The sequence below is a fragment of the Shimia sp. genome (assembly GCF_022448905.1).
Taxonomy (GTDB): Bacteria; Pseudomonadota; Alphaproteobacteria; order Rhodobacterales; family Rhodobacteraceae; genus Shimia.
On sequence record NZ_JAKVCW010000023.1, the window covers coordinates 1 to 51081 of the forward strand.

General features: G+C 59.3%; 42 protein-coding genes and 2 tRNA genes. 15 read left to right on the forward strand and 29 right to left on the reverse strand.

Translation table 11 applies throughout. The annotated features are described in order from the left end of the window. The first annotated feature begins 290 nt into the window (after positions 1–290). The gene (locus MK208_RS19775; RefSeq protein ID WP_294119390.1) at positions 291–1889 is read left to right on the forward strand and encodes an alpha/beta-hydrolase family protein; all 1599 of its coding nucleotides are present in this window, start codon (positions 291–293) and stop codon (positions 1887–1889) included. Positions 1890–1912: 23 nt separating this feature from the next. On the opposite strand, the gene MK208_RS19780 is transcribed toward MK208_RS19775, so the two are convergent. Continuing rightward, positions 1913–2503: a DUF1629 domain-containing protein gene (locus MK208_RS19780; RefSeq protein ID WP_294119392.1), complete on the reverse strand. Its 591-nt coding sequence runs from the start codon at positions 2501–2503 to the stop codon at positions 1913–1915. 104 nt (positions 2504–2607) lie between these two features. Further along, entirely contained in the window at positions 2608–5619 is a 3012-nt protein-coding gene (locus MK208_RS19785; protein WP_294119393.1) for a cyclic nucleotide-binding domain-containing protein, read from the reverse strand. A 232-nt stretch (positions 5620–5851) separates the two neighbouring features. On the opposite strand from MK208_RS19785, the gene MK208_RS19790 reads away from it, so the two are divergent. Further along, positions 5852–6235 (forward strand): DUF3307 domain-containing protein, encoded by a 384-nt coding sequence (locus MK208_RS19790; protein WP_294119394.1) that lies wholly within the window; start codon positions 5852–5854, stop codon positions 6233–6235. Between the two features lie 3 nt (positions 6236–6238). On the opposite strand, the gene MK208_RS19795 is transcribed toward MK208_RS19790, so the two are convergent. From MK208_RS19795 to lepA, 6 genes are all read right to left on the reverse strand, one after another. Continuing rightward, positions 6239–7018, reverse strand: a complete 780-nt coding sequence (locus MK208_RS19795) for a MaoC family dehydratase (protein WP_294119395.1) — start codon at positions 7016–7018, stop codon at positions 6239–6241. Next, positions 7005–8219, reverse strand: coding sequence for a beta-ketoacyl-[acyl-carrier-protein] synthase family protein (locus tag MK208_RS19800; RefSeq protein ID WP_294119397.1), 1215 nt, complete (start codon positions 8217–8219; stop codon positions 7005–7007). The genes MK208_RS19795 and MK208_RS19800 overlap by 14 nt, the downstream gene beginning before the upstream one ends. Continuing rightward, positions 8216–8485, reverse strand: coding sequence for a phosphopantetheine-binding protein (locus tag MK208_RS19805; protein ID WP_294119398.1), 270 nt, complete (start codon positions 8483–8485; stop codon positions 8216–8218). The genes MK208_RS19800 and MK208_RS19805 overlap by 4 nt, the downstream gene beginning before the upstream one ends. 181 nt (positions 8486–8666) lie before the next feature. Then, on the reverse strand, positions 8667–9059 hold the full coding sequence (locus MK208_RS19810; protein WP_294119399.1) for a rhodanese-like domain-containing protein: 393 nt from the start codon (positions 9057–9059) through the stop codon (positions 8667–8669). A 1234-nt stretch (positions 9060–10293) separates the two neighbouring features. Beyond that, positions 10294–11292, reverse strand: a complete 999-nt coding sequence (locus tag MK208_RS19815; protein ID WP_294119400.1) for a hypothetical protein — start codon at positions 11290–11292, stop codon at positions 10294–10296. Between the two features lie 363 nt (positions 11293–11655). Then, positions 11656–13458, reverse strand: coding sequence for a translation elongation factor 4 (lepA, locus tag MK208_RS19820; RefSeq protein WP_294119402.1), 1803 nt, complete (start codon positions 13456–13458; stop codon positions 11656–11658). Positions 13459–13877: 419 nt separating this feature from the next. Here lepA and MK208_RS19825 point away from each other — a divergent pair, with 419 nt between their 5' ends. Both MK208_RS19825 and MK208_RS19830 read left to right on the forward strand, forming a co-directional pair. Next, positions 13878–14888: a hypothetical protein gene (locus tag MK208_RS19825; protein WP_294119403.1), complete on the forward strand. Its 1011-nt coding sequence runs from the start codon at positions 13878–13880 to the stop codon at positions 14886–14888. Positions 14889–15483: 595 nt separating this feature from the next. Continuing rightward, complete coding sequence (locus MK208_RS19830) at positions 15484–17142, forward strand: adenylate/guanylate cyclase domain-containing protein (RefSeq protein WP_294119405.1); 1659 nt, start codon at positions 15484–15486, stop codon at positions 17140–17142. 163 nt (positions 17143–17305) lie between these two features. On the opposite strand, the gene arsJ is transcribed toward MK208_RS19830, so the two are convergent. The 6 genes from arsJ to MK208_RS19860 all read right to left on the reverse strand — a co-directional run bounded on the left by arsJ (position 17306) and on the right by MK208_RS19860 (position 22360). Beyond that, on the reverse strand, positions 17306–18562 hold the full coding sequence (gene arsJ / locus MK208_RS19835; protein WP_294119407.1) for an organoarsenical effux MFS transporter ArsJ: 1257 nt from the start codon (positions 18560–18562) through the stop codon (positions 17306–17308). Positions 18563–18728: 166 nt separating this feature from the next. Beyond that, entirely contained in the window at positions 18729–19739 is a 1011-nt protein-coding gene (locus MK208_RS19840) for an ArsJ-associated glyceraldehyde-3-phosphate dehydrogenase (protein ID WP_294119409.1), read from the reverse strand. 106 nt (positions 19740–19845) lie between these two features. After that, positions 19846–20904 carry an ACR3 family arsenite efflux transporter gene (arsB, locus tag MK208_RS19845; RefSeq protein WP_294119410.1) on the reverse strand — a complete coding sequence of 353 codons (1059 nt, stop codon included), beginning with the start codon at positions 20902–20904 and terminating at the stop codon, positions 19846–19848. Continuing rightward, the gene (locus MK208_RS19850; RefSeq protein WP_294119411.1) at positions 20901–21449 is read right to left on the reverse strand and encodes an arsenate reductase ArsC; all 549 of its coding nucleotides are present in this window, start codon (positions 21447–21449) and stop codon (positions 20901–20903) included. Before MK208_RS19850 ends, arsB begins: the two co-directional genes overlap by 4 nt. A 13-nt stretch (positions 21450–21462) precedes the next feature. Then, positions 21463–21795, reverse strand: a complete 333-nt coding sequence (locus MK208_RS19855) for a metalloregulator ArsR/SmtB family transcription factor (RefSeq protein WP_294119412.1) — start codon at positions 21793–21795, stop codon at positions 21463–21465. A gap of 97 nt (positions 21796–21892) precedes the next feature. Beyond that, a complete protein-coding gene (locus MK208_RS19860; RefSeq protein WP_294119413.1) occupies positions 21893–22360 on the reverse strand; it encodes an Lrp/AsnC family transcriptional regulator in 468 nt (155 codons plus the stop codon). A 103-nt stretch (positions 22361–22463) separates the two neighbouring features. Here MK208_RS19860 and MK208_RS19865 point away from each other — a divergent pair, with 103 nt between their 5' ends. Continuing rightward, positions 22464–23870 carry an aminotransferase class V-fold PLP-dependent enzyme gene (locus MK208_RS19865; RefSeq protein ID WP_294119414.1) on the forward strand — a complete coding sequence of 469 codons (1407 nt, stop codon included), beginning with the start codon at positions 22464–22466 and terminating at the stop codon, positions 23868–23870. On the opposite strand, the gene MK208_RS19870 is transcribed toward MK208_RS19865, so the two are convergent. The 7 genes from MK208_RS19870 to MK208_RS19900 all read right to left on the reverse strand — a co-directional run bounded on the left by MK208_RS19870 (position 23867) and on the right by MK208_RS19900 (position 30650). Further along, the gene (locus tag MK208_RS19870) at positions 23867–24286 is read right to left on the reverse strand and encodes a PaaI family thioesterase (RefSeq protein ID WP_294119415.1); all 420 of its coding nucleotides are present in this window, start codon (positions 24284–24286) and stop codon (positions 23867–23869) included. The two genes, MK208_RS19865 and MK208_RS19870, sit on opposite strands and share 4 nt — an antisense overlap. 112 nt (positions 24287–24398) lie before the next feature. After that, positions 24399–25175, reverse strand: coding sequence for an SDR family NAD(P)-dependent oxidoreductase (locus tag MK208_RS19875; protein WP_294119444.1), 777 nt, complete (start codon positions 25173–25175; stop codon positions 24399–24401). 1 nt (position 25176) lies between these two features. Next, a complete protein-coding gene (locus MK208_RS19880) occupies positions 25177–26202 on the reverse strand; it encodes a phosphotransferase family protein (RefSeq protein ID WP_294119417.1) in 1026 nt (341 codons plus the stop codon). Between the two features lie 104 nt (positions 26203–26306). Further along, complete coding sequence (locus MK208_RS19885) at positions 26307–26978, reverse strand: histidine phosphatase family protein (protein ID WP_294119418.1); 672 nt, start codon at positions 26976–26978, stop codon at positions 26307–26309. After that, on the reverse strand, positions 26975–27964 hold the full coding sequence (locus MK208_RS19890) for a nitronate monooxygenase family protein (protein ID WP_294119420.1): 990 nt from the start codon (positions 27962–27964) through the stop codon (positions 26975–26977). The genes MK208_RS19885 and MK208_RS19890 overlap by 4 nt, the downstream gene beginning before the upstream one ends. A 166-nt stretch (positions 27965–28130) precedes the next feature. Beyond that, positions 28131–29021 carry an alpha/beta hydrolase gene (locus MK208_RS19895; protein ID WP_294119421.1) on the reverse strand — a complete coding sequence of 297 codons (891 nt, stop codon included), beginning with the start codon at positions 29019–29021 and terminating at the stop codon, positions 28131–28133. A 3-nt stretch (positions 29022–29024) separates the two neighbouring features. Next, entirely contained in the window at positions 29025–30650 is a 1626-nt protein-coding gene (locus MK208_RS19900; RefSeq protein ID WP_294119422.1) for a long-chain fatty acid--CoA ligase, read from the reverse strand. A 220-nt stretch (positions 30651–30870) separates the two neighbouring features. Between MK208_RS19900 and MK208_RS19905 the strand changes: the two genes are divergently transcribed. Together MK208_RS19905 and MK208_RS19910 are read left to right on the forward strand one after the other, a co-directional pair. Further along, on the forward strand, positions 30871–31782 hold the full coding sequence (locus MK208_RS19905; protein ID WP_294119423.1) for a pirin family protein: 912 nt from the start codon (positions 30871–30873) through the stop codon (positions 31780–31782). Between the two features lie 123 nt (positions 31783–31905). Beyond that, on the forward strand, positions 31906–33201 hold the full coding sequence (locus tag MK208_RS19910) for an MFS transporter (protein WP_294119424.1): 1296 nt from the start codon (positions 31906–31908) through the stop codon (positions 33199–33201). On the opposite strand, the gene MK208_RS19915 is transcribed toward MK208_RS19910, so the two are convergent. Then, positions 33198–33785 carry a TetR/AcrR family transcriptional regulator gene (locus MK208_RS19915; protein WP_294119425.1) on the reverse strand — a complete coding sequence of 196 codons (588 nt, stop codon included), beginning with the start codon at positions 33783–33785 and terminating at the stop codon, positions 33198–33200. The genes MK208_RS19910 and MK208_RS19915 overlap by 4 nt on opposite strands. 135 nt (positions 33786–33920) lie before the next feature. Between MK208_RS19915 and MK208_RS19920 the strand changes: the two genes are divergently transcribed. The 7 genes from MK208_RS19920 (at position 33921) to MK208_RS19950 (ending at position 41395) form a co-directional block, all read left to right on the forward strand. Next, positions 33921–34148, forward strand: coding sequence for a hypothetical protein (locus tag MK208_RS19920; RefSeq protein ID WP_294119427.1), 228 nt, complete (start codon positions 33921–33923; stop codon positions 34146–34148). A gap of 95 nt (positions 34149–34243) precedes the next feature. Continuing rightward, positions 34244–35542, forward strand: a complete 1299-nt coding sequence (locus tag MK208_RS19925) for a homoserine dehydrogenase (protein ID WP_294119429.1) — start codon at positions 34244–34246, stop codon at positions 35540–35542. Between the two features lie 228 nt (positions 35543–35770). Beyond that, positions 35771–38137, forward strand: a complete 2367-nt coding sequence (locus MK208_RS19930; protein ID WP_294119430.1) for a VCBS domain-containing protein — start codon at positions 35771–35773, stop codon at positions 38135–38137. A 95-nt stretch (positions 38138–38232) separates the two neighbouring features. Beyond that, positions 38233–39207: a class II fructose-bisphosphatase gene (gene glpX, locus MK208_RS19935; protein ID WP_294119431.1), complete on the forward strand. Its 975-nt coding sequence runs from the start codon at positions 38233–38235 to the stop codon at positions 39205–39207. A gap of 87 nt (positions 39208–39294) precedes the next feature. Beyond that, positions 39295–41040: a single-stranded-DNA-specific exonuclease RecJ gene (gene recJ, locus MK208_RS19940; RefSeq protein WP_294119432.1), complete on the forward strand. Its 1746-nt coding sequence runs from the start codon at positions 39295–39297 to the stop codon at positions 41038–41040. Between the two features lie 159 nt (positions 41041–41199). Beyond that, positions 41200–41274 (forward strand) — tRNA-Glu (locus MK208_RS19945). Between the two features lie 46 nt (positions 41275–41320). Continuing rightward, a tRNA-Glu gene (locus tag MK208_RS19950) sits at positions 41321–41395 on the forward strand. 146 nt (positions 41396–41541) lie between these two features. Here the strand turns inward: MK208_RS19950 and MK208_RS19955 are convergent. From MK208_RS19955 to MK208_RS19985, 7 genes are all read right to left on the reverse strand, one after another. Further along, positions 41542–43017 carry an NAD-dependent succinate-semialdehyde dehydrogenase gene (locus tag MK208_RS19955; RefSeq protein WP_294119435.1) on the reverse strand — a complete coding sequence of 492 codons (1476 nt, stop codon included), beginning with the start codon at positions 43015–43017 and terminating at the stop codon, positions 41542–41544. Positions 43018–43100: 83 nt separating this feature from the next. Continuing rightward, positions 43101–43589, reverse strand: a complete 489-nt coding sequence (locus MK208_RS19960; RefSeq protein ID WP_294119437.1) for an Lrp/AsnC family transcriptional regulator — start codon at positions 43587–43589, stop codon at positions 43101–43103. A 518-nt stretch (positions 43590–44107) separates the two neighbouring features. After that, positions 44108–44608 (reverse strand): TrmO family methyltransferase, encoded by a 501-nt coding sequence (locus MK208_RS19965; protein ID WP_294119438.1) that lies wholly within the window; start codon positions 44606–44608, stop codon positions 44108–44110. A gap of 118 nt (positions 44609–44726) precedes the next feature. Further along, positions 44727–46445 (reverse strand): ABC transporter ATP-binding protein, encoded by a 1719-nt coding sequence (locus tag MK208_RS19970; RefSeq protein WP_294119440.1) that lies wholly within the window; start codon positions 46443–46445, stop codon positions 44727–44729. Next, positions 46445–47386 carry an ABC transporter permease gene (locus MK208_RS19975; protein WP_294119441.1) on the reverse strand — a complete coding sequence of 314 codons (942 nt, stop codon included), beginning with the start codon at positions 47384–47386 and terminating at the stop codon, positions 46445–46447. Before MK208_RS19975 ends, MK208_RS19970 begins: the two co-directional genes overlap by 1 nt. Beyond that, complete coding sequence (locus tag MK208_RS19980; protein ID WP_294119442.1) at positions 47386–48366, reverse strand: ABC transporter permease; 981 nt, start codon at positions 48364–48366, stop codon at positions 47386–47388. The genes MK208_RS19975 and MK208_RS19980 overlap by 1 nt, the downstream gene beginning before the upstream one ends. 113 nt (positions 48367–48479) lie before the next feature. Continuing rightward, on the reverse strand, positions 48480–50036 hold the full coding sequence (locus tag MK208_RS19985; protein WP_294119445.1) for an ABC transporter substrate-binding protein: 1557 nt from the start codon (positions 50034–50036) through the stop codon (positions 48480–48482). A gap of 245 nt (positions 50037–50281) precedes the next feature. Between MK208_RS19985 and MK208_RS19990 the strand changes: the two genes are divergently transcribed. Beyond that, a complete protein-coding gene (locus MK208_RS19990; protein WP_294119443.1) occupies positions 50282–51013 on the forward strand; it encodes an STAS/SEC14 domain-containing protein in 732 nt (243 codons plus the stop codon). The last annotated feature ends 68 nt before the right edge of the window (positions 51014–51081 follow it).

Here is a 51081-nt window from a genome sequence, read left to right on the forward strand (position 1 = left end):
GCGACTGTTTCACGGAGGTGCAGAGAAAGAAGGACAATGAGACTGTCGTTTCCAATAGGTGAAGAGACAGGTCGTCCCTCCTGGCGTGAGGCAACACCCCACGCAGATGTGGTACAGTCATCGACCAATTTGCCTCCTCAGCCGCGAAGACGCTTTTGTTTGGAGAAAGAGAGATTAGTCTGCTCGGGATACCACACCTAAAGGACACTGCTTTGACCTGGCTGCGCCGTTGGATTTTTCGTTTTTCGCTCCGCAGCTTTTTGCTGGGGCTTGCGTTCTTTGCCGCCTCTATGACGCCCTCCCTTATTCCCAGAGGCGCGGTGGAACAGGGTATTCTGGGGGGCGTGATCATTGCGATTGGATATCTGCTGGGGCAGTCCCTCAGCCTGATCTGGCAAGCGGCGGATTTACCGCGCCTTAGCGGCCGCATTGGCACTGTCTTTGATACCCTTCTGACACTTGCCGTGATTGCGCTGACGATCTGGATCTTGGTCTACAGTTTGGAATGGCACAACGAACTGCGCGGTAAGATGGATATGGAGGCGGTGGAAGGGCGACACCTGGCCCGCCTGATCACGCTCACATCGCTGACCTTTCTGGGGCTTTATGCGGTGGGGGCATTGGTGGCCGCGCTGTTCCGTTGGGTGCGGGCGAAGTTCTATCGCATCATGCCGCCGCGCCGCGCCAATGTGCTGGGTGTGGTGACTGTCTTTGCCATTCTGTTTGTTGTCACACGGGACGGGATTTTTGACCGGGTCGTGGCTTCCTTGGATCAGAGCTATGAGGCGGCGCAGGAGTTGTTTGACGTGGCCCCGCCCCTACCCCCTCATGCGCATCAATCTGGCTCCACCGCGTCGCTGATTGATTGGGCCGCCATGGGGCAGCCCGGTCGGGACTTTGTTTTGACCGGCCCCACTGCCAAAGCGATTTCCGCCTTTACCGGCCAGCCCGCCAAAGAACCGCTGCGGGTCTATGTCGGGCGTGCCAATGGCGAGACCCCCAGAGAGCGCGCAGAGCTGGCTTTGGCGGAGCTGATCCGCGTTAAGGCGTTTGAACGCGAGGTGCTGATTGTCACCAGCCCAACCGGCACCGGGTGGATGGATCCGGGCTCCCATGATCCGGTGGAGTATATGCACAATGGCGACATCGCCACGGTGAGTGTGCAGTACTCCTATTTGCAGTCGCCGCTGGCACTGATTTTGGAAACCCGCACCGGGCTGGATCAGGCGACAGCGTTGTTGGAAGTGGTGCATGAGTATTGGGAGACCTTGCCCAAAGACACGCGGCCCCGGCTGTATGCCCATGGGCTCAGCCTTGGAGCCTGGTCGTCGATGTATGCCACCAACCTGTTCCGCCTGCTGGATGATCCGATCAACGGTGCGTTTTGGGCCGGGCCGCCGTTCCCCTCCCGTTTCTGGCAGACCATTCAGAACGCGCGCAACTCGGACAGCCCCTGGGTGTTGCCGGAGTTGGGCACAGGCTCTCTGGTGCGCTATGCCAACCATTTCCACGATGCCTCCGAAGCCCCCGGCCCCTGGGGGCGGATGCGGATTGCCTTTTTGCAGTACTCCAGCGATCCGATTGTGTTTTACGATCCGTTCTCGCTATTTCGAGCACCGGAATGGATGAACGATCCGCCTGCCGAGGATGTCTCCCGCCATCTGGTGTTCATTCCGATTGTCACCCAGTTCCAGTTGGCGTTGGATATGGCGCTGTCCTTTGGCGCACCGCCCGGCCACGGCCATGCCTACTATGCGCGGGATTACATTTCACCTTGGGCCGAAGTCACGGCGCCGGCGGGATGGACCCGCGCAGACACAAAGCGGCTACGCGCACATTGTGACCTTGGGGTTGGGCTTGGATGCCGCAATGAGATCGGAGCAAAGTAACGCGTGGAAAAGGGGGGCACCTGTCAGCGCGCCACCAACTTACATGCACGCCAGCCAAAACAGCGCAGGCTTAGGTCCGCCTGTCGCAGCGCAGTGCGGAGCCGGTCTGAGAAAAAGAGTCGACTCTCAATCTGGGGGTCGATCCAGACGTCAACATCGGGAATGCACGCTTCATCCAAGGCAAGAAACTTCCCCTTTTCGGGAAACATATCCCATGTGGTACCGTGACCAAGTAAGTCCAGTATGCCCTTTGATTTTTCGGGCACCAGTGCCCTCACGGCGTTGCGAACATCCCAAATATAGAGGTCATCGGGGCGCTGTGTTACTTGGTCAAACTCATAGAGCTTAATTGGGTAAAAAGATGTGTCGCCAAGGTCGAACCGCTCCAAGACCGCCTTCATATGTCCAGACACGATTGGAATGCCCAAATGCACCGTAAATGCATCGGGGAGGTTATCGCGCTTCTTTCTTGGCTCATCTTTGTAGCGCCAGAAAGAAAACAACGGCAACACCTCAGCACTCAACGCACCTCGCCCCAAACTAAAAAAATTGCGCCGAAAATCCACAAAGACATTTGTCCAATCCAAGGATTCAGGCTCATGATCCGTCGGCATTTGAAAGTAGATGTTCCTCACGTTACGTGAGTCATATAGCAGAAGTGACTCCCAGACTTTCGGATGTGTCACGATACCCTACCATTCCCGCCTGACCGTGCCGATCAGGCGTCTTCAGTTTCACTGTTGCTTTGCTTTGGCGCGCCGACATAGCCGGAGACCGCTTGCAGGATGCGGAAGGCGGTGGAGGCGTCGTTTTCGACCACCGCCATAAACTCGCTTTCGCCCAAGCGCAGCATTTCCAGATCGGATTTGGCATACATGTCCAGCGCGCGCTTTTCCTTGCGGATCAGGGCCAGTTCGCCCACCAGCGTGCCCGCCCCCGCCTCGGCCACAACATGGGATTGGCCGTCCGGCGTGCGATAGCCCAGACCGGCCTCACCTTCGAGGATCAGATAGGCGCCATCAGAGGGATCATCCCCCATATGGAAGACGTACTCGCCCGCCGGGGCGCTGTGCCATTGCGCGCCAAAGGCCAAGAGACGCATTTGGCGGCGGGACAGCCCGTTGAACATATCGGCCGAAGCCAGCGCGCGCATTTTGCGGCGCAGGTCGGCGCTGGCGGCGTTATCTGTGTCGTCCACCGCAGCCACACCGCTGTCTTTCAGACGGCCGTGTTCCAGCTCCAACACCAGATCAAAGCTGTCGGCGTCCTCAAACTCTTCCTCCAGATAGAGGAAGGTTGTGTTGGGCAGCAGTTCGCGCAGGTTGGCGATGGTATGAGCGGCCTGGCCTTCCTCATAGTTGGCAAGACAGCGGTTGAGGATCATCACATCGGGCTTTTTGATCGCCGCGCGGCTGATGGCGAGCGGTTCGGCAAAGGCAGAGGGCAGCCCTGCGCCGCCAATGCCGGTGGGCACGGCAAACAGCAGCTCGGCCACCTCTTGTTTCATCCCGGCTTCTGCCAGTGTTTGCGCAACGATGTCGCGAATTTGCTCGGCACGGGGGCCCGCAGAGGCGGCAAGTTTGCCAAAGATCGCGTTTTCCAGCACCGTCAGGCCGGGAGCGTAGCGGTCTTCGCGCAGGGGGGCAAAATAGACGGCGGTCCATTCTGACAGCTTTTGCGCCTCGGAATGGCGCAGTTCTAAAATGGATTGCTTGAGCTCATCGCTAAAGCCCGCGCCGATGCGTTCTGCCGACACAAGAAGCGGCAGCGAGATCATCTGCTCCAGCTCTTCTTGTGTCATATTGGCCAGCCGCACATCACGGCTCTTGGCAAATAGCTCCACATTGCGGGTGAAGTCATCCGGATCAAAACCAAGCTGCTGGAACAGCGGGTGGTCGGTGCCGTCCACGCCAAAGGTCTGGTTCAGCATTTCCACCACTTCGCGGCTCATGCGCAGGATGCTCTCTTCGATGCCCAGCTCTTGCAGCAGTTTCAGGAACTCGCTGATGCGCTCTTCGCGGCCATCGGTGATCATCTGCCGCGGGGTGGCAAAGAACAGGTTGGCGGCCACAGGCAGGGCCGGGTTGTACTGCTCGCGGTCAAAGCGGAAGTAGGATTTGGTGAGGCCTGCCTTGTCCAGCGCCGCGCGGATTTGCGGGCGCAGATCGACAAGAGTTTGCGCCAATTCCGGGTGGTCGCTCTCAGCAAAGGGTTGGTCCAGACCTTTGCGGAACAGGGCATTGCCCGCGCCGGTGGCGTCCATGACTTTCACCCACCAGGCGTGCACATCGTCTTCGTTGGTCAGATCACCAAGCGCTGGATTGACCCAATCCGAGAACAGACGATCGGCGCTGTTACCGGTGCGGCTGGATTCATAGGCGCGTTTTTTCTCTTCCGCCTCGCCCATGGGGTCGGGAAGATCGGAGAGCGGTTTTTGCTTGAGCGGCATCAGCACGTTGTCGCCAAAGGTGCCTTCAAACACGTAGGGCGACGGGTCGGCGTAGCCCACGCGGGTGGCGATCACGCGTTGGTGCAGGTCGTTGAGTTTGACGTCGCCAATGGAGAGCGAGCCGCTCAAAGGCGTGATCTCACGTGTGAACAGCTCGGCCACGGCCCGGCGCTCTTCGGCGTCTTGCGAGCGGATGCCGATCACTGCGCCTTGGCGCACGGTTGTGGAGATGTTTTCCAACACGCTGTCGCCATCGTGGTCACGGACGTAGACGTCTTTGAGAACGATGTCGCCGGTCAGGCGTGGGATGTCGTCGGGCTCATTGTCGATCAGCTCTTCATCCACCATACCGGATGGGCCAAAACGATCGCCGATCAAGTGCCACCGCAGGGACAGATCGGCAACGCGGTTGTAGTAGTTCAGCAGTTCTTTCCACGGCGAAGACAGGTCTTTGTACGCCGCCAAAGCCGCGACAAGCGCGCCGAGGGTGACTTGACCGCGGATCACAAGAAGGCCGCCCACGAGGTAAAAGAAGAACGGCGTCAGCTGGGTGATGAAGTTGTTGAGGAACTTCATGAAGAACTTCTTCTTGTAGATCGACAGGCGGATCAGGAAGAGCGTTCCCAGACGGCGGGTGATTTGCGATAGGCGGAAGCGCCAGCCGCCGTTGCCGCGCAGCTCGGGCGTGCCGGTGGCGGTTTCGCCAATTTCAGCGGCGAGATGACGGACCTGCACAATGCGGTCTTTGTTCAAGAGGTTGATCTGACGTTGCAGCTTGGGAATGAGCCAGGCCTGCAAGGGGATCAGCGCGATTGCCGCGAGGCCAAACCAGACGTTTTGCAGAAACAGGAAGGTCAGGATGGTGAGCATTTGCCCGGCCTGCATCACCGGCAGGCTGATTGCGTCGCCCATCATGCCGCCAAGCGGTTCGGCCTCGGCTGTGACCATGCTGACCATTTCGCCTTGAGAGGTGCGGCGCAGGTAGGGCTGCGGGAAGCGGGTGATGCGGGAAATCAGCGTGTAGCGATAGCGGCGCAGCATACGTTCCGAGAGCACTCCTTTCATGGTGTTGATGCGCATTTTCATCAGGCCGTGGAACAAGACCGCCAGCAGAAACAAAACACTGAGCATGATCAGGTAGTTTTCCTGCGTCATCTCCCAATTGAGCACGTCGATGTAGGAGGTGTCCGCATCAATCGCGTCGTTGATGATGCGTTTGGGCAGCTCCAAGGTCAGGAACTGCAACGGAAAAAGACAGACCGTCAGGACCAGAAGCACCATCTGGTCACGTTTTGAATACTTCCAGATGAAGGCAAATAATGAGCGTTCGATACCGTCTACTCCCGGTTTGCAGCGCGGGGTCCGCGCCGTCCCATTCGGCAAATGCTACCAACCGAAGTGGGGCCTGTTCAAACGGATTCTTAATCGAAGTTTGCTAGAGTGAAAACAGAGGTTTGCTGTTCCTTGATTCTACCGCTAGTCTCTTTTCAGAACTTAGGATGGGGCGAGGTCTATGGACCAGATCACGACAGTGTTGTTGCTGGTCGCGGCACTTCAGATCAAACACTTGGTGGCGGATTTTTTCCTGCAGAACGCTAAGATGATCATGGGCCGCGAGAAATACTGGCATATGGGGCGCGCGCAGCACGCGGGCATCCATGCGGTTTTCTCGATCCTTGTTCTGGCCGTGTTTGGTGCCAGCCCAATGCTGATTTTCTGGATGGTGCTGGTGGAGTTCATTGTGCATTTCCACATTGACTGGGCCAAGGCGCGCTATTCGATGAACCGCAACCTGACCCCGGATCAACCGCTTTACTGGTACGCGATGGGCACCGATCAGGCGCTGCATCAACTGACCTATCTGGTGATGATCTGGGCCTATTACGCCTGTCAGTGAGGGTTAGGCGGCGGTGAAAATGTCCACGATGGCGTGGATGTCTTGTGTTTCGCTGACCACAAACACCCGCGATTTTGTTTTTGATGTTTGCGAAACGACCACCTGAACCGAGGTATTGACCAACGCGGGCGACAAGAAGCGGGCGCGGAGGTCTTGGATTTGGGTGTTGGGACTGGTCTGCGCAAAAGCCATCTCCGCCAAGGCACACAGCAACATGCCCGGCGCAATCACATCCTTGAAACCGGCCGCTTGTGCGGCGGCTTTGTCTACGTGCAGCGGATTTGGATCGTGCGCCAATGTGGTGTAGCGCGCGATATGGGTTGCGGCGAGCGGCAATGTCGCAAAGGTTTGTGCCCCCTGCCCCAGCATGTTGGTCTGAAGCTCGGGTGCGGACAGGGCGCGGATTGCCTCTGGCGTCAGAAAGCGGACGCGGGTTTCAAGCGCAGCCTCTGTGTCCTCAATCTGAAAGCCCAGGCGCGCCGATCTGGCGTCGGCTTGAGTGGACACCAAAACACTTGCCCCCGCTGACAAGGATTGGTTGGATATCCCAGTGATCCGTTGGCTTTCATGAACAGCAAACGTGCCGGCTTGTGCAGTGAGGTTGCCCCGAACCTCCGCAAGCGCGGGATCGCCCAGCAAGAAGGCGGCGCGGGTTGAGAGCCGAATGGCTTTGGCAGGAAGCTTTAGGAGCTCAGCGGTCAACTCGGACAAAGCTGCGCTGTCGCTCTCGGCCACACCGGTTGCCAACTGCCGCAGGTCTGCGCCCATCTCAATTTGGGGCATAGGCCCTGGCAATCAAGGTTGCGTTGATGCCACCAAACGCCAGCGAGTTGGACATAACGGCACCCAACGGTTTGGGCTTGGCCACATTGGCAACCGGATCAAGGCCGATCTTGGGGTCGACCTCGGTGAAGTTGATAGTCGGCGGCACCGATTGACGTTGCAACGCGCCGATGGCGACGATCATTTCCAAAGCGCCCGCCGCGCCAAGCCCGTGGCCGTGGATGGGCTTGGTGGAGGAGACATCCAGCCCGTCTAGATCATCACCAAACACGTCGCGCAGCGCCGTCACCTCGTTCACGTCATTGGCCACCGTGCCGGTGCCATGGGCGTTCACATAGCCGACGTCCGAAGGCGTCAGGCTCGCGGACTTGAGCGCAATGCGCATACAGGCGGCAGCGCGGTTGGGATCGGGGCGCAAGAGATCACCGGCGTCGGAGTTGGTGCCAAAGCCAACCAGTTCACACAAGATAGCCGCCCCGCGTGCCTCAGCGCTTTCCAGGCTTTCCAGCACCAGAACCCCCGCGCCTTCGCCAAGGATCATGCCATTGCGGTCTTTGCTGAACGGGCGGTTCACATCCGCCGTCATCACCCGAAGCAGCTCCCAGACTCGAAACACGCCGCTTTCCAGACAGGCTTCCGAACCGCCAGCTAGGCAGCGATCCACTTGGCCAGAGGCGATCATCTGATAGCCCATACCAATGGACTGGCTGCCCGACGAACAGGCGGTGGCGAGGCACAGCGCCGGACCGGTTGCGCCAAACTCCATGGAGACCCAGCTGGCGGCGGCGTTGTTCATGATTTTGGGCACAGACATGGGATCCAAGCGCATCGACCCCTCTCGCCCAAACTTCATATAATTGACATTGAGTGTCTGCCCGCCACCAAACCCAGACCCAATCGAGACACCACAAGCCTCGCCAAAATGCGTCTCAGACAGGCCAGCCTGCGCTACGGCCTCACGTGCAGCAGATAATGCGTATTCCACCACAGGTTCGCGCATGCGGTGCGGCTTTTCCCCCAACACCTCCGCCAGATCAGTCTCAGACAAACGCGCAGCCGTTTTAACCCGTTGCGCATCCAGATCGTCAAATGAAATAGGTTTGACACCGGAGCGCCCCGTCTGCGTGGCCTCAATCAATTTGGCCGCGCCAAGACCGCAGGCGGAAACGGCGCCGAGGCCGGTGACGACGACGCGGCTCACGCCTCTGCGGCCTGATGCGCTTCGATTTTGGAGATCGCGAGGTTTAACAGATCCTGCACCGTCACAACGTCGGTCAGCTCATTGTCCACTGAGACATAAGCGCCGTATTTTTCCTCAATTGCCATGAGGATCATCACAAAGTCCGCGGACTGAATGTCCAGCTCCTCAAGCGGTCTTTCTGGTGTGATTTCAGAAGGTTCCACCATGCCTTCCTGCGCGACCAGTTCGAGCAATTCTTTGGTCAGCGTCTCACGATTGGTGCTCATAGGTGTTCTTCCAGTTTGTAAAATCTTTGGTCAAAAGGCCCGCGCAAATCTGGCGAGCCCGTCAAGTTTAGGCGGCTAAAAGGGAATTTTCCAGACGGAAGTTTGCGCCAAATTTCACGTCGGTATTGCGTCGGTATCCGGGCGGTATCGCGACAGTGCAAAATTTGACGTCCACGTCAGCTCACATACCGGGGTCAACCGGCTCGATCACAGCGCCACCGCCCTCGACCCAGTCTTTGAATCCACCAAGATTGTACACTTCCTGATAGCCCATGTCCTTAAGCAGCTTGCCCGCCAGCGCAGCGCGGCCGCCGGAGGCGCAGTGCAAAATCACAGCGCGTTCAAACTGCAGCTCCGGGTCGTGGAACTGTGTCGCCGGGTCGGCGCGGAATTCGAGCATGCCCCGCGGGATGTGGTGGCTGCCCTCGGCGCGGCCATTGGCGGCCAACTCTGGCGCGTCGCGCACATCCAAAAGCAACGCCCCGGCGGCAACTTTGGCCTGCGCGTCAGCAGCGGAGATTTTCGGGACAACCGCATGGGCGGCTTGCAGAAGGTCGGCGGCGGTGGTCGGCATGGGGAACTCCTCTGATGTGTCTGCAATGAGGTTAGGCACAGCGACGCGCCCTGTTAAGAGGGGATCGCGCATCCGTGCGCCGAGATCAGAAAAGAAAGAAGGCGTCAGGTGATGGACGGCAGCGGGTCAAAACACGACCCATGCCCACGACCTGACGCCTTCGTTTTGAATGGCCCTCCAAGCAGGTTGCCCCACCCGTCACGCGCATTCATCTCGCGCTGTCCCTTTTGCGCGGCCTCATAGCGAGACCACAGGCCAGCCCCAAACGGGACCAGTCCCAACCCGCCCCAAAGATGGGGCAAGCCCATCCGGGCCAGTGCAGCGGGATCTGCTTGGCCTATCGCCACAAACGCAGCCCCTATGGAGCCCGCTTCTGGCAAGAGGACAATCACCTCCCCCCAAACCGATGATCAAAGCACCTTGCAGGTGAGGCGCACTGGGTTGTGCGATCCGTCCGCGTGGTGTTGTCCCTTCTTCCCATCGGCCACCGCTCAGGCGTGTGCCGCCTTCCTGCCTTAGGACCCCGCCGCCGTAGGATGAGGGCGGCCTGATCTCACAGGCATTTCGGCCAGCGATCCGTCGAATAGTCCAGCGTGGACGACGCGTTGTGGTGGGCCTCAAACGAGGCATCAAACGCGCCTTGCGAGGTCTGTTCCGGCTAGCCGTCCCTTCCCCGCGCCAGTCACTGGCGGGCATATGCCCTCTCCGGAAGACCTCAGCGTCCCGCGCCGGATCTTGCGATCCCTTGCGTTGACTTGATGGTGGGTCAGGAGGGCCGAGTCGGGCAAGAAAAAAGTGACAGTTTTACGAAAGCCGCTGGGGGTAAGCCATTGGGGAAGCTTGGGGATTTCCTGTGGATAAGCTGGGGATGGGTTGGGAAAGGTGTGCGTTGTGGGGGATTTGGGGAAGGATGGAATTTTGTGGCGGCGCCACGGGCGGAATTGGGTTTGGGCAGGTTGCGCGTGGCGGGGTGCACGCGTCTGTCGGGTGTTTTGAGGGTTGCGGCTCGCAACAAAGGGGAGCGCCTGACCCTGGGTGGGTGCTGAAAGCGCCCTCCCGTGGGGAGGGTCGGGCGCTGCCCGGATTGATCCGGTGGATCAATTCAGGCTTGAACGGACGGAGCCCAAAGGCGCTGCTTGTGCAAGACACAGGCTTTTAACCTGTAAAACAAGTTGCAGAAAGTGGGTGTATTAAAACCAATTCCGCTCCAATTTCACCACAAACCTAAACCGGTTCAATCGCCGACTAGTGGAGCAACGCTTACAGAGCTAAGCGGCAACGCGGTTACGGCAGATGTCCTGCGGTCCAATACTAGAAGAAAGTCTCTAGATTTGCCGATTATGGTCCTTTCCAATTTGACCGTCCCTCCATTTAAACTGACAGAAAGTTCTACTGGCGGCATCTCTTCAACCCTATACGCTCGCCAGCTCCCGGCGAAGAAAGGAAGAATTAGGACTGCCGCAAGAACCAGCCCGGAAAACACTCTTCCAAGAATTTGTTGCACGCGCTTAAGCCTTCGCAAATCCTTTAAAGACACCTCCCAGTTCGTCTCAACCTTCGGTCCAGTCGACTTAAACCTCCGACGTAAAAGCATCCAACCGTAGCGGAGAGCCTCATCTTCCGTCATTCCAATCGGTGGTCCATTGGCGCGAACTTTGTCCGAGAAGCGCAAATAACCCAAGTCGAGTTCTGTAGATTTTTTCTCGTACCAAGTTGGAGCTACCGCTTTCTCGATGTCGTACCAAAACCAGCCGAGAAAGCTCGCGATCACAATCGGCGCAATCCAAGCTGCACCGAAATAGAAGTACGAAAACACTACCAACCAAATCAAAACTTTTGTTGAGGTTTCAAACAATAGGTGCCGACGGAATCGACGTACCACGCTGCGTTTGAAAACCCCAATTGGTAAACTCAAAACCACTACGGCTGAAAAATAGTAAACAGCTACAGAAGCTGCAGAAGTTAACAAGATTATCGAACCAAGCTCGAAGAAAAAGCCGTAAAAAAAACGAGCGTCGACCATTTGCTCCAATGGACCGCCAATTGACCAGACGAAGCTCCAAAACAAAGCATTTGGAGCGGCAATGACGTAAAAATAGAGTGAAACTGTTTTATGGTTTTGCTTTGTCCATTCGACAAGCTTCGTGATTTGATCCAATTTCATCCCCTCAAAAACAAGAAACAGAAACGCAAAGCTGTCGGTGTTTGAATCGAGACCGCCAGCAACGGACAACAATTAGCCTACCCTCAAGTTTTCCGAAATATCATTAAGTAAGTTGAGCACATTATCACCCGGATCTCTGATCCGGATCGCGCCCGACCCCGCCCCCCAGGGCGGGTGCGATTTTGCAAAGGCTGCAACAGACGGGACGTGGAGGATGTGCGGACAGGGTTGTACCAAGTGGACTGCCGCCCTCGGGGTCGGGCGCGATCCTTGCGGGCGGTGGCCATGCGACTGAGGTTGGACAAAGAGAAAGGCCGCTCGGTTGAGCGGCCTTTGGAGGATTGGGGCAGGTGTTGTGTGCCTTAAGGACCGGGGTGCGCCCGCGAAGGCTTTGCCTTCGCTTCCGCGCACTCGCGCTCGAAACTGGACGACTTAGTCGTCCATTTTGAGCGCGCTAATAAATGCTTCCTGCGGGATGTCGACTTTCCCGAACTGGCGCATCTTTTTCTTACCGGCTTTCTGCTTGTCCAGAAGCTTGCGTTTTCGCGTGGCGTCGCCGCCGTAACACTTGGCCGTCACGTCTTTGCGCAGGGCTGACAATGTCTCGCGCGCGATGACTTTGCCGCCGATGGCCGCCTGAATTGGGATCTTGAACATGTGGCGCGGGATCAGGGTTTTGAGCTTTTCACACATCGCCCGGCCGCGCATTTCGGCGCGGTCGCGGTGCACCATCATGGAGAGCGCGTCGACCGGCTCGTCGTTCACCAGCACGGACATCTTCACGAGGTTGTCTTCGCGGTAGCCGGTCATCTGATAGTCAAAGGAGGCATAGCCTTTGGTCACCGATTTTAGGCGGTCGTAGAAGTCAAACACCACCTCGTTGAGCGGCAGGTCATAGACCGCCATCGCGCGGGTGCCGGCGTAGGTGAGGTCTTCCTGGATGCCGCGGCGGTCCTGGCAGAGTTTCAGCACGTCGCCGAGGTATTCGTCCGGCACAAGGATGGTGGCCTTGATGCGCGGCTCCTCGAGGTGGTCGACCTTGGACATGTCGGGCATGTCAGCAGGGTTGTGCAGCTCGATCATCTCGCCGTCTTTCATGTAGACGTGATAGATCACCGACGGCGCGGTGGTTATGAGCTCGATGTTGTACTCCCGCTCGATCCGGTCGCGGATCACTTCGAGGTGCAACAGGCCCAGGAAGCCGCAGCGGAAGCCAAAGCCCAGCGCGGCGGAGGTTTCCATTTCAAACGAGAAAGACGCGTCGTTCAGCGCCAGTTTGTCGATGGCGTCGCGCAGGTCTTCAAATTCCGAGCTATCCACCGGGAAGAGGCCACAGAAGACCACCGGCTGGGCTGGTTTGAAGCCCGGCAGCGCCTCTTCGGTGCCGTGGCGGTCGTTGGTGATGGTATCCCCGACGCGGGTGTCGCGCACCTGTTTGATCGAGGCGGTGAGGAAGCCGATCTCGCCAGGGCCCAAACTGTCGACCATCTGCATCTCCGGGCGGAAGACGCCGACGCGGTCCACATTGTGCAGCGTGCCGTTGGACATGAACTTGACGCGCTGGCCCTTTTTCAGGGTGCCGTCCATGATGCGCACCAGCACGATCACGCCCAAGTAAGCGTCATACCAGCTGTCCACCAGCATCGCCTTGAGCGGCGCGTCGATGTTGCCTTCGGGCGCGGGGAGTTCTTTCACGATGGCTTCGAGTGTTTCGTGGATGCCAACGCCGGTTTTGGCGGAGACCTGAATGGCGCCGGTGGCGTCGATGCCGATCACGTCTTCGATTTGTTCCGCAACGCGGTCACAATCGGACGCGGGCAGGTCGATCTTGTTGAGCACAGGCACCAGTTCGTGGTCGGCTTCGATGGCCTGATAAACGTTGGCAAGCGTCTGCGCCTCAACACCCTGGGTGCTGTCCACCACCAGGAGCGAGCCTTCGACCGCTTTCATCGAGCGGGAGACCTCATAGGCAAAGTCGACGTGACCGGGGGTGTCGATGAGGTTCAAGACATAGGTCTCGCCGTCATCGGCTTTGTAGTCGATGCGCACGGTGTTGGCTTTGATGGTGATGCCACGCTCGCGCTCGATGTCCATGCTGTCGAGCAGCTGTTCCTTCATGTCACGATCTTCCACCGTGCCCGTCTCTTGGATGAGGCGGTCAGCAAGGGTGGATTTACCGTGGTCGATGTGGGCCACGATGGAGAAATTGCGGATTTTGGACAGATCGGTGCTCATGTTGCGGGATATGAGGGGGAATCTTGCGTTGGTCAAGCAGCGCTGTAGGGTGCGGAGCGGGTTATTACTTGAATTTCGACTTGAGTGAGGCAGTTTTGTTAGAAATTAGCGCTTCGACCAAACTTATTATTGATGGCGTCTTTGAAGAGGCATTCAGAGAGGTCGAAGACGTTTTCGAAACGCTGTCGCACCATAGGTGCCAAGACGTCGTTGTAAGGGCAGGATTGAGGTCCTTTTTCGAACCAACTCTTCGATCGAGTCGTGACTTGAGTGCAGAGCAATTGAAGGTTTGCAGGGTTCTCGTTCGCTGCATAGCGTTGCTACGAGCCAAACCCATTGACCGAGGAGCATCAGCTAGGACAGTCTTTGAGCAAACACGCTTGGATGAGCTAGTTATAGCCGCCGGCTCCGGGTCACTCATGGTTGCTACTGCGCTAAAATCCGGTGACAGAACGGAGATGCTTGCCGCCATACAAGATTTAGCAGCAGGCTTTTCCAATGAGGCGAGGCAGCAACAATTTTCTGCTGCGATTGCTGTTTCTACAACTCAGAACGATGCATACAAAATCGTCGCGCAACATTGCGCCAACGAGACCGCGCGCGACTGCTTAGACGGCGACAAGGATATATTCAGAAAACCATTGTGGACTACCGACGACGCTTGGCGAAATCATATTCCAGAAAACTCGGCGTTTGAAACTTTCCAGCAAGGTGAAGCCTTCGAGTTTTGGCGCAGATGGTACCAAGGTTTTGTCATTGGTCGGCCACTTGATTGGGCGCTGCAAACTCAAGTGGCCTTGATTGACGACGCGGTTTGGGATGCTGGTGCCGAAGCGGTTGCAGCGGCTATTCGTGAGATCGAAGCAAATCTCGGCGGCCCAGCGCCTTTGGAAGAGAAGGCGCTGCGAGAACACGTAGGGCACTTTTTGACGAACCCAGTACTTTCGGCGGCAACCGCTCTCAATGGTGCGGAAACGATTGAGCGTGCAATTTCAGATTACTTGCGAGATGCCCCGGCGAACTGTTTGCCGGAGGATTTAAAACACCTTGAAGCGCTGCCACGGCACTTCAAAGCCATTGCGCGTGTGATTGGCAATAAAACCGACGAGGGCGAGAAAGAAAGCCTGCTTGTAGACGAGATTTCGATGCTGCATGCAAGAGTGACTGAACTGGAAGGGGAACTGGCCGTTGCCAAAAGCAAGGCATTGAAAGGGATCATTTCCCAAGAGGCCGCAAAGTCCTTTGGCAAAACGATTGGCAGCCCATTGTTCTGGAGCGGCGCGGCAGTGAGTGTGGGCTATTTCTTTGGTGTGGCTCCGAGCGATTTGACGTTGGAGAATTTCCGCAACTACGTGGCTGAGTTGTTGCGCGCTAACGCGGAAACTGCCCCACCGGCTCAGCCGCCGCTGCTATCCAGTATCGACGTTTGAGAGAAGATCGAGAGAGCTGCGCCCGACCCTAGGTGGGTGCAAAGCGCCCTCCTGGGGGGAGGGTCCCTCTCGGGACCTTGCTGCGCAAGGCCCTGCCGGCAATGGGGCGCGGCGCGGCTTTGCCGAGCCGTACTGTTGCCGCTGAAGGCAAGCTGCAACTAAGGATCGCACCCGATCCCGAGGGCGGCTCTCCGTTTGGCGCGTCTCTGTCCACGCATTCCACACATTCCGTCTAGCGCAGACGTCGCGAAATCGCACCCGCCCTGGGGGGCGGGGTCGGGTGCGATCCGTCACGCTGAGCGCGACGGTTTGAAGGTTGGCGGATTGGCGCACAGAAAACCTTGGCTGGGAGTGTGTCGGGTACTCGAGGTCCAAGCCCCCCTTCCCCCACAAACTTGTGACCACAAAACCGCTGGCCTTTGCCCACCCCAGCCTCTAAGGACGCCGTCCCGCACAGGCTTTGTGCGTGGACCTGCCGGGAACTTCCGGGCATCCCCCTTGATAACGCGCTTTTCTGACCCAAGATTCTGGGCCAGGGTTGGGGCACGCGCGGGATCAACAACACGCGCCCCCTTTATTGTCAGGGAAGACATTCATGCGTCGGCGATTGACCACTTTGATGTGTGCGGATTTGGTAGGGTATTCGGCCCTGATGGGCGAGGACGAGGCACTGGCCGTGGCCTCGGTGCAGGAGCTGCGCAAGAAACATCTGGAACCTGTCGCCAAGGATCACGGCGGCGAGGTGCTCAAACGCATGGGCGACGGCTGGATTCTGGCCTTTCCCAGCGTGGAAGAGGCGCTCGATTGTGCCGAAGAGGTGCAGAGCCGCCTGGCGGAGCATGAGGTGATCAAGCTGCGCATTGGCTGTCACATCGGTGAGATTGTCGAGGATGAGGCGGATTTCTACGGCAATGGGGTGAACATTGCCCAGCGGATTGAAACCGAAGCGCCTCCCGGTGGGGCGATGTTCAGCGAAGACCTGTTTCAGGCGCTCTCTGCCGAGCGGCAGGAAGAGCTCAAAGACGTGGGTGTGTTCAATCTGAAAAACATTGCCAAGCCGATCCGCCTGTATCAGTGGCGGCCTGCCAACCTGACTACTGCGCCGGACAAGGGCGCCTTGCCGTCGGTGGGGTTTGAGCAGTTTGTGGCGGCGCCGGAAACGCCGGACAATGCGGCGATTGCCGATGATCTGCACGATGGGTTGGTGCAGCTGTCGCTGAAACGCACCGGGGTGACAACCGTGGACACGGAAAGCCTTGAGGCGACCCCGCCGGATTTCCTGATCCGGGGGCGGCTGCGGGTTGCTGGCACGCGGGCGCGGTTCACCATGTCGTTGATCTTGCGCGAAGAAATGCAAACGCTATGGACCGGCACCTATGAGGGTGATCCAAGTGATCCCTTTGCCTTTGTCGACGAGTTGATGCCACGGCTTGAGGGCGATGTGCGTTTGCAGACCATCCAACGGGATGGCGACCGGTTGGCGCATCTGAGCCTGAACCAGTTGAGCGTGTCAGAGCTGCGGGCGCGGGCGGCGTCGATGTTTTTCAAACAGACCATTCCAAGCTGGGAGGACGGGCTGGCGGCGCTGGACCGGGCGGTTCTGCTGAGCCCCGGGGACGGCATGTCGCTGGCGATGCGGGCACAAAGTCGGTTGAACCTGAGCGCTGTGAAGTTTTCACAGCTGGAGCCCGAAGTGCTGACACAGATGGGCAAAGACCTCGATGTGGCGGTGGCGGAATGCCCCACCAGCGACTTTGTGTTCTGGGCGCGTGGGGCATACCGATTGAAAGTGTTGGGTGATTTGCAGGGCGCGGCGTCCGACATTGCGCGGTCGCGTGAGATCAACCCGAACTTCATTGGCATAGTGGATCTTATTGCCCAGAAGGCGTTTTTGGCAGGCGACTATGAAGGCGCGTTGGATGCGCTGAGTGCCTATGAAGAGATGGGCAGTGAGGACCCGTTCCGCATCAACCGGTTGTGTTTCAACGCCCGAGTGCTTTTGGGCGCAGGTCAGGCGGAGGCGGCACATGTGGCTGCGCTTGAGGCGGCGGATGTGAGCCCGATGGATCGTGGTATTCAGCTATTGAAGGCTTTGGCCTGTCAGAAGGCCGGTGATACCGTTGGCCTCAAGGCCGCGCGGGCGGCGGCGGCGGACCTACCCAAGGCGCCGTCGGTGGCCATCAACCGGTTGGCACTGCCCGACGATTTGGCGTGGTTGAACGACGCGCTGCACCCGGAAGCGGAGCCGGTTTGAGTTAGGACGTCGCGCGACCGCGGGTGGGCGACCTGCCCTCAAAGAAAAGCCACAGCGACCTGCCAAATTCGCCACACAGAATAGATGTGCCAAACACTTGCAAAATCGCCCGCCCATGGGGGCGGTCGGGCGATGCCCGGTGGCCTGCGGCCTTTCTTCCGGGCTAAAGAGTGCGCAGCCGTCTCGCCGCGAGCCAACTGAGCGCGGACATGATCGCTGCGGTGAACAAGCAAAGCCACAACCCGCCGATCTGATAGCTGACACCAGAGAGCAACGTGCCCAAAAGGCGGCCTGCAGCGTTGGACATGTAGTAGAAGCCCACATCCATGGTGACGCGCTCGTCCGAGGTGAAGGCGAGGATCAGGTAGCTGTGTACCGAAGAGTTCACCGCGAAGACAAAGCCGAAGATCAGCAGCCCCAGGATCAGGATGGCAGTGAGCGCGTTGGAGGTGTCGAGCAGCAGCACGGCGGCGGTGAGGGCCAGCGGGATCAGGGTGAGGTAGCCGACCCAGTTGATCGCCTTTTGCACAACCTCATCGGTGGTGGCGTTGGCAGCTTTGAGGATGCGCGGGGCGTTGCCTTGTACCGCGCCATAAAGGATGATCCACACCGCCATGAAGATGCCGATGACGAAGAAGGCTTCTCGGCGGCCTTCCGCGGTGCCGTCTGACAGCACGGCGTTGAAGTAGACCGGGATGCCGACCACAAACCAGACGTCGCGCGCACCGAAAAGGAACATGCGGGCCAATGAGAGCCGATTGACGTTTTTGTCTTTGGAAAAGACCTGGGAGAACTTCGTCTTTTTGGAGCCTTGCGGCAGGCCGGAGGGCATGAAGATCACCACTCCCGCGAGGATCACCGTGAGGATGATGGCCATGCCCCAGACGGAGGCTTGAAAGCCCCAGATGGCAAGCAGCGCGGCGCCGAGGAAGAAGCCGCAGCCTTTCACGGCATTTTTTGAGCCGGTCAGCAGGGCAACCCAGCGGAAGAGCCCCCCGCCCACTTTGGGGGCGAGCAGTTTCACGGCGGATTTGGACGACATCTTGGAGAGGTCTTTGGCCACGCCGGAGGCGCCCTGCACGCACATCACAAAAATCACCGAGGCGGTCACGCCCCAGGCGGGGTCGAGTTGCGCCAAGGCGATCAGCGCGAGGATTTGGATGGTGAGGCCGGCGTAGAGCGTGGACGTCAAGCCAAAGCGCGCGGCGATCCAGCCTGCGGAGAGGTTGGTGACGATGCCCATGACCTCATAAAGCAGGAACAGGTAGGCCAATTGGATGGGCGAGAAACCCAGACCGTTGAAATGCAGAAGCACCAACATGCGCAGCGCGCCGTCGGTGAGCATAAAGGCCCAATAGGCGGCGGTGACGGTGATGTAGGCGGCGAGGCCGTCTGGTTTGTCAGTCTGGGAGTCGGTCATGGCGGTCTCTGAGGGCCGCGCCCGAGCCTAGGTGGGCGCAAGGAACAATGGAAATTGCCACCCGACTCGCGCAACAACCAACGAAGGTGATTGATGCAACGTCGCACATGCGCCCTCCTGGGGGGAGGGTCGGGCGCGGCCCGTGCCAGAGGCACGAGCCAAAGGGTTAAAGGCTGGCGAGCACCATGCGGGTGACGTCAGCCAAACGGAAGGCATAGCCCCATTCGTTGTCATACCACGCGTAGATTTTCACATGTTTGCCATTCACCACGCGAGTGGAGAGCGCATCGACGATAGTGGAGCGATCGTCGTTGGTGAAATCACAAGAGACCAGCGGGCGGGTTTCATAGCCGAGGATGCCCTCCAACTCACCAGCGGCGGCTTCGGCAAAGAAGCCATTGACCTCTTCCGCAGTGGTGTCTCGGCTGACGTCAAACACGATGTCGGTCAGGGAGGCATTGAGCAGCGGAACGCGCACGGCGTGGCCGTCAATTTTGCCAGCCATATCGGGGAAAATCTGGATGATCGCTTTGGCAGAGCCGGTGGTGGTGGGGATCAGGCTGTTGAGGGCAGACCGGGCGCGGCGCGGGTCTTTGTGAGCCTTGTCCACAATCACCTGTGTGTTGGTCACATCATGGATCGTGGTGAAGCTGGCTTGTTCAATGCCAAGCTTTTCGCGAATGACCTTCACCACGGGCGCAATGCAGTTGGTGGTACAAGAGGCTGCGGTGATGACCTTATGTGTAGCCGCATCGTAGGTGTCGCTGTTGACGCCGTAGACAATGTTGGCAACGTCGTCTTCTTTCACCGGAGCTGAGACCACGACCTTTTTCACGCCCGCATCAAAGTAAGGTTGCAGCTTGGCGTTGGATTTGAACACGCCGGTGCAGTCAACCACCAGATCGACGCCAAGTTCCTCAAGCGGCAACTCTTCGAGGGTCCACGCGGCGGTTTTGCGCATCTTGTGGCCATCCACGGTGATGCTGTCCTCATCAAAGGCAAAATCCGCCCGCCAGCGGCCATGCACGGTGTCAAACTCCAGGAGATGCGCGTGCAGTTCTGCGTCGCCAACGGGATCGTTGAGCAGGACAATGTCGGCGTCCAGGCCAAGATCAAAGAAGCTGCGGATCACCAGCTTGCCCATACGGCCAAGGCCATTGATTGCGATTTTGGTCATCAGAAATTCCTATCAATTAGGACCGCGGCCGAGCCTGGGTGGGTGCCAAAGGCGCCCTCCCGTGGGGAGGGTCGGGCGCGGTCCGGGCTGGCAGCCCGAACCAAGGTTAAGGTGAAGGAGGAAACCAACCACGAGTGCGATTGGCGAATGCAACAAGAGACAACATGACGGGCACTTCGACCAGCACGCCGACGACGGTGGCCAAAGCGGCGCCAGAGCCGAGGCCAAAGAGAGAGATGGCAACCGCCACCGCCAGCTCAAAGAAATTGGACGTCCCAATCAAGGCACAGGGGGCGGCCACCTCAAACGGGACTTTCCAGAGCCGCGCGGCGCCGTAAGCGATGAAAAAGATGCCGTAGGTTTGGATCAACAGCGGGATCGCGATCAACAGGATATTGAGCGGCTGGCTCAGGATCACCTGCGCTTGAAATCCAAAAAGCAGGACCACAGTCAGCAGCAATCCGCCAACAGACGTGGGCCGCAGCTTGTCGCGGAAGGCATCAACGGCGACCTCGCCCCCCTGCCCCATCAAACGGTTGCGGGTGATAACACCAACGGCCAGCGGTAGGAGAATGTAGAGCACCACGGACAACAAAAGGGTGCTCCAAGGCACGGTGATGTCGGTCACGCCCAGCAAGAAAGCCACGATGGGGGCAAAGGCGAAGACCATGATCACGTCATTCACGCTGACCTGTACCAGCGTGTAATTGGCGTCGCCGCGCACCAGATTAGACCAGACAAAGACCATGGCGGTACAGGGCGCTGCGCCCAGCAGGATCACACCCGCGAGGTATTCGCTGGCGGTTTGCGGATCGATCCACGGCGCGAAGATGACCTCGAAGAACAACACGCCCAGCGCGGCCATGGTGAAAGGTTTGATCAGCCAGTTGACCACCAGTGTGATCACCAAGCCTTTAGGCTTGCGGCCAACGTCTGCCAATGCGCCAAAATCGATCCCAACCATCATCGGGTAGACCATCGCCCAGATCAGCACGGCAACTGGCAGGTTCACTGAGGCGACCTCCAGACTGGCGAGCCAACCAAACAGGCTTGGGAACAGGCTGCCCAAGGCCAGCCCGGCGACAATCGCCAAGGCCACCCAAAGCGACAGCAGGCGTTCAAAGGTGCCAAGACCGGCGTCAAGTTCTGCGCTGTGATCGCTCATGCTGCGGTTCCCATCAATCTGCGAATGGCGGTGAGGATGTCTTCTGGCTCTTCATTTGCGCCAATCACATCCAGGTTCTTTTGCAAGGCGACAGCATCCAGACCCGCCATCGGAAGGTTCACAAAGGCGGAGATCCGATTTCGCAACATGCGATAGGATTCCGAGAAGGCCACGCGCTTTTCGGCTTCAGAGCCTTGCACCTGCGTCGGATCTGGCAAGCCCCAATGCGCCGTCATAGGCTGGCCCGGCCAGAGCGGGCAGGTTTCGGCAGCGGCTAGATCACACACGGTGAAGACAAAATCCATTTCTGGCGCGTCTGGACTGGCGAACTCGTCCCAGCTTTTGGCGCGGGCGAATCCTACGTCGTGATTGAGACCTTTCAGCAGGTCCAATGTGTAGGGATGCGGCGCCTCTTTGGGGGATGACCCGGCTGAATAGCCTTTAAAGCGCCCCATGGACTCCCTCTGAAGCACCGCTTCAGCAATGAGGGACCGGGCGGAGTTGCCGGTGCAAAGGAAGAGCACGTTGTAAGTTTTGTCGGTCATTTTGTGCGCTCCTTCAGCACCCACAAGTCAGGTCTTCAATGAGTGGCTGACACAGCTCTGGCCGACCGCCGCAGCAGTCCTGCAGAAGAAACCCCAACATCCCGCGCATGCCGTCCATGTCCGCAAAGTAGCGGATCACGCGGCCCTCGCGCTGGTTGCGCACAAGACCCGCTTGCAGCAGCACCGAAAGATTGGCCGAAAGCGTGTTTTGGCGCACGTCCAAGGCCTCGGCGATGTCCCCGGCGCTCATGCCTGCATCACCGGCCGTCACCAAAAGACGGAAAGCTTCCAGGCGGGTTTGCTGGGACAAGGCCGAAAAGGCGGTGAGGGCTGATGTCATATCCATAATTCATGAAGTATGGATATGATTGGTGAGTCGCAAGCATTTCATGCCGGTTTTCTGGCTAGCAGCGATGAAACTTTTGTGACAGCTTGGACTTTGGTTACCCAAAAACGTCGACAGGGCGATCTTCAAGCATGGTTTCCATGGAGAAGAAGCCTGTGACCGTGTCGAGCTCATAGCCGGTGGTCAGGCGGCGGTAGACGGCATCATAGCCCGACATGCCCGAGGTGATGATTTTCAACATATAATCCCAGTCACCGCCAATCCGATGCATCTCCGCCACTTGAGGAATGCGCGCCACATGGGCCTTGAACCCTTCGGCCCATTCCATGGAGTGATTGCGGGTACGCACCATGACAAAGACGGTCAGGTCGAGGCCCAACGCCGTGGGATCGATGCGCATGCGTGAGCCCAAAAGCACGCCCTCTTCCTCAAGCTTTTTCAATCGCCGCCACAGGGCGTTTTGCGACAGACCTACGCGGTCAGCAACTTCGCGTTGCGACAAAGAGGCGTCTCTTTGCAGAACATCAAGAATATTGCGATCAATTTGGTCTATTTTCTTACTCATACCGATCATTTGACCACAAATTTCACCATTTGGCGATGAGAAAAGGAGAAATTATCTATTTCGATAGGGCTAACATCCCCTCAAGACGCGCAAGAGGACCAAAATGACCAAACTGACCGCCCCTTTTGAGACATTTGCCAACACGCTGAAGACCGCCAAGGTTCCGCAAGAGTTCCTGCGGACCGGATTGATTGGCGGTGAGGCACTTATCGACACGCCAACCGGCCCAAAGAAGCTGGTCTATGCGGATTACGTCGCCTCCGGGCGAGCGCTGCGTCAGGTTGAGACCTTCGTGATGGAAGAGGTGCTGCCGTTCTACGCCAACACCCACACCGATGCGTCCTTCTGCGGCGCGCGCATGGGCGCGTTGCGTGAAGGGGCACGAGAGGTAGTGCGGGAGCATTGTGGTGCGCGCGCCCAGGAACATGCGGTGATTTTCTCCGGTTCCGGTGCGACAACCGGTCTGAACCAGCTGATGCATCTGATGGGCGTCGGCGCTGGCGATACTGTTCTTGTGGGCCCTTACGAGCACCATTCCAACCTGCTGCCTTGGCGTGAAAGCGGTGCGGATGTGATCGAAGTGCCGGAGGGCGACCTGCCCGGCCCGGACCGCAAAATTCTGACCCAGCTGCTCACGGAGCGGGGGACCACAGGCCGTGTGATCGTGGCGCTCAGCGCTGCGGCCAATGTGACAGGGGTGTGCACGGATGTGGCGGCGCTGACCCGGCTGGTCAAACACCATGGGGGGATCATGGTGTGGGACTATGCCGGGGGCGGGCCTTACTTGCCGATGCAGATGACACCGGTTGTAGGCGCAGAGATCGACGCGCTGGTGTTTTCACCACACAAGTGCATTGGCGGCCCCGGCGCGAGCGGTGTGCTGGTCATGCGCCAGGAGCTGGCCTGTGCCCGTGTTCCCTATCGTCCGGGCGGCGGCACCGTGGCTTTTGTAAACGCGCATCAGCACGACTACGTGACCAAACTGGAGCAGCGTGAGGAAGGTGGCACCCCCAACGTTGTGGGCGACATTCGTGTGGCGCTGGCATTGAAGGTGAAAGAGGTGATTGGCCAAGAGGCGATGACGGCGCGCAATGACGTGCTGACCGCGCGGGCCTTTGCCGCCTGGGAGAACGAACCACGCCTGCGGATTTTGGCACCGGAGCGCAAAGAGCGCCTGCCAATCCTATCGTTTGTGCCGCTCAATGCCTATGGCGAGCGCATTGACCACAATGCCTTCACCCGCGCTTTGTCCGAGCAGTACGGCATTCAGGCGCGCGGCGGGTGTTCCTGCGCCGGGCCTTATGTGCATGAACTCTTGAAGATTGGCGACGATCAGTCCTCGGTCATTCGCACCGACATTTTGCAGGGTCCTGGCACGGCCAAACCCGGCTTTGTGCGTCTGAATCTGAGCGTGTTGATGACGGATGAAACCGTGAATTACATCCTGGCGTCCGTGGCCGAATTGGCCCGCAGCTGGGACCTTGAACCGCAGGCAGCGATGGCAAGCTAAAGCGTTGTTGCCCGGTACTTGAAGGCACCGGAGCCGCGGGCGATGACCTCACCGGTCTCGTCCGTGATGGTGCCTTCGGCAAAGAAGGTCTTCGCGCCGCCACCGGTGCGCCAGCCTTCAGCAATCAGACCTTGGCCTTTGGGACGCGACAGGAAGTTGGTGGTCAGTGAGAGCGTGAGGGCCAGTTTTTTGTGCTCAGGCGTGCCGGTGTAGCAGCCCGCAAACCCCATGACCGTGTCCAGTAGCGTGGCATAGATGCCGCCGTGGGGAATGCCCGCGCGGTTCATCAGGTGCGGCGCGATCGGGAGCGCGAGGCGAGCGTAGTCTGTGTCCCAATGGGTCAGTTCAAACCCGAGATGTTTTTGCAGCTCATATGGCGCTTCGTCCAAAGCGGGGTCGAGTGGGGCGTGGGTCATGTCGTGGTCCATCAATAATCTGTTTCGCCCGGCATCGCCGGGCTGCGCCTGCCTGCCCCTCGGCAGGCGCATTCGCGCCAGCTCAGGCAGGCTTCGCCCTATGTTATGGCAATCACACCGCCGTCAGGCCACCATCGATCGCAATCGCCTGTCCGGTCATAAAGCTGTTCGCCGGCGCGTTGATCCACAACATCGCCTGCACCACCTCCTCGGGTTTGGACACGCGGCGCATGGGCACGCGACTGGCGATATGGGTCATGGCATCTGCGCGGCTTAGCCCTGCGCGTCCCCCAACCTGATCCGCCATTTCGTCCACCATGGGAGTTGCCGAGAAAGACGGGCAGAGTGCATTCACGCGGATGCCGCGCGTGGCGTTTTCGTCTGCCGCGGCTTTGGTCAGACCCACGACCGCATGCTTGGCTGCCGAATAAAGCGACAGATGGCCGGAGCCGACCAGTCCTGCCGCGGAGGCCACGTTGAGAATCGCCCCGCTGCCCGCCTTTTGCATCAGCGGGATCTGATACTTCATACAGAGGAACACGCCTTTGGCGTTCACGTTCATCATCAAGTCAAAGTCATCGGTTGTGAGGAATTGCAGCGGGCGCACGTCGTGACCGATGCCTGCGTTGTTGATGCCAATGTCCAGCGCGCCGAAAGCTTCGGCGATGTTAGCAACATGGGCCGCGACCTGAGTTTCGTCAGCAACATCAACCTGATCCGCGACCACTTCGATACCTTTGGCACGCAAAGCGTCCGCCACCGTAGCAAGTTGGTCTGCGTTGATGTCCGACAGGCCAAGTTTTGCACCTTGCTCGGCGAATTTTTCAGCCGCCAGCGCGCCAAATCCACTGGCGGCGCCGGTGATCATCACCACTTTGTCTTGAAACATCTTATCCACGGGTGCTGGCCTCCAGACCGGCCTGAGCAAACATCGGAACAAAGGTGCCCAGTTTGGCAGCCCGTTCTGGATCAGATGCATTGCCATCCAGCGCGCGTTTTTTTACGCCTTGGATGATGGCGCCCATGCGGAAGAAACAGAACGCCAGATAAAAGCCAAATTTCTCGATGCCCGGCAGGCCCATGCGTTTGCAATAGGCGGCGATGAACTCTTCGTCGGTCGGCAGGCCCAGCGCGGCGCGGTCGATACCGGCCAGCCCCCTGCCCTCGTTGCCCGGCGGCATTTGCCACTGCATGATCACGGCAGCCAGATCGGCATAAGGATGGCCAATGGTAGAAAGTTCCCAATCCAGCACCGCGACCACTTCGGGGCGGTCTTTGGCAAAGAGCATGTTGTCGATCCGGTAATCGCCATGCACCAAAGTGCGTTTGCCGTCGTCAGTGGGGATGTTGGCGGCAAGCCAATCGATCAATTGATCCATCTGCGGGATCGTTTCTGTTTCGCTGGCGCGGTATTGTTTGGTCCAGCGGCCAACTTGGCGTTCGAAGTAGTTGCCGTCTGGGCCATAGTCACCAAGACCGACGGCGTTGATGTCGACGGAGTGGATGGCGGCGAGGACGCGGCCCATTTCGTCGATGACTTGGGCGCGTTGGTCGTTGTCTAGCTCTGGCAATCGTGGGTCGTCGAAGTTGCGTCCTTCGATGAAATCCATGACGTAGAATGCAGAACCAATAACGTCATCGTCCTCGCACAACAGGTGCATTTTGGCGACGGGGACCTCGGTGTCGGCGAGTGCTTTTTGCACGCGGAATTCTCGATCCACGGCGTGGGCGGATTTGAGCAGCACGCCAGGCGGTTTGCGGCGCAGGACGTATTGGCCGGACGGGCTGTCGAGCCGGAAAGTGGGGTTCGATTGGCCCACGTCGAATTTGGTCGCCGTGATGGGGCCTTCAAAACCGTCGAGGGTCTCCGAGAGCCAACGCGCGACGGCGGCGGTGTCCAGTGTGGTTGCGTCCATTGCGTTTCCTCCCATTTGGCCGGGGTGCGAAGCGGACCGGCCGCGCCCGACCTCCCCCACGGGAGGGCGCATTCGCTTTCTCCCAAGGTCGGCCACGGCCTATGTTAGCTGTAGGTCAGCATCTCGTCTTGGTTGCCGCCGTCAATATGCGGTGTCTCATTGAACCCGTTGAGCCATGTGTGGCCCTTGGCCATGACCAGCCGGGCCACGGCGCAGTTTTTGACCTGCAACTGTAGCAGGATCATCTGTTCAGCAGGCGCGTTCAGCACGTCGGCGATGGTGCGCCCGATGGCGCCGCCAGAGCTGACCGCGAGGGGCGTTTTTGCGCCGGACGCGGCCACAATGGCGCGGGCTTCTCGCACGCGGTCTGTGAAGGCGGCAAAGCTTTCCGGTGGATTGTCGATCTCGTCGCGCTGCCATTCGATCACCGTGTCCCGCAGGATGCGGAAATGGGTTTTGCGGTCGTCATGCAGGCCAGCCGGTTTGTCATCCCGATTGGCGTAGCGGGCTTCGAGCAGCCCGCCAAAGTCAAATTCGTTCCACCCCGGCACAACAATTGGGTCAAGCCCGGTGCCCAGTGCGCTTTCAATGCCGTCCCAGGTCTGGCGATGGCGTCTTTGTGCGCCGATGAACACCGCATCAGGCCTTACGCCTTGACGTTTGAGCGCCGCGCCCAGCGCCGCTGACTGGCGGTGGCCGAGGTCTGACAGGTTGTCATAGTCGGCCGCCCCAAAGCTGGCTTGCGCGTGGCGGATCAGGTGGAACATCTGGCTCATGACATGCGGGCTTGAAGCCGATCCCACGCAGCGATGTATTCACGCTCCAGACGGTCAACCAGATCGGCCGTCTTGGTGACTTCCTTCACAGCGCCAATGCCTTGGCCGGAGCCCCAGATGGTTTTCCAAGCTTTGGGTTTTTCGCGGTCGCCGCCAAAGTCCATGGTTTTCACGTCCCCCTCAGGCAGATTGTCCGGGTCCATGCCTGCGTTGGTTACGGAGCCTTTGAGGTAGTTGCCAGATACCCCGGTAAACAAGGACGAATAGACGATGTCCTCAGCGCCGCTGTCGACAATCATGTCTTTGTAGCCCTGCACGGCGTTGGCCTCTTCGGTGGCGATGAAGGGCGAGCCGATGTAGCCGAGGTCCGCGCCCATGGCTTGTGCTGCCAAAAGCGATGCACCGGTGCCAATGGAGCCTGACAGCAGCAAAGGCCCGTCAAACCACTCGCGGATTTCGCTGATCAAGGCGAGCGGGCTTTGCGGGCCGGCATGGCCGCCGGCACCAGCGGCTACAGCGATGAGACCGTCGGCACCTTTCTCAATCGCCTTCTTGGCGAACTTGTTGTTGATGATGTCGTGCAGGGCAATCCCGCCACAATCATGCGCCGCCTGATTGACCTCAACGCGTGCGCCCAGCGAGGTGATCCAGACCGGGACTTTGTGTTTGTGACAAAGCTCGATGTCGCGCTCGAGCCGCGTGTTGGAGCGGTGCACGATCTGGTTGACCGCAAAGGGCGCAGCGGGGCGGTCCGGGTTTTCCTGATTGTGACGGTCCAGCTCTTCGCGGATATGCGTGAGCCAGGTGTCCAGAAGTGGGTGTTCGCCCTCGCCTTCACGTGCGTTCAGCGCGGGGAAACTGCCTATGATGCCTGCCTTACACTGGGCAATGACCAGTGCGGGTACGGAAATGATAAACAAAGGCGAGGCCACTGCGGGGATGCGCAGACCTTGAAGCGCCTTTGGAAGGTGGCTGTCACCAGACATGAGAAACTCCTGTTGTTGGTGAGCAGGATAAGGGCCTGTGGCGACCGCTCAAGCAAGAGCTTGGCAAAGTAACATGACGTCACTTTGGGCGTGCCTTTGCGGAAAGGCGTGGCTCTTCGATGGCTTGAATGCCTCCGGCGGGGATATTTGGGGACTGTGAATGGGCTTAGCGGATGAGGAACTTGCGGATATGCCCGGCGATCTCGGCAGGCTTTTGATGCAGGAGCCAGTGGTCGGCGTCCGGGATGGTTTGGAGGGTAAGATCGGCGCAGTGGTCGTCCAGTCCCGCGTAGCATTCTGGCAGGAGCGCGGTGTCGTTTTCGCCCCAGAGCAGGAGATGAGGCATGGGCACGCGCAGTAGGTGTGGCGGCAAGTTGGGCAGGTCTGCCTCTGACAAGGGTACGCCGGGGGCGGCCACCTTGAGGAAAGAGGCGCGGTACCAATTGACCATGCCGCGGATGTGATCGGCACCGCCCCAAGCAGTTTGGTAGGCAGCCAGTTTTGCGGGCGTCATCCACGACATGTCCATATGTTTGGAGAAGATACCCATCATGTGGGCGTGGTTGTTGGCGGCGAGCTTCTCTTCCGAGCACTCAGCGCGCAGCCAGTTGATGTATTGGCTGGCTTCCGATTGTGTGCCGCCTGCGGCCAATGCGCGTTGAAAGGGGATGGGGTGCACGCCATTTGCGATGATCAGATTTTGCAGGCTGCCAGGATGGCGGAAAGCCAAGCCGTAGGCCACGGCAGCGCCCCAATCGTGGCCCAGGACAGCGGCAACGGGGGCGTCGGGGCTGTAGTGGTCGAGAACGGCAACGGCGTCGCCAACCAGCTTGGAGGCGGCGTAGTGATCTACCTCAGTTGGGCGCCAGCTTTGGCCATAGCCGCGCTGATCCGGGGCGATGCAGAAGAAGTTGTCTTGCAGGTGCGGGATCAGATCGAAGTAGGCGCCAGAATACTCGGGAAACCCATGCAACATCAGGATTGCGGGCTTGGAGGGATCACCGGCCACCACCACGTGAAAGTTGTGGCCGGAAATTTTTAGTGTCTCGCTGCGCAAGGCTTAGACCATGTCCGGTAGCTTGTGGTCGGCAAACTGTTTGCGCAGGGTCAGCTTGGAAACCTTGCCTGTGGCGGTGAGCGGCAGTTCGTCGACAAACACCACATCATCCGGCAACTGCCATTTGGCAAAATGCTCGAGCAACAGGTCCATCAACTCGCTGGCCTCGGGTTTGCCTTCGGGCGACGGCACCGCCACCAAGAGCGGGCGCTCATCCCATTTAGGATGTGCCACGGCGATGACCGCGCAATTGGCCACCTTGGGATGCGCCATGACGGTGTTTTCCAGATCGAGCGAGGAAATCCATTCGCCGCCAGACTTGATCAGGTCTTTGGCCCGGTCGGTGATGGTGAGAAAGCCGTTTGCGTCGATGGTGGCAACGTCGCCAGTGCCAAACCAGCCTTCAGCATCAAAGGCGGTGGCATTGGCCTCTTCGTTTTCAAAATAGCCAGAGGTGATGGCGTTGCCGCGCACATAGAGCTCGCCTGCGGCCTCTCCATCGTGCGGCAGGCGGTTGCCGTCCTCATCCACGATTTTTAGATCAACGCCAAAGACGCGGCGGCCTTGTTTGGATTTGATGGCGATACGCTCGGCCATTGGCTTGCTGTCGAGATGATCTGGCAGATTGCCTTGGGTGCCGATGGGCGACATCTCGGTCATGCCCCAGGCGTGACAGACGTTCACGCCGCCCTCCTCGAAGTACTGGATCATCGACGCAGGGGCGGCGGAGCCACCCACCACCATATCACCGAGGCCCTCAGGCATGCGCCCTTGGTTGGCGATCTCGCCTTGCAGGCCCAGCCAGACCGTCGGCACACCCCAGGCCGAATAGACTTTCTCGTCATCCATCAGTTTGAACAGGCTGGCGCCATCCAAAGCGCCGCCGGGGAAGATCAAGGACGCGCCGGTAAGAGGTGCGGCATAAGGCAGGCCCCAGGCGTTGACGTGAAACAGCGGGACAACGGGTAGGATGCGCTTGCCTGGCTGCAGCGCGGCAGGCAGCGAGAGGCCCACCATCATGGCGTGCAGCACCGTGGAGCGGTGGGTGTAAAGCGTGCCTTTGGGATTGCCAGTGGTGCCGGAGGTGTAACACAGGCCTGCGGCGGTATCCTCCGGCAGGTCCGGCCAATCGAAATGGTCTGGCTGCCCCTCCAGCAGCTCTTCGTAGCAGAGGTAATCGCCGTCGGGCATGTGGGCGCGGTCGGTCATCACGACCACTTTCAGACTTTGCGGCCATTGCCCACGCAACGCGTCGACAATCGGCACAAAAGTCAGGTCCACAAAGAGCATCGTGTCATTGGCATGGTTGACGATGTAGGTCATCTGCTCGGCCGACAGGCGCGGGTTGATGGTGTGGCACACGCCGCCTGCCCCGGAGATGGCATAATACAGCTCGAGGTGGCGGTAGCCGTTCCACGCCAGCGTGGCGATGCGATCGCCCAGTTTCAGCCCCTGCGCGGTGAGCCCATGCGCCAGTTGCGCGACGCGTTTGGCGGTTTGGGCATAGGTCTGGCGGTGAATGTCGCCTTCGGTGCGGACCGAAACCACCTCCCCTTCCGAGTGGATTTCTGCCGCGTAGCTTAGAATGTCCGCAATCTTCAGCGGACGCATCATCATGGACCCTTGCATTTGGCCCTCCCCTGCCAATCAGTGTCTGTTCGCCTGAGTACGTTACGCGCAAGTTCTGGGATTTCAAAAGCCTGCGTTTGGAATGCCGTCACGTCGCGAGATCTGCCACTTTGGTCGCATGCCCCGTGGTTCTGTGCAGATGCGCACAAAGATGTTGCGAGGCCGCCAATGGTTGGGACGCGGGCGCTGCCCTATCTTGGAAAGCGAAAGGAGACATGCCATGTCGATCAGACCAGTTTTGGAGACACGCAAGGCCATTGCCGCAATGGAAGGCGCAGGCGTGCATTTGCATCGGGTGTTTGGGTTTCAGGACCCGGAGGAGCTTGATCCGTTTCTGATGATGGATCACTTCCGCAATGATGATCCCCGGATGTATGAGAAGGGCTTCCCCTGGCATCCCCATCGTGGGATCGAGACCATCACTTATGTTATAGATGGCGCGGTGGAGCATCAGGACAGCCTTGGCAACACCGGCAACCTGAAAAACGGCGATGTGCAGTGGATGACCGCAGGCAGCGGGATTTTGCATCAGGAGATGCCGACCGCGGATGCCAATGGTGTGAACCACGGGTTTCAGCTGTGGGCCAACCTGCCACGTGACCTGAAAATGACCGATCCGCGCTATCAGGATGTTGAGGCCAAGGAGATCCCAGAGATTATCGATGATGACGGCACAAAGGTGCGGATTGTCATTGGCAGCTTCTGGGGCAAAACCGGGCCGGTGGATGGCATTGCCGCCGATCCTATGTTTCTGGACGTGACCGTGCCAGCGGGGGTGAAAAAGACCTTTCCTATCGACACACGGCGCCGGGCCTTTGCCTATGTGTTTGAAGGCGATGCCGCCTTTGCCGATGCCAGCCAGCCAACCGGCATCCTGCTTGAAAAAGAGGTGGCGGGCGAGGAGCTGAACATCCGCGACATGAGCGGGGACCGCACGCTCATCCGCTTTGGCAATGGCGACGAGGTCACGGTGCAAGCCGGGGAAGAAGGTGTGCGCTTTCTGTTGATTTCCGGACAGCCTATCCAAGAGCCAGTAGCCTGGCACGGGCCGATTGTGATGAACACGCAACAAGAGCTGCAACGGGCCTTTGCAGACCTGCGCAATGGGACGTTTATCAAACCGGCACATTAACCACGTCGGCGGCGGGAGGGAGACCTCTGGCCGCCAGCCATTTGCCTCCACTAAAGATTCATCTCCACAAAGGCGTTTTGCGTACTAAGGTCATGCAAGGTGGAGGACATCGGAGGGGGAACTATGGAGACATCACCACGGGTGATGACCCGTTGGCAGCTGTTGTGTTTCAGCTTGTTGTCGGCGCCTTTGGCGATGGTGAACTTTGCCGTCGTCAGCTTTGTCCCGACATTTTATGCGGTTGATCTGGGCGTTGGACTGGCCACGGTGGGGGCGGTGTTCCTGTTTGGACGGGCCTTTGACATCGTGACCGATCCGCTGGTCGGGGCGTTGAGCGACCGCACCCAGAGCCGATGGGGGCCACGTGTGCCTTGGATGGTGGTGGGGTTTCCCGGATTATTGCTCTTTGTCTGGCTGCTGCTGTCCCCGCCGGACGGGGTGGGCGCGCTGTATCTGTTTTGCGTCGCCTCCGCCTATCTGTTGTTCCTGACCTTCTTTGATGTGCCCTACTCCAGCATTGGGTTGGAGATTTCCCCCAATGCGCATGAGCGCTCTGTGATCGCTGGTACAAAAGGCATCTTCCAGATTATCGGCGCGGTGCTGGCCTCGGTGGCCTCTGCGGTGTTTGCCGGGCAGATGGGGATGTCGTTGCAGATGACGGGCGTGATCTTTGTTGGGATGATGCCAATCGCTTTGGCGCTGTTTTGGTGGCGGACACCGCGTCAGCCCCGGCCACCTGCAGAGGCGCGGCCCAACCTCTGGAGGACCTGGTTGGACTGCATGAAAAACCGCGCGTTTCGCGGGTTGATGCTGGCGTTTTTTGCGGTGCAGGCCGCCAATGCCATGACCGTGGGCCTTTTTGTTCTGTTTGCCACCCATGTGCTGCAGGCACCGGATCTGGTCGGGCCGATGTTTCTGGCGCTGTTGCTGGCAACCGCCCTTTTTGTGCCCGTCTGGGTGATCCTGTCCAAGAAGATTGGCAAACAGCAGAGCTGGATCGCCGCGATCGTGCTGTGCTGTCCGGTGGTGCTTGCGGCCTATCTGGTGGGCGCAGGCGATACGGTTCTGGTCCTGATGATCAGCTTTGGGCTGGGCGCCTGCATGACCTGTGACGGCGTGATGCCAACCTCTTTGCTGGCCGACATTGTGGCGGCGGAAGAACAGCGGCAGGGGCATTCACAGGCGGCGAGTTATCTGGCGCTCAAGAATGTGGCCTCAAAAATGGCCTTTGTCGCGCTGATGGGCGTGGCGTTTCCGGTCTTGGGCTGGGCCGGGTTTGACCGCGACGCGGGCAGCGCACCGGAAACCATGGGCGTCCTACTGCTTTTCTTTGCCGCCGTGCCATGCGGGCTGCGGCTTTTGGTGGCGGGATTTTTGTGGCGCGGCACAGCGCGGGACCGCGCCGAGGTGGCGATCTAAACGCCGACTGCTTTGCGCACCATGTCCCAGTAAATCTGCTCCACCTCAGCGAGAGACAGACGTCCGCCTTCGCGGAACCAGGTGTTGACCCCGGTCAACATCGCAATCACCGCCATGGTGGCAATCTTGGGATCGCTGACCTCAAAGTCGCCACTGTCGATGCCCGCGCGGAGAATGGCTTCCAACCCGTCCTCATAAGACCGGCGCAGTTCTTCGATTTGGGCGAAATTTTCCGGCGTCAGGTTCCGCAACTCCATATAGGCGATGAAAACTTCATCAGGCCGTTCAGAGTGAAACCGCAGGTGCAGGCGGGTGAAGTTTTCCAATGCCTCAGTCGGTGTCGCCTCGTCTGGCAGCTCTTCCCGTGCGGCCAGAAGCTCGGTCATATGGGTTTGCATCAGGTCAAACAGCAGGCTCTGCTTGTCCGGCGTGTAGTTATACAGCGCTCCGGCCTGTACCCCCACTTCCCGTGCGATCTGGCGCATGGAAACGGCGGCGTAGCCGTGTTGGGCAAAGAGCTTGAGCGCCGCATCGCGGACGCGCGGGCCGGTGATGCCGGAATGAGAGCCTTGAGTGCGTGCCATGGCACTTAATTATCTGAACATACGTTCGTTTAAAAGCGTCTCTGCAGCCTTGCCTTGTCATCATCATGGCTTGTGTGTCGCCGCGGCAATAGGTCATAAAGCGGTGACCTAGTTTCGGACCAAGCCATGCTGCCTATGCGCGCCTTTGTTTTTGCTGCTCTTCCTCTCGTGATGGTGACGGCCTGCGGAGAGACACCTGATATGGCGGCCACCAGCGATCCCGCATTGGAAGCCGCGGCTTATCCCGACATCCTGCCGCAAAATGCGCTGCCGAAAGCGCCCAATGGCCGGTTGACGGAAAACAGTGAGGCCGAGCTGGAAGCCCGTGGCGCGCGGCTTCAAAACCGCGCCAAGAATCTTTAGATCCTGGCCAATCACACCGCGCGTTGCACAGCACGTAAAGAGCGGCTAAACGGCATAGCGACATATTCAACTCTCCTGCTAAGAGGTAGCCCAACATGACCACTTCCCAGCCTACTCCGCTTCGTCTTGGGATTGCCGGTTTGGGCACCGTGGGCGTGGGCGTTGTAAAAATCATTCGTCAGAAAGCCAACGTATTGGCGGCGCGGACCGGTCGACGCATTGAGATCAGCGCGGTGAGTGCGCGCTCCAAAGACAAAGACCGCGGCGTGTCGCTGGCGGGCTATGCTTGGGAAGACGATCCAGTTGCTTTGGCGAAACGCGACGATGTGGACGTATTTGTCGAGCTGATGGGCGGCGAAGACGGTCCAGCCAAAGATGCCATTGAAGCCGCGCTGGCACTGGGCAAAGACGTTGTCACCGCCAACAAGGCGCTACTGGCGCACCACGGCCAAGCCCTAGCAGAGACCGCCGAAGCCAAGGGCGCTGTGATCCGGTTTGAAGCGGCTGTGGCTGGCGGCATTCCGGTGATCAAAGCGCTGACCGAAGGTCTGGCCGGCAATGACATCACCCGTGTGATGGGGGTGATGAACGGCACCTGCAACTACATCCTGACCCGGATGCAGGACGCGGGCTTGCCCTATGAAGAGGTTTTTGCCGAAGCCGACGCGCTGGGCTATCTCGAAGCCGATCCGAACCTCGATGTGGGCGGTATTGACGCCGGTCACAAGCTGTCCCTGTTGTCCTCCATTGCCTTTGGCACCAAGGTGGATTTTGACGGTGTGGAGCTAGAGGGCATTCAGCGCATCTCCATTGAAGATATCAACCAGGCTGCGGAACTGGGCTTCAAGATCAAGCTGCTGGGCGTGACCCAGATGACCGGTCGCGGTCTGGAGCAGCGCATGTCCCCTTGTTTGGTTCCGGCGGACAGCCCATTGGGTCAGCTTCAGGGCGGCACCAATATGGTGGTGATCGAAGGCGACGCGGTGGAGCAGGTTGTGCTGCGCGGCCCTGGCGCGGGTGAAGGTCCAACCGCCAGCGCCGTCATGGGCGACGTCTGTGACATCGCGCGCGGCTTCCGCCTGTCGACCTTTGGTGTGCCAGCAGAGATGCTGACCACGGCCAAATCGGCACAGTCCAACTCGCCAGCGCCCTATTACCTGCGCCTCACCCTTGAGGACCGTCCGGGTGCCATGGCCAAGATCGCGACCGCGTTGGGTGATAATGGCATCAGCATCGATCGCATGCGCCAGACCCGCCATGACGATGCTCACGCCCCAGTGTTGATCGTAACCCACAAAACCCAGCGCGCGGCGCTGGATGCCGCTGTTGTTGCGATGCGCGAAACCGGCGTGATGGCCGCCGATCCGGTGGCCTTGCGCATCGAGGCTGTGTGATCTGCGTCAGACCGCGAAACGCTCAAATATAGTAAATTTTGAATAAACGCCAATCCACGATACACTCCAGCGAGTGGTAGTGGGTTGGCGATTATCGTTGTGCGACGGTTGTACGGCACTTCGTTTTTAAGTGTGTGATCTGCCGCAGCGAATGACACGTCCCGGTCGCGGCGCTTTGCGGATGTCAGGCCTTTTTTGTCTAAGAAATTTTGTTTGGGGGAGAACACCATGCCTAGGTTTAACTCATGGCTCGATTGGTTCCTGAAGCCGATTGTGGTTGGCACGCAGAAAGGGGATGTCTTGTCCCTAGAAGGCAACGGCCTGCCTGGAAAAATCTTCGGCCGCGGTGGCAATGACACGATAATCGGCGGCAACCGCAGCGATCTGCTGTTTGGCGGCTGGGGCCATGACGATATTTCCGGCGGGCGCGGCAACGACAAGATTTTTGGTGGTACCGGCAATGACACCATGTCCGGTGGCGAAGGCTACGACCAGATTTGGGGCGGGCGTGGCCGCGACACGGCTGTTTATGAGGGCTCTGTATTTGGCTACAGCTGGGAACAAGGGTGGTTCCGCAAGTTCTACGTCAAAGACATCGACCACTCCGACGGCAACACTGCCATTGATACCCTGCGCGGTGTCGAGCTTTTGCAATTTGACGACTACACCTTCAAATTACGCGGCGCTAATGCCGCACTGGTTCTGGGGGAGGACGCCACCACGGACGAAGACACACCGGTGGTGATTGCTTTTGACGCTTACGATTTTGACGGCGGCACGGTCACGGTGGCGAGCATTTCCACCTCCCAAGGGAGCCTGAGCCTGATCGGCAGCAGCGGCTTGGCGCAGGGCATGGGGGTCGGCGCCAGCTTCAGCTATCGTTTTGATCCGACCACAGCCTTCAATTATCTTTCCGTCGGTGACTATGAGACGGCGACCATCACCATTGTGATTGATGACGGTCAGGGAAACCTGACAACGCAGACGCTGGATGTCACCGTGACCGGGGTGAATGACGCGCCCAGCATCACCGGCGTGACCAACGAGGTTGGCGACCTTCAAGAAGACAGCGTGCTTGCCGCAAACGGTGTGGTCTCTGCCGTGGACCCCGACGTGAACGACCTGCTGACCTTCTCGGGCGGGACCGGCACCTATGGCACCTTTGCCATTCATCCCGATACCGGCGCCTGGACCTACATTTTGGACAATGCCTCCCTCGCGGTACAGGAATTAAGCGTGGGTGACAGCCTGGTGGACACCATTGTGGTGCAGGTTTCTGATGGCAATGGCGGCACTGACTCAGCCAACGTTTCGGTGACAATCTACGGCAGCAACGACACGCCCGTGATCAGCGCGATCACCTATGACAATGACTCCGTTACCGAAGACGGCGCGGTGCAAACCGCCTCTGGCGCAGTGGTGGCCAGTGATATCGACAAGAACGACACGCTGAGTTTCAACGTTGTCGGCAGTGCCACCGGCACCTACGGCACGCTTGCGCTGGATCCCAACACCGGCACCTGGAGCTATGTGCTCGACAACAGTTCTGCGGCAGTGCAAGCCTTGGCCGCCGGTCAAACCGTTGTGGAGACCTTTGATGTTCAGGTCAGCGACGGCAACGGCGGCTTTGACACGGAAACCATCTCGATTGATGTCAACGGCAGCAACGACGTACCAGTGATCAACGGCACCGTGTTTAATGTTCGCGAGGTGACAGAGGACGGCGGGCTCATTGCACGCGGCCTGATTGAGGTGACAGACATCGATACAAACGACACCCTGAGCTTTACGGTTTTAGGCAGCGACACCAGCGGCTTTGGCACATTGACCGTGAACCCGGATGGCAGTTGGAGCTATGCGCTCAACAACGACAGCGAGTTGGTGCAGGGGCTGAACACCGGAGATGTGCGCACAGACACCTTCAATGTGGCGGTGACCGATCCAAGCGGTGCGCGGGCCACTACCACACTCTCCATCACCATCAATGGTGCGGATGACGCGGAACCTGACCCGGGCGATGGCGGCGACGGCGGAGAGCCACCGGCGCCAGTCTCTTCAACCCTGTCGTTTGAGGGCCAACCTCACGCGGCCTCTTTTGAAGGCACCGCAGGTGGCGTGCTTTGGTCGGCGGGCTGGGCCACGATCGACACCACGCTGTTTGGTCAGTTGGGCGGCAACCGTGGCGGCGGGCAGCTTGACACCGGCGTGGCCAACGGCGCCACCAGAGGCGTGATGGTGGTGGGCGGCACGGGTGGCGTGACGCTGAACGGCGATTTTGTCGACACCTTCGATTTTAAAAGCGCGCAGGTCACTTCGGCATCCAACGAAGGCATGCAATTGACCGTGGAAGCCTTTGATCAGTCCTTCCAGTTCATCGAGACCAGCCCCGGTGTGTTTGAAAACGTCGAGGTCTTCACAAGTCTTGGGTCCGAGACCTTCACGCTCTCCACCACCGGCCCGACATTGCTGGAATTTGACGATGCCATCTTTGATGCGGTAGATCGTGTGGTCTTCACCACCGCTGGCGGCACGCCGTTGCCGCTACCGCTGTCCGGCGACCTGTTTGTCATGGATGATGTGACCATTTTTGTCTGATCTCCGTTTTGAGACCAATCCCCGGCGGGCTCAGGTTGCGCCGGGCATAGGGCTGCGCTATTGCGGTCTTAAACGTGTTCAAAAGGATTTATTTCATGTCGCTGAAGCCGGAATTTCACGATCGCATGTTGTCCCTTGGCCTCGCCCGCGTTGCGGAACAGGCTGCCATTGCGTCCGCTGCCTTGATTGGCAACGGGGACGAAAAGGCTGCTGACCAGGCCGCCGTAAATGCGATGCGCGAGCAGCTCAACCTTTTGGACATCGCAGGTGTCGTTGTCATCGGCGAAGGCGAGCGTGACGAAGCGCCAATGCTTTACATCGGCGAAGAGGTTGGCAACGGCAACGGCCCGGGCGTGGACATCGCCCTGGACCCGCTGGAAGGCACCACGCTGACCGCCAAAGACATGCCAAACGCACTGACCGTGATTGCCATGGGCCCGCGCGGCTCCATGCTGCATGCACCAGACACCTACATGGACAAGCTGGCCATCGGTCCGGGTTACCCTGAAAACGTAGTGTCACTGGACATGAGCCCGAAAGAGCGTGTCGAAGCACTGGCCAAAGCCAAAGGCTGTGAGACCTCTGACATCACTGTCTGCATTCTGGAGCGCCCGCGCCACGAAGACGTGATTGCAGAAGTGCGCGCCACCGGCGCCTCCATCCGCCTGATCACCGACGGTGACGTGGCCGGTGTGATGCACTGTGCCGAAGCCGAAGAAACCGGCATCGACATGTATATGGGCCGCGGTGGCGCACCAGAAGGCGTTCTGGCAGCCGCCGCTCTGAAATGCATGGGTGGTCAGATGTGGGGCCGTCTGGTGTTCCGCAATGACGACGAGCGCGCGCGTGCTGCAAAAACTGGCATCACCGATCTGGATCGTATTTACTCCCGTGACGAGATGGTAACGCAGGATGTGATCTTTGCCGCAACCGGCGTGACCGGCGGCTCCCTGCTGCCACGGATCAAGCGCACCCCGGGTTGGATCGAGACAGAAACCCTGCTGATGCGTTCCAAATCCGGGTCCGTACGTCGTATGACCTACCGCGCACCAGTGGATCAGACCTCTTGATCGCAACAGACATTCTTGTTTGATTGGGCCATGCGCCCAGATGGCCCGCCTCTTTGGCGGGCCTTTTCTTAAGACGAAGGCCCCGATATGACTGATTTCCTTGGTGTTTCCGAAAGCTTGACCGGACGGCGCTGGGTGGGGCCGGATGTGGAAACCTCCCGCGCGGCGGAGCAACTGGCGCAAGACACGGCTCTGCCCCCTGCCCTCTGTGCCGTTCTGGCGCGGCGTGGCGTGAGTGCTGGCGAGGCCGAGAGTTTTCTGGAACCCAAGCTGGTCGATCTGCTGCCGGACCCACGCAGTATTAAAGACATGGAAGTGGCCGCGGGGCGGTTCTTGCAGGCCGTGAAATCCCGCCAGCGTATTGCGGTCTTTGCCGATTATGACGTGGACGGCGGTACCTCAGCTGCCTTGCTGATTACCTGGCTGCGCCAGATGAACCTGCAAGCCACGCTCTACGTCCCGGACCGGATTGACGAAGGCTATGGCCCCAATGAGGCAGCGATGGCAGACCTTGCGCGGGCGCATGACCTGATCATCTGTGTCGACTGCGGCACCCTGAGTCACGGGCCGATTGCCGCGGCCAAAGGCGCGGATGTGGTGGTGCTGGATCACCACCTTGGTGGGGAGACCCTGCCGGACTGCGTGGCGGTGGTGAACCCCAACCGGCAAGATGAAAGCGGCGATCTGGCCCATCTCTGCGCGGCGTCGGTGGTGTTCCTGATGCTGGTAGAAGCCAACCGGCAGATGCGGGAGGCGGACGGCACACGGGGGCCGGATCTGATGGCGATGCTGGATCTGGTTGCACTTGGCACCGTGGCCGATGTGGCGCCATTGATTGGCGTGAACCGCGCTTTGGTGCGGCAGGGGTTGAAAGTGATGGCCCGGCGGAACCGTCCCGGCGTGGTGGCGCTTTCTGACGTGAGCCGCATGGATTCTGCGCCCAACAGCTATCACCTTGGCTTCCTGCTGGGGCCACGGGTGAACGCGGGCGGACGCATTGGACAGGCCGATCTGGGTGCACGTCTGTTGTCGACCAGCGACCCCGCCGAGGCAGAGGCTTTGGCCGCGCGCCTAGATGAACTCAACACCGAACGTCGCGACATCGAAGCCTCAGTGCGGGCCGCCGCCATGGCGCAGGCCGAAGAACGCGGATTGGACGCGCCGCTGGTCTGGGCCGCAGGCGAAGGCTGGCACCCCGGCGTGGTGGGCATTGTCGCCTCACGCCTGAAAGAGGCCACCAACCGACCTGCTGTGGTGATTGGACTTGAGGATGGCGAAGGCAAAGGCTCTGGCAGGTCAATTTCCGGCGTCGATCTGGGCGCGAGCATTCAGAAACTGGCTGCCGAGGGCCTGTTGATCAAAGGCGGCGGACACAAGATGGCCGCGGGCCTCAGCGTGGCGCAGGATCAGCTGGAACCGGCCATGGAACGCCTGTCTGAACTGCTGGCCAAACAAGGCGCAGGCGACGCCGGGCCCGCAGACCTCAAACTCGACAGCTTGCTGATGCCCACAGGGGCCACGGTCGACCTGATCAACGACATCGACAAAGCCGGGCCCTTTGGTGCGGGAGCGGCAGCGCCGCGTTTTGCCTTCCCGGATGTGGAGATCCGCTTCACCAAACGCGTGGGCGACAGCCACCTGAAACTGACCTTTGGCGACGGGTTTGGCGCGCGCATCGATGCGATTGCCTTTGGCGCCTATGACACGCCACTGGGACCTGCGCTCGAATCGCATGGCGGCGCGCGGTTCCACTTGGCCGGACGGCTGGAAATCAACACCTGGGGCGGGCGTCAGTCGGTGCAACTGCGGCTTGAAGACGCCGCCCGCGCCTAGCCAAAGCTTCCTTTAGCCCTCAATATCCTGGGGGACTCGCAGCCCTGCTGTGGTGGGGGCAACGCCCCCGCCGTCGTCGCAAAAATTTTCCGGAAGTCGCGCAAATTTCCACTTGCACCCACCCCATGGTTTCACTAGATACGCCTCACGCTTAAGCGCGTCCCGTTCGTCTATCGGTTAGGACGCCAGGTTTTCAACCTGGAAAGAGGGGTTCGATTCCCCTACGGGATGCCATAAGCGGGGTATAGGGACCTGGTCTCTGACGCGCCCATAAAAGAGCGTCCCGTTCGTCTATCGGTTAGGACGCCAGGTTTTCAACCTGGAAAGAGGGGTTCGATTCCCCTACGGGATGCCACTTTTATCCTCCACCACCATGAACCTCACCGCCAAAACGCCTATGCGTTTCCGTGTCGTTTGCCAGGCCTTTCTGCATCTCCACGCAATAGAAAAGCGCGCCCATCCGTGGGGATGCGCGCGCCGGAAAGTCTGACCTGGCTGTTCCTAGCCCCAGTCGCGGCAGACGTATTTGATCTCGGTGAACTCTTCCATGCCCAGTCGGGCGCCCTCACGCCCCAAACCGGACTGTTTGGTGCCGCCAAAAGGAATCGGGGCGCCAGTGACCTTGGTGCGGTTCACCGCCACCATGCCGTATTGCAGCGCACGGCTGAGGCGGTAGATCCTGCGTGGATCGTGACTGTGCACGTAGGCCACCAGACCATATTCTGTGTCATTGGCCGCCGCGACCACCTCCTCCTCGCTGTCAAAGGGCGTGATGGGCGCAACCGGACCAAAAGTTTCTTCCGACATGATCTGCGCCTCTGCGGGCACGTCGGTCAGCACGGTGGGTTCAAAGAACAGCGTGCCCAGCGCATGACGCTTGCCGCCACAGGCCAGCTTGGCACCTTTGGCCAAAGCATCAGCCACATGCTCTTCCTGCTTCTGCACCGCCTTCTCGTTCATCAGCGGGCCAATGTCGGGATCGTCCATACCCAGACCAACACTCAACGCCTTGGTGGCGGCGACAAACGTCTCACAGAAAGCCGGGTAGATGTCGCGCTCCACAAAAATGCGGTTGGCGCCGAGACAGTCCTGACCCGAGGTGGCAAATTTGGCTTTGATGGTTTCTTCAACTGCCACATCCAGATCCGCGCCCTTGAAGACAATCACCGGCGCGTGGCCACCCAGTTCCATGACCAAGCGCTTTACCGTGCTGGCGGACTGACGAAAGAGCAGCTTGCCCACCTCGGTGGAGCCGGTGAAGGACAGCGCGCGCACGCGGGTGTCGCGGGTCCATGGATCGACAACGGTGGGGGCAATGCCCGTGACCACGTTGAACACCCCCGCCGGAATACCCGCACGCTCGGCAAGTTCCGCCAGCGCCAAGGCGCTATACGGGGTTTCCCCAGAAGGGTGCGCCACCACGGTGCAGCCAGCGGCCAGCGCGGCGGCGGCCTTGCGGGTTAGCATGGCAGAGGGGAAGTTCCACGGCGTGATCAGCGCAGCCACGCCCACCGGTTCGCGCCACAGCTCCACCTCGGCATCCGGCAGGTGGCTGGTAACCCCCTCGATGTTGGGGCGTTTGGATTCCTCGGCGTAAAACTCCACAAAGGCCGCGCCATAGTCGATCTCGCCGCGGGCTTCGGAAATGGGCTTGCCCTGTTCCAGCACCATGATCCGTGCAAGATCTTCTTTGTGCTCCAGCTGCAGTTCAAACCAGCGGCGCAAAATGGCCGCGCGCTCCTGTGGCAACAGCGCCGCCCAGGACGGGAAGGCCGCCTGTGCCGCGTCCACCGCCGTCGAGGATTCCTCAGCAGACATCGCGGCCACGCCGCCCAGATGGGTGCCATCTGCAGGATTGGTCACAGCAAAGCTGTCACCATCTTTGGCCGCCTGCCATTTGCCGTTGATGTAGGAAAAGGACCGCACAAGGGCCTTGTCGGTGATGTCTGCGCGGGCAGAGAGCGCGGTTTGCGTCATGGTAGAAAGTCTCCTCTTGATGAGGAGACCCTGCCGCAAGTCCACAGAAGATTTGTCCGAAGTTGTTGGTGTTCGCAGAGGATTTAGCTGCGTTCCGTCGCGCCAAGCAGCACATCAAACGGTGGCGCGCCGTGCTCCTTCACCGGCTTGGTCACGATGTAGGTGAAATAGCGCGACAGGCCGATGCGCGCGTCCAGCATTTCGTCAATCAAGCGCTGATACGCGTCGATGTCGCTGGTCACAATTTGCAGCAGATAGTCAAAGCCTCCGCCAAGCGCCCAGCAGGCCACAACCTCGTCATAGCGCTGCATCGCGGCCTCAAAGGCCCGGAAGCTGGCCGCGGTGTGGTCGGCGATCTCGGCAGAGACAAACACGGTGACATTGGGCGCAAGTTTCTTGAGGTTGATGCGCGCGCCGTAGCCTTCGATAAGCCCGGCTTTTTCAAGCTTCTTCAGACGATCCCAGCACGGGGTTGGCGAGAGGCCAATTTTCTCTGCCAGTGCCGCTTTGGTGATGCGGCCTTCTCGCGTCAACACAGCAAGGATGTCGATGTCCCGTTGGTCCAGCTTCATAGCAAAAACCCCAAACCGCTTGGGGCTGTGCGCATATCGGGGCGGCCCCCTGAAGCATATGTAGGTGTGGTGAACATCATAGCCAGACTGCGTTATCAGCACCGCTTTGCTATCGGCAAGTCCAATCGCCTTGCCCGCCAAAACTGACCGAAAAAATTTCCAGATTCCGACTTTCGCGAACCATCGCTTAACCACTGACTCTTCATTAACCAAATCGCTCTACGGTTTCCCTGTGTTGTAAGCCCCGCGCCTGCCCTCTCTGATTCTCTCTTCAGGGCGCGGTTCGTAAGGGAATGGGAACTATGACAAAAACACATTTGTCAGTCTGGGTACTGCCACGCAGCCAAACGCAAGACGCGCGCCCTCCAGCGCGTCGGGCGAATCGTACGGGTGCGTTCATCGTGGCCGCCTGTGGCGACACGGACTTCGCTGTGGAGCCCAAGCCATCCTGCAACAAAAACCGCCGGATCTGGCCGCACACCGCGCCGACTCGTCCCCGGATTTTTGCGCGCTAGTCTTTAGAGTTCTGGCGGCACATCCACGGCAGGCGCGCTGGGTTTGATATCCAAGAGCGGCGTGCCGTCAAAACAGTCGATGGCGTCAATGCCCATGACGCCTGCTTCCAAATCCAGCGACGTGATGCGCACCGCCGCCAGTGAAATCGGGTTCACGCGGTTGGGCGAGCGCAGTGCGAAGGTCCCGCTCGCGGTATCGCGATGCCGGGGCCGCTGGGTGATCAGATCGCGCCGCGCCTGATGCATCCAGTAAAACAGCAAAATCCCCTGCCCGACTTCCAAACCCGTCAGTCCCTGTGCAAAGCCAGGCTCCAGCACAACACGGGCGCCCTGACCGGTTTCGCGGGCACGGGTCACGTTCTTGGGACAATCGCCGCGCTGCCATGGGGTTTCGATGTGACCAATAAAGCGCAACTGCGCATCCACGCGCTCCAGTGGATCAAAAGACAGACGGTCCTCGCCGTCACGTTGCTCTGGAAAGGCGGTTGTGGTGGGCTCGGTCATGGCGGGGTTCCTCGGATGTCTTCCGCACTCTGCCAGCAGACCTGAGGGGATGCCAGCCTCTGCTTGGTCGCACCCTGAAAATGAAAAACGCCGCTCCGGAGAGCGGCGTTTTCTGGTTTTAGATGATCTCGTCCTGAAGACCTTCCGTGGACAGCCCTTCGAGCTTGGGCATCAAGCTCAAAAGCTCTCGTGTGTAGCTCTCTTTTGGTGCGGCAAACAGCGTTTCGGTGTCCGCCACCTCCACCATTTGCCCCTGACGCATCACACCGACACGGTCACACATCTGGCGTACCACCGGCAGGTCGTGGCTGATGAAGAGCATGGTCAGGCCGAGGTGCTCCTGAAGATCTTTGAGGATGTTCAGAATCTGCGCCTGAATGGACACGTCGAGCGCGGATGTCGGCTCGTCACAGATCAGGAAGCGCGGCTGTGTTGCCAGAGCGCGCGCAATCGAAATCCGCTGGCGCTGACCACCGGAGAACTCGTGCGGATACTTTCGGCCCGCTTCCGAGCCAAGCCCCACACGTTCCAACAACTCGTCCACACGGTGCTGAATGGCAGCGCCTTCCAGCAGCTTGTGGTGTTTCACCGGCTCCGCAATGATTTCATCCACACGCATGCGCGGGTTGAGGCTGGAAAACGGGTCCTGGAAGATCATCTGGATCTGACGGCGGTAGCTTTCCAAGTCCTTGGCGGTCTTGAGCTGCGTGATCTCGTCTTCGTCAAAGAAGATCTTGCCACCATTGGTCTGATAGAGCGTCGCAATCATGCGGGCCACGGTCGACTTGCCCGAGCCACTTTCCCCCACGATGCCAAAGACCTCACCTTCGCGGATGTCAAAGCTGACCTTGTCCACGGCAGTGAAGAACTTGCGGCGTGATGGGATGATCGACCCACTTTGCAGGAAAGTCTTGGTGAGCCCCTCGACCTTCAAAAGCGTGCCGGATTTGGTTGGCTCCGGACGGTCCCAGTTGCGCGCCAAATCGTCGATGTGGAACGCAATCTGACGACCACCATAAGACAGCTGCGGGAAGCGATGCACCTTGAGCGTCGGACGTGGCACTGCGGCGATGAGCGACTTGGTGTACTCATGCGCCGGGGCGCCAAGCACTTGCTCTGTGCTGCCGCTTTCCACGACCTCCCCCTGATACATCACGGTCACCTTATCTGTGGTGTCCGCGATCACACCCATGTCGTGGGTGATCAGGACCACGCCGGTCTGACGTTCCCGCGCCAGCTCCTTGATCAGCTCAAGGATCTGCGCCTGAATCGACACGTCGAGCGCCGTGGTCGGCTCATCCGCGATAATCACATCCGGTTCCGAGCAGAGCGCAAGCGCGATCACCACCCGCTGGCGCATGCCGCCAGAGAACTGGTGTGGGTATTGATTGATGCGCTCGTCCGGCATGGGAATACCCACCCGGTCCAAAAGCTCAATCGCGCGCTTTTTGCTGTCCGCGTCGGACAGTTTCAGGTGGAACTGGATGGTTTCCACCAACTGCTGCCCAACGGTCAGAAGCGGGTTCAGCGAGGTCAGCGGGTCCTGGAAGATCATGGAGATCTTCGCGCCCCGCAGCGCTCGCATGCCGTCCGCATCGCGCCCGTTGATGTGCTCCCCCTTGAAGCTCACCGTGCCCTCGGCGATGTGGCCGGGGCGCTCCAGCAAGCCCATCACGGCGGCGCCGATGGTGGATTTGCCCGCACCGGACTCGCCGACAAGACCATGGATTTCCCCCGGCTCAACCGCGAGGTTGGCCTTGTTCACCGCCACAAACAGCTTGCGACGGGTCGGGAAGTGGACCGAGAGGCCCTCGATATCTAGGAGTTTCTCGGTCATCACTGCAGCCTCGGGTTCAATGCATCACGCAGCCAGTCGCCCAGCAGGTTCACAGACAGCGCAAGCGCCAGAAGGGTCACGGATGGGAACAGGATGATCCACCACTCACCGGAGAAGAGGAAATCTTGCCCGATGCGGATCAAGGTGCCCAGCGACGGTTGGGTCGGCGGTGCGCCCACGCCGAGGAAGGACAGTGTTGCCTCAGCAATAATGGCCAACGCCAAGGAAATCGTCGCAATCACCAGAACAGGCGACAACACGTTTGGCAGGATGTGACGCAGCATGATGATGCCACGACCGCGACCCATCATACGCGCGGCTTGCACGTACTCTTTGTCTTTTTCCACCAGCGTCGCGCCACGCACCACGCGGGCGAATTGCACCCAATCAGACAGGCCAATCGCGATGATCAGTACCCAGATGGCCATTTGGTCATGGTGCTGAATTGGGATGACACCTTTGGCGATCCCGAAGATCAGCATGGCCACCAGAATGGAGGGGAAGGTCAGCTGCACATCAGCGGCGCGCATGATCAGGGTTTCCACCCAACCGCCGACGTAGCCAGCCACCAGACCAAGCGTGATGCCGAGGATCATGGCGAAGCTCACAGCGGCCAAGCCGACAAAGAGCGAGACGCGCATGCCATAAAGAATGGTGGAAAACACGTCGCGGCCCTGATCGTCTGTGCCAAGCCAGAAGACGTCACCGGTGAAGTCATTGGGCGCCATCGGCGCGGTAAAGCCGTTCATCAGGTCCAGAGAGCCCGGATCAAACGGGTCATACGGCGCGATCAGCGGTGCAAAGACAGCGCTCAGCACCAGCAGCATCACCACGATGAAAGACACCACGGCCACCGGCGAGCGGCGGAAGCTGTAGACAAAATCGCTGTCCAGCGCCTTGGCAAGACGCGACTGCGGTGCGGTTGCGGATTGATCAGACATCAGTGTGCCCCCTTCCCGTCCGTGCGCAGGCGCGGATCGATCGCAAAATAGAGCAGGTCAACGATCAGGTTGATCCCCACAAACATCACCGAAATCAGCATCAGGTAGGCCGCCATCACCGGGATGTCGACAAACTGAACCGCGTTGATGAACAACAGACCGACACCCGGCCATTGGAACACAGTCTCCGTAATGATCGCAAAAGCGATGATCGAACCAAGCTGCAGACCGGTCACCGTGATCACCGGCACCAGCGTGTTTTTCAGCGCGTGGCGGAAGTTCACCGTGCGGTCTTTCAGACCTCGGGCCCGGGCAAAGCGCACATAGTCCTGACGCAAGACTTCCAGCATCTCGGAGCGCACCAAACGCATGATAAGCGTCATTTGATAAAGACCCAGGGTGATGGCAGGCAGGATGATCGCCTTAAGCCCGGTCGCGGTCAGTAGGCCGGTGCTCCACCAACCAATGTGCACCACATCCCCCCTGCCAAAGGCGGGTAACCAACCCAATTCAACCGAGAACAGATAGATCAGCAAAATACCAATCAAGAAGGTCGGCAGAGACACCCCGATAAGCGAGATGGACATAATCGCATTGGCGAGGAACCCATCTTTGCGGATCGCAGTGAACACCCCTAGGCCGATACCGATTGAAATCGCCAGAAAACCACTGACCGCAGCCAGTTCCAACGTCGCTGGCGCACGCTCCACAAGGATTTCCGCCACTGGGCGGCCCTGACGGTAGCTGACCCCAAAGTCACCTTGCACCGCGTTTTCGAGGAATTTGTAGTATTGCACCGGGAAAGGTTGATCCAACCCAAGCTCCGTCCGAAGACGGGCAATGTCAGCATCGGTGCGTTCCTGACCCAACATGTTATCAATCGGATCCCCGACGAATTGAAACATGCTGAAGGCAACTAAGCCTACGACCAGAAGAACCAATGCGGACTGTAGTACTCTTTTTAAGACATACGTCAGCATCACTGCGTCCCTTTGTTTTTTTATTGGCGCGAGCCTTGCGCTCTCAAAGGGCGCAGGTCAAGTGCAGCGCGTGAGGCGGCGAAGATTGCCCGCCGCCTCATTTTTAGGCAGTTTTATTGCACGTTCACCCAGCGCAGAATAAAGAAATTATCCGGGCGCTGTGTCAGGGAGACGTTGTCACGCGCACCCCATACCAGAGGTTGTACGTACATCGGCACATAGGCGGTTTCCGCCTGAAGAATCGCTGCGGATTCGTCGAGCATCATCTGGCGTTTGCCATCATCGATCTCCGATTGGATCATCGGCAGCATCTCGTCGATCTTGGCGTTGGAGTAGCCGCCAAAGTTCCAACTGCCGAGTTTCTTCTCAGAGTTCGGGGTGTGCGCCAGGAAGCGGATTGGGTGCTCTGCGTCAAAGGTGCCCGGGGACCAGCCCAGCAGATACATGTCGAAGTTATCCGCCCGCAGTTCTGGCCAGTAGTTGGAGACCGGCATGGCGTCCAGTTCAGCATTGATGCCGACTTTTGCCAACATCGCTGTGACCGCCTGACAAACCGCTTCGTCGTTCAGGTAACGGTTGTTTGGGCACTTCAGGCCAAAGGCAAAGCCATCGGCATAGCCCGCTTCTGCCAGAAGGGCTTTGGCGCCTTCCGGATCATACGTCGGACGGTCCATGTTGGCAGCGGAGTAGCCGCGCATTGCCGGGCTGACCAACTGGCTGGCGGGTTCGGCATTGCCACGCATGATGGTTTTCAGGATCGCGTCCACGTTCACCGCTTTGGACACCGCTTCCCGCACACGGGCGTCTTGGAACGGGTTTGGCTTGCCGGCATCCGCGCCGTATTTCAGCACGTCAGCTTCCTGGGCAAAACCAAGCATGATCACGCGCGCCTCGATGCCTTGAATGACTTGCACGCCATCCTGGCCTTGCAGACGTTCGGCATCCTGGATTGGCACCGGGTTGATCATGTCCACCTCGCCAGACAACAGCGCGGCCACAGCGGTGGCCGAGTTCTGGATCGGGGTGAACTCCGCCACGGTGATGTTATGCGTTGCCTCGTCCCACCAACCGTCAAACGGCTTAAGCTGCGTGCGCAGGTCCGGTTCGCGCTCGGTCACCATGAAGGCGCCGGTGCCGTTGGCGTTCAGCGTGGCGTAGTTGCCGTTTTCCTTGTCCGGCAGCGCGGCGTTGTTCGCTTCGGCCCAGCCTTTGTCCACGATCATCCAGTTGGCAATGCTGTCCGGGAAAATCGGGTTGGGGGCGGAGGTCATGATGTCGACGGTCTTGCTGTCGACAACCTTCACCTCAGACACCGGCGCAAACCAGCTGCGGGTATCAGACACTTCGTTGGACGCACGCTCATAAGAGAACAGAACGTCTTCGGCGTCAAAAGTGCTGCCATCGTGGAAGGTCACACCTTCGCGCAGATGGAAACGCCAACCTTCGCCGTCGCCAATCGGCTCCCAACTGGTCGCCAGCGCGGGCTCAATCGACATGTCTTTTCCGCGACGCACGAGGCCTTCATACACGTTGTTCAGAAAGCCCAGAACCGGTGCAGAGTTCACCGCGTGCGGGTCCATGGTTTGCGGATCGGTGGTGCCCGCCCACTTAAACTCTTCGGCTGCAACAGGTGCAGCACAAACAGCGGCCAGAACGGCCGCGCTTAACATATGTCTCATGACATTTCCCCTGTTCTTCAATCCGCGACGTCGCGCGCGGGTGCATGGGAACAGTGTCACCCCAAGCGGATTGCAAAAGCAAGGTCGACACACATTTTTGTGAACAAGTTAAGCCATTTTCAGGCTTAAGATTTTTCCGCTTGCACGCAATCCGAGCAAAATACTCAAACTTTTGTTGGGCTGGCCTTGGTGGCTGTGCCACCATGGCGGTGCAGTTAGTTTATTAAGGTGACGACATGATTGAAGTGACTGAAGCAGGCGGACCGGAATTTCTGGAAGTCCGCATGACCGCCCCCATTACCGAAAGCGACTATACCGACGTTCTGACCCCGGCGATTGACCGGGCCATCGAGCAGGCGGAGAACATTCGCCTGCTGGTGATCCTGGACGGTGGACCGGGGGATTTCACCGCCGGCGCCATGTGGCAGGACAGCCGGATGGGGTTCAAACACTGGCGCGGGTTTGACCGCTGTGCCATTGCGACGGACGACAGCACAATGAAACGGCTGATCTCGATGTTTGGCGTGCTGATGCCCTGCCCCGTGGCGTTGTTTGGCCTGTCAGAAGCTGACGATGCCCGCCGGTGGCTGCGCGAAAGCCTTGGCTCCATTCAGATTGACGCGGTGGATGACAGCACCGTCTGCGTACGCCTGATGGGTAAGCTCGACAGCGAGATCTACGAAGGCAAATCCGAAGATCTCGACAATCTTCTGGCGGGCAAAAGCCCGTTTGGGCTGGTGATCGATCTGCGGGAATTTGACGGCTGGCAGGGCTTGGGCGCGCTGCGCGACCACTTCGCGATGGCCAGTGCGCATGTCGGGCAATTGACCCGTGCGGCTATTGTTGGCGATGCCGGCTGGCAGAAAATGGCCTCCAAAGTAGGCACACATGCGTTCGGGGTGAACGCAAAGCATTTTGGCGCCGATGATTTTGACAAGGCTGTGACCTGGGTTCAAACAGGCGCCTAGCTTCCCGCATTCTCAAAGCAAAAAGGCCGCCCATTGGGCGGCCTTTCCGTAGTCTGAACTGAAGAGGC

Coding starts and splice junctions, on each gene's coding strand:
- MK208_RS19855 (WP_294119412.1), bottom strand. CDS start 21,795: ATGGATATGACATCAGCCCTCACCGCCTTTTCGGCCTTGTCCCAGCAA.
- lepA (WP_294119402.1), bottom strand. CDS start 13,458: ATGAGCACCGATCTGTCCAAAATCCGCAATTTCTCCATCGTGGCCCAC.
- arsB (WP_294119410.1), bottom strand. CDS start 20,904: ATGAGCGATCACAGCGCAGAACTTGACGCCGGTCTTGGCACCTTTGAA.
- glpX (WP_294119431.1), top strand. CDS start 38,233: ATGTCGCTGAAGCCGGAATTTCACGATCGCATGTTGTCCCTTGGCCTC.
- MK208_RS19840 (WP_294119409.1), bottom strand. CDS start 19,739: ATGACCAAAATCGCAATCAATGGCCTTGGCCGTATGGGCAAGCTGGTG.
- MK208_RS19990 (WP_294119443.1), top strand. CDS start 50,282: ATGATTGAAGTGACTGAAGCAGGCGGACCGGAATTTCTGGAAGTCCGC.
- MK208_RS19975 (WP_294119441.1), bottom strand. CDS start 47,386: ATGTCTGATCAATCCGCAACCGCACCGCAGTCGCGTCTTGCCAAGGCG.
- MK208_RS19900 (WP_294119422.1), bottom strand. CDS start 30,650: ATGCAAGGGTCCATGATGATGCGTCCGCTGAAGATTGCGGACATTCTA.
- MK208_RS19850 (WP_294119411.1), bottom strand. CDS start 21,449: ATGACCGACAAAACTTACAACGTGCTCTTCCTTTGCACCGGCAACTCC.
- MK208_RS19920 (WP_294119427.1), top strand. CDS start 33,921: ATGCGCGCCTTTGTTTTTGCTGCTCTTCCTCTCGTGATGGTGACGGCC.
- recJ (WP_294119432.1), top strand. CDS start 39,295: ATGACTGATTTCCTTGGTGTTTCCGAAAGCTTGACCGGACGGCGCTGG.
- MK208_RS19880 (WP_294119417.1), bottom strand. CDS start 26,202: ATGGACGCAACCACACTGGACACCGCCGCCGTCGCGCGTTGGCTCTCG.
- arsJ (WP_294119407.1), bottom strand. CDS start 18,562: ATGACCGACTCCCAGACTGACAAACCAGACGGCCTCGCCGCCTACATC.
- MK208_RS19790 (WP_294119394.1), top strand. CDS start 5,852: ATGGACCAGATCACGACAGTGTTGTTGCTGGTCGCGGCACTTCAGATC.
- MK208_RS19965 (WP_294119438.1), bottom strand. CDS start 44,608: ATGACCGAGCCCACCACAACCGCCTTTCCAGAGCAACGTGACGGCGAG.
- MK208_RS19860 (WP_294119413.1), bottom strand. CDS start 22,360: ATGAGTAAGAAAATAGACCAAATTGATCGCAATATTCTTGATGTTCTG.
- MK208_RS19930 (WP_294119430.1), top strand. CDS start 35,771: ATGCCTAGGTTTAACTCATGGCTCGATTGGTTCCTGAAGCCGATTGTG.
- MK208_RS19805 (WP_294119398.1), bottom strand. CDS start 8,485: ATGAGCACCAATCGTGAGACGCTGACCAAAGAATTGCTCGAACTGGTC.
- MK208_RS19865 (WP_294119414.1), top strand. CDS start 22,464: ATGACCAAACTGACCGCCCCTTTTGAGACATTTGCCAACACGCTGAAG.
- MK208_RS19910 (WP_294119424.1), top strand. CDS start 31,906: ATGGAGACATCACCACGGGTGATGACCCGTTGGCAGCTGTTGTGTTTC.
- MK208_RS19780 (WP_294119392.1), bottom strand. CDS start 2,503: ATGCCGACGGATCATGAGCCTGAATCCTTGGATTGGACAAATGTCTTT.
- MK208_RS19980 (WP_294119442.1), bottom strand. CDS start 48,366: ATGCTGACGTATGTCTTAAAAAGAGTACTACAGTCCGCATTGGTTCTT.
- MK208_RS19795 (WP_294119395.1), bottom strand. CDS start 7,018: ATGCCCCAAATTGAGATGGGCGCAGACCTGCGGCAGTTGGCAACCGGT.
- MK208_RS19785 (WP_294119393.1), bottom strand. CDS start 5,619: ATGGTGCTTCTGGTCCTGACGGTCTGTCTTTTTCCGTTGCAGTTCCTG.
- MK208_RS19870 (WP_294119415.1), bottom strand. CDS start 24,286: ATGACCCACGCCCCACTCGACCCCGCTTTGGACGAAGCGCCATATGAG.
- MK208_RS19810 (WP_294119399.1), bottom strand. CDS start 9,059: ATGCCGACCACCGCCGCCGACCTTCTGCAAGCCGCCCATGCGGTTGTC.
- MK208_RS19985 (WP_294119445.1), bottom strand. CDS start 50,036: ATGTTAAGCGCGGCCGTTCTGGCCGCTGTTTGTGCTGCACCTGTTGCA.
- MK208_RS19825 (WP_294119403.1), top strand. CDS start 13,878: ATGGTTGCTACTGCGCTAAAATCCGGTGACAGAACGGAGATGCTTGCC.
- MK208_RS19905 (WP_294119423.1), top strand. CDS start 30,871: ATGTCGATCAGACCAGTTTTGGAGACACGCAAGGCCATTGCCGCAATG.
- MK208_RS19885 (WP_294119418.1), bottom strand. CDS start 26,978: ATGAGCCAGATGTTCCACCTGATCCGCCACGCGCAAGCCAGCTTTGGG.
- MK208_RS19890 (WP_294119420.1), bottom strand. CDS start 27,964: ATGTCTGGTGACAGCCACCTTCCAAAGGCGCTTCAAGGTCTGCGCATC.
- MK208_RS19960 (WP_294119437.1), bottom strand. CDS start 43,589: ATGAAGCTGGACCAACGGGACATCGACATCCTTGCTGTGTTGACGCGA.
- MK208_RS19775 (WP_294119390.1), top strand. CDS start 291: ATGACGCCCTCCCTTATTCCCAGAGGCGCGGTGGAACAGGGTATTCTG.
- MK208_RS19830 (WP_294119405.1), top strand. CDS start 15,484: ATGCGTCGGCGATTGACCACTTTGATGTGTGCGGATTTGGTAGGGTAT.
- MK208_RS19970 (WP_294119440.1), bottom strand. CDS start 46,445: ATGACCGAGAAACTCCTAGATATCGAGGGCCTCTCGGTCCACTTCCCG.
- MK208_RS19925 (WP_294119429.1), top strand. CDS start 34,244: ATGACCACTTCCCAGCCTACTCCGCTTCGTCTTGGGATTGCCGGTTTG.
- MK208_RS19955 (WP_294119435.1), bottom strand. CDS start 43,017: ATGACGCAAACCGCGCTCTCTGCCCGCGCAGACATCACCGACAAGGCC.
- MK208_RS19915 (WP_294119425.1), bottom strand. CDS start 33,785: ATGGCACGCACTCAAGGCTCTCATTCCGGCATCACCGGCCCGCGCGTC.
- MK208_RS19875 (WP_294119444.1), bottom strand. CDS start 25,175: ATGTTTCAAGACAAAGTGGTGATGATCACCGGCGCCGCCAGTGGATTT.